57 protein-coding genes (2 of these 57 only partly in view) are annotated in these 56620 nt (G+C 60.5%); 24 read left to right on the top strand and 33 right to left on the bottom strand.

From position 1 onward, the window contains the following. Positions 1–1335, top strand: partial view of an isoleucine--tRNA ligase gene (ileS, locus tag ACN0Q0_RS02185; protein WP_417241710.1) — the 3' portion only. It extends 1623 nt beyond the left edge of the window; the window shows 1335 of its 2958 coding nt (coding positions 1624–2958); its start codon lies beyond the left edge, outside the window; its stop codon occupies positions 1333–1335. A gap of 100 nt (positions 1336–1435) precedes the next feature. Here the strand turns inward: ileS and ACN0Q0_RS02180 are convergent, their stop codons facing one another. The 7 genes from ACN0Q0_RS02180 to fsa form a co-directional block, all read right to left on the bottom strand. Further along, positions 1436–1720, bottom strand: a complete 285-nt coding sequence (locus ACN0Q0_RS02180; protein WP_417241709.1) for a hypothetical protein — start codon at positions 1718–1720, stop codon at positions 1436–1438. A gap of 253 nt (positions 1721–1973) precedes the next feature. Then, the gene (locus ACN0Q0_RS02175; RefSeq protein WP_417241708.1) at positions 1974–2360 is read right to left on the bottom strand and encodes a hypothetical protein; all 387 of its coding nucleotides are present in this window, start codon (positions 2358–2360) and stop codon (positions 1974–1976) included. 141 nt (positions 2361–2501) lie between these two features. After that, a complete protein-coding gene (locus ACN0Q0_RS02170) occupies positions 2502–3197 on the bottom strand; it encodes a CDP-alcohol phosphatidyltransferase family protein (RefSeq protein ID WP_417241707.1) in 696 nt (231 codons plus the stop codon). A 53-nt stretch (positions 3198–3250) separates the two neighbouring features. After that, complete coding sequence (locus ACN0Q0_RS02165) at positions 3251–3412, bottom strand: hypothetical protein (protein ID WP_417241706.1); 162 nt, start codon at positions 3410–3412, stop codon at positions 3251–3253. 75 nt (positions 3413–3487) lie between these two features. Then, positions 3488–4420 (bottom strand): tyrosine recombinase XerC, encoded by a 933-nt coding sequence (locus ACN0Q0_RS02160; protein ID WP_417241705.1) that lies wholly within the window; start codon positions 4418–4420, stop codon positions 3488–3490. Then, positions 4417–5142, bottom strand: a complete 726-nt coding sequence (locus tag ACN0Q0_RS02155) for a DUF484 family protein (RefSeq protein WP_417241704.1) — start codon at positions 5140–5142, stop codon at positions 4417–4419. The genes ACN0Q0_RS02160 and ACN0Q0_RS02155 overlap by 4 nt, the downstream gene beginning before the upstream one ends. 197 nt (positions 5143–5339) lie before the next feature. Beyond that, a complete protein-coding gene (gene fsa, locus ACN0Q0_RS02150) occupies positions 5340–5993 on the bottom strand; it encodes a fructose-6-phosphate aldolase (protein WP_417241703.1) in 654 nt (217 codons plus the stop codon). A 107-nt stretch (positions 5994–6100) separates the two neighbouring features. Between fsa and ACN0Q0_RS02145 the strand changes: the two genes are divergently transcribed. Then, complete coding sequence (locus ACN0Q0_RS02145; RefSeq protein ID WP_417241702.1) at positions 6101–8296, top strand: primosomal protein N'; 2196 nt, start codon at positions 6101–6103, stop codon at positions 8294–8296. 341 nt (positions 8297–8637) lie between these two features. On the opposite strand, the gene ACN0Q0_RS02140 is transcribed toward ACN0Q0_RS02145, so the two are convergent. The 3 genes from ACN0Q0_RS02140 to ACN0Q0_RS02130 form a co-directional block, all read right to left on the bottom strand. Next, positions 8638–8928, bottom strand: coding sequence for a DUF6958 family protein (locus tag ACN0Q0_RS02140; protein WP_417241701.1), 291 nt, complete (start codon positions 8926–8928; stop codon positions 8638–8640). A gap of 34 nt (positions 8929–8962) precedes the next feature. Further along, positions 8963–10024, bottom strand: a complete 1062-nt coding sequence (locus tag ACN0Q0_RS02135) for a YeeE/YedE family protein (RefSeq protein WP_417241700.1) — start codon at positions 10022–10024, stop codon at positions 8963–8965. Positions 10025–10188: 164 nt separating this feature from the next. Further along, complete coding sequence (locus ACN0Q0_RS02130; RefSeq protein ID WP_417241699.1) at positions 10189–11988, bottom strand: calcium-binding protein; 1800 nt, start codon at positions 11986–11988, stop codon at positions 10189–10191. A gap of 230 nt (positions 11989–12218) precedes the next feature. Between ACN0Q0_RS02130 and ACN0Q0_RS02125 the strand changes: the two genes are divergently transcribed. The 20 genes from ACN0Q0_RS02125 to folD all read left to right on the top strand — a co-directional run bounded on the left by ACN0Q0_RS02125 (position 12219) and on the right by folD (position 30098). Further along, positions 12219–13457 carry an MFS transporter gene (locus tag ACN0Q0_RS02125; protein WP_417241698.1) on the top strand — a complete coding sequence of 413 codons (1239 nt, stop codon included), beginning with the start codon at positions 12219–12221 and terminating at the stop codon, positions 13455–13457. A gap of 131 nt (positions 13458–13588) precedes the next feature. Next, the gene (msrA, locus tag ACN0Q0_RS02120; RefSeq protein WP_417241697.1) at positions 13589–14248 is read left to right on the top strand and encodes a peptide-methionine (S)-S-oxide reductase MsrA; all 660 of its coding nucleotides are present in this window, start codon (positions 13589–13591) and stop codon (positions 14246–14248) included. A 125-nt stretch (positions 14249–14373) separates the two neighbouring features. Then, complete coding sequence (locus ACN0Q0_RS02115) at positions 14374–15258, top strand: 50S ribosomal protein L11 methyltransferase (RefSeq protein ID WP_417241696.1); 885 nt, start codon at positions 14374–14376, stop codon at positions 15256–15258. 92 nt (positions 15259–15350) lie between these two features. Next, a complete protein-coding gene (locus ACN0Q0_RS02110; RefSeq protein ID WP_417241695.1) occupies positions 15351–15704 on the top strand; it encodes a hypothetical protein in 354 nt (117 codons plus the stop codon). A 195-nt stretch (positions 15705–15899) separates the two neighbouring features. Then, positions 15900–16409, top strand: a complete 510-nt coding sequence (gene ruvC / locus ACN0Q0_RS02105) for a crossover junction endodeoxyribonuclease RuvC (RefSeq protein WP_417241694.1) — start codon at positions 15900–15902, stop codon at positions 16407–16409. Positions 16410–16419: 10 nt separating this feature from the next. Further along, positions 16420–17112 (top strand): Holliday junction branch migration protein RuvA, encoded by a 693-nt coding sequence (ruvA, locus tag ACN0Q0_RS02100; RefSeq protein WP_417241693.1) that lies wholly within the window; start codon positions 16420–16422, stop codon positions 17110–17112. A gap of 9 nt (positions 17113–17121) precedes the next feature. Further along, the gene (gene ruvB / locus ACN0Q0_RS02095) at positions 17122–18159 is read left to right on the top strand and encodes a Holliday junction branch migration DNA helicase RuvB (protein ID WP_417241692.1); all 1038 of its coding nucleotides are present in this window, start codon (positions 17122–17124) and stop codon (positions 18157–18159) included. Between the two features lie 39 nt (positions 18160–18198). Next, positions 18199–18840, top strand: coding sequence for a hypothetical protein (locus tag ACN0Q0_RS02090; RefSeq protein WP_417241691.1), 642 nt, complete (start codon positions 18199–18201; stop codon positions 18838–18840). 77 nt (positions 18841–18917) lie between these two features. Then, a complete protein-coding gene (gene ybgC, locus ACN0Q0_RS02085; protein WP_417241690.1) occupies positions 18918–19307 on the top strand; it encodes a tol-pal system-associated acyl-CoA thioesterase in 390 nt (129 codons plus the stop codon). Positions 19308–19449: 142 nt separating this feature from the next. Continuing rightward, entirely contained in the window at positions 19450–20145 is a 696-nt protein-coding gene (tolQ, locus tag ACN0Q0_RS02080) for a protein TolQ (protein WP_417241689.1), read from the top strand. 3 nt (positions 20146–20148) lie between these two features. Next, on the top strand, positions 20149–20625 hold the full coding sequence (tolR, locus tag ACN0Q0_RS02075) for a protein TolR (protein ID WP_417241688.1): 477 nt from the start codon (positions 20149–20151) through the stop codon (positions 20623–20625). A gap of 8 nt (positions 20626–20633) precedes the next feature. Next, positions 20634–21800, top strand: a complete 1167-nt coding sequence (locus ACN0Q0_RS02070) for an energy transducer TonB (RefSeq protein ID WP_417241687.1) — start codon at positions 20634–20636, stop codon at positions 21798–21800. 5 nt (positions 21801–21805) lie between these two features. Next, positions 21806–23146: a Tol-Pal system beta propeller repeat protein TolB gene (gene tolB, locus ACN0Q0_RS02065; RefSeq protein ID WP_417241969.1), complete on the top strand. Its 1341-nt coding sequence runs from the start codon at positions 21806–21808 to the stop codon at positions 23144–23146. Positions 23147–23237: 91 nt separating this feature from the next. Beyond that, positions 23238–23783 (top strand): peptidoglycan-associated lipoprotein Pal, encoded by a 546-nt coding sequence (gene pal / locus ACN0Q0_RS02060; RefSeq protein WP_417241686.1) that lies wholly within the window; start codon positions 23238–23240, stop codon positions 23781–23783. A 37-nt stretch (positions 23784–23820) separates the two neighbouring features. Next, positions 23821–24657: a tol-pal system protein YbgF gene (gene ybgF / locus ACN0Q0_RS02055; RefSeq protein ID WP_417241685.1), complete on the top strand. Its 837-nt coding sequence runs from the start codon at positions 23821–23823 to the stop codon at positions 24655–24657. A 55-nt stretch (positions 24658–24712) separates the two neighbouring features. Then, complete coding sequence (tilS, locus tag ACN0Q0_RS02050) at positions 24713–25966, top strand: tRNA lysidine(34) synthetase TilS (protein ID WP_417241684.1); 1254 nt, start codon at positions 24713–24715, stop codon at positions 25964–25966. A 78-nt stretch (positions 25967–26044) separates the two neighbouring features. Next, complete coding sequence (ftsH, locus tag ACN0Q0_RS02045; protein ID WP_417241683.1) at positions 26045–27964, top strand: ATP-dependent zinc metalloprotease FtsH; 1920 nt, start codon at positions 26045–26047, stop codon at positions 27962–27964. 76 nt (positions 27965–28040) lie between these two features. Then, positions 28041–28823: a methyltransferase domain-containing protein gene (locus ACN0Q0_RS02040; protein WP_417241682.1), complete on the top strand. Its 783-nt coding sequence runs from the start codon at positions 28041–28043 to the stop codon at positions 28821–28823. Between the two features lie 49 nt (positions 28824–28872). After that, entirely contained in the window at positions 28873–29199 is a 327-nt protein-coding gene (locus ACN0Q0_RS02035; protein ID WP_417241681.1) for a chorismate mutase, read from the top strand. Beyond that, a complete protein-coding gene (folD, locus tag ACN0Q0_RS02030) occupies positions 29196–30098 on the top strand; it encodes a bifunctional methylenetetrahydrofolate dehydrogenase/methenyltetrahydrofolate cyclohydrolase FolD (RefSeq protein WP_417241680.1) in 903 nt (300 codons plus the stop codon). The genes ACN0Q0_RS02035 and folD overlap by 4 nt, the downstream gene beginning before the upstream one ends. Positions 30099–30102: 4 nt before the next feature. Here folD and ACN0Q0_RS02025 read toward each other — a convergent pair whose 3' ends face one another. From ACN0Q0_RS02025 to ACN0Q0_RS02015, 3 genes are all read right to left on the bottom strand, one after another. Then, complete coding sequence (locus tag ACN0Q0_RS02025) at positions 30103–30627, bottom strand: GNAT family N-acetyltransferase (protein WP_417241679.1); 525 nt, start codon at positions 30625–30627, stop codon at positions 30103–30105. A gap of 5 nt (positions 30628–30632) precedes the next feature. Further along, positions 30633–31433 carry an NAD(P)-dependent oxidoreductase gene (locus ACN0Q0_RS02020; RefSeq protein WP_417241678.1) on the bottom strand — a complete coding sequence of 267 codons (801 nt, stop codon included), beginning with the start codon at positions 31431–31433 and terminating at the stop codon, positions 30633–30635. 121 nt (positions 31434–31554) lie between these two features. Continuing rightward, positions 31555–32868 carry an ATPase gene (locus ACN0Q0_RS02015; protein ID WP_417241677.1) on the bottom strand — a complete coding sequence of 438 codons (1314 nt, stop codon included), beginning with the start codon at positions 32866–32868 and terminating at the stop codon, positions 31555–31557. A 192-nt stretch (positions 32869–33060) separates the two neighbouring features. Here ACN0Q0_RS02015 and ACN0Q0_RS02010 point away from each other — a divergent pair, with 192 nt between their 5' ends. Next, a complete protein-coding gene (locus ACN0Q0_RS02010) occupies positions 33061–34698 on the top strand; it encodes a hypothetical protein (RefSeq protein ID WP_417241676.1) in 1638 nt (545 codons plus the stop codon). A 64-nt stretch (positions 34699–34762) separates the two neighbouring features. On the opposite strand, the gene ACN0Q0_RS02005 is transcribed toward ACN0Q0_RS02010, so the two are convergent. From ACN0Q0_RS02005 to ACN0Q0_RS01955, 11 genes are all read right to left on the bottom strand, one after another. Further along, positions 34763–35257, bottom strand: a complete 495-nt coding sequence (locus ACN0Q0_RS02005) for an A24 family peptidase (protein ID WP_417241675.1) — start codon at positions 35255–35257, stop codon at positions 34763–34765. Next, the gene (locus tag ACN0Q0_RS02000; protein WP_417241674.1) at positions 35257–36111 is read right to left on the bottom strand and encodes a tetratricopeptide repeat protein; all 855 of its coding nucleotides are present in this window, start codon (positions 36109–36111) and stop codon (positions 35257–35259) included. Before ACN0Q0_RS02000 ends, ACN0Q0_RS02005 begins: the two co-directional genes overlap by 1 nt. Before the next feature lie 123 nt (positions 36112–36234). Then, a complete protein-coding gene (locus tag ACN0Q0_RS01995) occupies positions 36235–36813 on the bottom strand; it encodes a tetratricopeptide repeat protein (protein WP_417241673.1) in 579 nt (192 codons plus the stop codon). A gap of 45 nt (positions 36814–36858) precedes the next feature. Beyond that, positions 36859–37833, bottom strand: a complete 975-nt coding sequence (locus tag ACN0Q0_RS01990) for a type II secretion system F family protein (protein ID WP_417241672.1) — start codon at positions 37831–37833, stop codon at positions 36859–36861. 24 nt (positions 37834–37857) lie between these two features. Beyond that, complete coding sequence (locus ACN0Q0_RS01985; RefSeq protein ID WP_417241671.1) at positions 37858–38826, bottom strand: type II secretion system F family protein; 969 nt, start codon at positions 38824–38826, stop codon at positions 37858–37860. A 17-nt stretch (positions 38827–38843) separates the two neighbouring features. Continuing rightward, complete coding sequence (locus ACN0Q0_RS01980; RefSeq protein WP_417241670.1) at positions 38844–40289, bottom strand: CpaF family protein; 1446 nt, start codon at positions 40287–40289, stop codon at positions 38844–38846. Positions 40290–40320: 31 nt separating this feature from the next. After that, complete coding sequence (locus ACN0Q0_RS01975) at positions 40321–41577, bottom strand: AAA family ATPase (protein ID WP_417241669.1); 1257 nt, start codon at positions 41575–41577, stop codon at positions 40321–40323. A gap of 201 nt (positions 41578–41778) precedes the next feature. Then, on the bottom strand, positions 41779–42435 hold the full coding sequence (locus ACN0Q0_RS01970) for an OmpA family protein (protein WP_417241668.1): 657 nt from the start codon (positions 42433–42435) through the stop codon (positions 41779–41781). A gap of 4 nt (positions 42436–42439) precedes the next feature. Next, entirely contained in the window at positions 42440–43882 is a 1443-nt protein-coding gene (locus ACN0Q0_RS01965; RefSeq protein WP_417241667.1) for a type II and III secretion system protein family protein, read from the bottom strand. 244 nt (positions 43883–44126) lie between these two features. After that, entirely contained in the window at positions 44127–44969 is an 843-nt protein-coding gene (cpaB, locus tag ACN0Q0_RS01960; RefSeq protein ID WP_417241666.1) for a Flp pilus assembly protein CpaB, read from the bottom strand. A 299-nt stretch (positions 44970–45268) separates the two neighbouring features. After that, positions 45269–45466 (bottom strand): Flp family type IVb pilin, encoded by a 198-nt coding sequence (locus ACN0Q0_RS01955; protein WP_417241665.1) that lies wholly within the window; start codon positions 45464–45466, stop codon positions 45269–45271. 380 nt (positions 45467–45846) lie between these two features. Here ACN0Q0_RS01955 and ACN0Q0_RS01950 point away from each other — a divergent pair, with 380 nt between their 5' ends. Beyond that, entirely contained in the window at positions 45847–46758 is a 912-nt protein-coding gene (locus ACN0Q0_RS01950) for a lytic transglycosylase domain-containing protein (protein ID WP_417241664.1), read from the top strand. Positions 46759–46825: 67 nt separating this feature from the next. Here ACN0Q0_RS01950 and ACN0Q0_RS01945 read toward each other — a convergent pair whose 3' ends face one another. The 9 genes from ACN0Q0_RS01945 to dprA all read right to left on the bottom strand — a co-directional run. Next, the gene (locus tag ACN0Q0_RS01945) at positions 46826–47563 is read right to left on the bottom strand and encodes an SDR family oxidoreductase (protein WP_417241663.1); all 738 of its coding nucleotides are present in this window, start codon (positions 47561–47563) and stop codon (positions 46826–46828) included. After that, a complete protein-coding gene (locus tag ACN0Q0_RS01940) occupies positions 47563–48885 on the bottom strand; it encodes an FAD-binding protein (protein WP_417241662.1) in 1323 nt (440 codons plus the stop codon). The genes ACN0Q0_RS01945 and ACN0Q0_RS01940 overlap by 1 nt, the downstream gene beginning before the upstream one ends. Continuing rightward, positions 48866–49843 (bottom strand): lysylphosphatidylglycerol synthase transmembrane domain-containing protein, encoded by a 978-nt coding sequence (locus ACN0Q0_RS01935; RefSeq protein WP_417241661.1) that lies wholly within the window; start codon positions 49841–49843, stop codon positions 48866–48868. The genes ACN0Q0_RS01940 and ACN0Q0_RS01935 overlap by 20 nt, the downstream gene beginning before the upstream one ends. Before the next feature lie 191 nt (positions 49844–50034). Beyond that, positions 50035–50664 carry a 3-oxoacid CoA-transferase subunit B gene (locus ACN0Q0_RS01930; protein ID WP_417241660.1) on the bottom strand — a complete coding sequence of 210 codons (630 nt, stop codon included), beginning with the start codon at positions 50662–50664 and terminating at the stop codon, positions 50035–50037. 31 nt (positions 50665–50695) lie between these two features. Then, a complete protein-coding gene (locus tag ACN0Q0_RS01925; protein WP_417241659.1) occupies positions 50696–51472 on the bottom strand; it encodes a hypothetical protein in 777 nt (258 codons plus the stop codon). Continuing rightward, complete coding sequence (locus ACN0Q0_RS01920; protein WP_417241658.1) at positions 51469–52542, bottom strand: GSCFA domain-containing protein; 1074 nt, start codon at positions 52540–52542, stop codon at positions 51469–51471. The genes ACN0Q0_RS01925 and ACN0Q0_RS01920 overlap by 4 nt, the downstream gene beginning before the upstream one ends. A 14-nt stretch (positions 52543–52556) precedes the next feature. Beyond that, positions 52557–53273 (bottom strand): CoA transferase subunit A, encoded by a 717-nt coding sequence (locus ACN0Q0_RS01915; protein WP_417241657.1) that lies wholly within the window; start codon positions 53271–53273, stop codon positions 52557–52559. Positions 53274–53433: 160 nt separating this feature from the next. Continuing rightward, positions 53434–56079 (bottom strand): type I DNA topoisomerase, encoded by a 2646-nt coding sequence (gene topA / locus ACN0Q0_RS01910; protein ID WP_417241656.1) that lies wholly within the window; start codon positions 56077–56079, stop codon positions 53434–53436. A 139-nt stretch (positions 56080–56218) separates the two neighbouring features. Beyond that, positions 56219–56620 carry the 3' end of a DNA-processing protein DprA gene (dprA, locus tag ACN0Q0_RS01905; RefSeq protein WP_417241968.1) on the bottom strand. 798 nt of this gene lie beyond the right edge of the window, so only the last 402 of its 1200 coding nucleotides appear in the window; its start codon lies off the right edge, out of view; it ends in the stop codon at positions 56219–56221.

Genomic DNA, 56620 nt, shown 5'->3' with positions numbered 1-56620 from the left:
CCCGATTTCCTGTTGCGCAATGCCGATCTCAACGCCCGTATCACCGCCGCTTTCGAGGAAAACGGTGCGGATGTCTGGTATGAGGACGGGTTCAAGGAAAAGATGCTCGACGGTATCGCCGATCCGGCCGCCTATGATCAGGTGTTCGACGTGCTCGACGTGTGGTTCGACAGCGGGTCAACCCACGCCTTTGTGCTGCGCGACCGCGAGGATGGCACGCCTGATGGCATCGCCGATGTCTATCTCGAGGGGACCGACCAACACCGCGGGTGGTTCCACTCGTCGCTGTTGCAGGCCTGTGGCACCAAGGGGCGTGCGCCCTATAAAAACGTTGTGACGCACGGGTTTACCCTTGATGAAAAGGGCATGAAAATGTCCAAGTCGCTTGGCAACACCATTGTTCCCGAAAAGATCGTACAGCAGTACGGCGCGGATATTGCCCGCCTTTGGGTGGCGCAGGTCGATTACACCGCCGATCAGCGGATCGGGCCGGAGATCCTCAAAGGCGTTGCCGATAGCTACCGCCGTTTGCGCAACACCATGCGTTATATGCTCGGGTCGCTGTCTGATTTCTCGGAAGCCGACCGTGTGGATGCGGCGCAGATGCCCGAGTTGGAGCGGTGGGTGTTGCACCGTTTGGCCGAGTTGGACGAACAGGTGCGCGAGGGGTACAAGACCTTTGATTTCGCGGGCGTCTGGACGGCTGTGTTCAACTTTGCCACCGTGGATCTCTCGGCGTTCTATTTCGATATCCGCAAGGATGCGCTCTATTGCGATGGCGACACTGCGCGGCGTCGTGCGGCGCGCACCGTGCTCGATATCCTCTACCACCGCCTGACCCGTTGGTTGGCACCGATCCTGACCTTTACGATGGAAGAGGTCTGGCTTGAACGCTTTGACGGGGCAGAGGCCTCCATCCATTTGGAGGACTTTGTCGAAACACCCGCCGCGTGGAAAAACGCGGAACTGGCGGCCAAATGGGCGGCGATCCGCAAGACCCGCCGCGTCGTCACGGCGGCGCTTGAAATCCAACGTCAGGACAAGGTGATCGGCGCGTCATTGGAAGCCGCCCCCGTGGTCCATATCGAGGACGCGGGCGTGCGTGCGGTGTTGGCAACGGTGGATTTCGACGACCTGTGCATCACATCGGCCATCAACGTCACGGGCGATCCCGCCCCCGCCGAAGCCTTCCGTTTGCCCGAAAGCGAAGGCATCGCGGTGGTGTTTGAAAAGGCCGATGGCGACAAATGTCAGCGCTGTTGGAAAATCCTGCCGGATGTCGGCAGCCATAGCCATGAGGGTGTCTGCGGACGCTGTGATGAGGCGCTGGGCTGACGCGCGCGTCTCCCGCTTAGAACAAGCAAAGGGCGCCGTGTTGGCGCCCTTTTTTATGAGTTCGCGCTTATGGGTGCGCGTGTATTGGCGCGCGTGCGTTTTACGCGCGGGCGCGGCTCTGGAGCGAGCCGAGCAGCGCGGAAAAGGCGACATGGGCCTGATGCGCCAGTTCAAGCGTCTCGGGCGAGGCCATCTCGCTTTCTGACAACACCCTGAGCATACGCTCGACGTGGCCCTGAACCATGTAGGTCAGATCTTTGGAGTGCGGGGGGGGCGTGGTGGCAGCGCGCCCACGGGAGGCGCGGTTGCGATGGGGGAAGATTTGGAGATTTGCAGTCGTCCCCATGACGGATGCGCCAACGGGGGATGTTTCAAGAGTTTGCATTATAGGTTCCTTTCTGGAGCAGGTGCATCCTGCCTGCCCAGAAAGCGCCACGGACGTTAAAATCGGTTTAGGAATTTCTGTTGCATTTGATCTTAACGCCCTGAAACTAGATTGGATTTTCGCCAATTGGTTCGGAGTGTGGGGTTGAAACGAAAACGGGGCGGCCACTGGTTCTGTGCCAATGGCCGCCCCGTTGGTTTGTGTGTGCCGTTTTGGGGGCACATGGTGGCGCCGCGCCTTGGGTCGCGCTCGCTTAGACCGCGTTCGACATGATCAGATTTTGCATCTCACTGTAGAGTGCATTGGCCGCACTGGCCGCACTGGCCGCCGATGAGGTGGTGCTGTCCTCTTCGGTGCCCTCGGCCACCAGAGCCTCGAACAGGGACAGGGAATCGGATCCTGTTTGGCCGGATTGGCTCGGGGGGGGACCGTTTGGCGGCGGGCCGCTCGGGGCGCCCTCACCGGGCGGAGGGCCGCCGGAGGGCGGTGCGCCCTGTGCCGCGCGTTCGGTTGCCGCGCGTTCGGTTGTCTCGGGCGACGGGGTGTTGGGGGGTGACGATGACGAGGTCACAGTGGCCGGTGATCGGGCCTGTGTGATGTAGGGGTTCGCTCCGTAGGCTGATCCCATCGCGATGTTCATGACCTTTTCCTTTCCCGGTGCAGGGATATCCCGCGCGGCGAGTGTCGGAAAAAGGGTTTAACAGAGGCTTGAGGGAGAGGGGCGCGCACGGCGAAATCTGTGTCAAATTGGTGCGAAACGGGGGTGTTTTCGCGGCTATGGTTAATCGCCGCGCTCGAAAATCTGTTGTGCGATGCCCGCGCCCAACAGGTAGACCGTGCTCAGGCTGAGTGCGATGGTCAGGCCGCTCGTATGGATGCCAGCCATTATGATGGCTGCCGTTGCGGTCCAGATCACGGCAACGGGGAGGGTGATCCACCGCCACCGTGCCGTGCGCACGGGGTGGACGAACCGCAGCGGCAGGAACATCGCAGGGGTCAGCAGTGCAATCGTGGCCACCATCACCCAGGGCGCGGGTTCCAACGCGAGAAACACCAAAACCACCATCGACCATGCGCCGGGAAAGCCCTCGAACGAGCCGTCGGAGGTTTTCATCCGTGTGTCGGCGAAATAGAGCGCGGAGGCGGGGGTGACGATCAGGGCGACAAGCCACCCCGTCCACCCCGCCAAAAGGCCCGATTGAAACAGGGCAAAGACCGGAATGAACACCCATGTGAGAAAGTCGATCACCAGATCAAGGATCACACCGTCAATGCGTGAGGCGTGGGTTTTGACGTCAAAGCGGCGGGCGAGTGGCCCGTCGATCCCGTCGACGATCATCGACGCCAGAAGCCACAGGAACATTGCTTTCCATTGCTCCTGGGCGGCGGAAAACAGGGCCAGCATCGCCAATGTGGCGCCTGTCGCGGTGAGGGCGTGAACGCCGTAGGCTTTGATCGTGTTCGCGGAATGGGTCATGCGCACTGTGATGGGCGATGTGCGGCTGTGTTGCAAGCCTTGAGATCACGCGGTCAGCTTGCTTTTTGCAAATCATCCTCGATGCGCTGCCAGTCGTCTTCGGTCAGCCATCCGTCACCATCTAGGTCATAGGCCGCAATCAGCGCGGCGAGTTGTGCCAGAAAATCGACCTGTGTGACGCGGGTGATCGTCGCCTCTTCGCGCGGTTGCCCCATTGGGTATCTCCTTATGTCCTGATGGCACAAGCGTAGGGCGCAATGGGTTACCGAATAGTGACGTCGCGGGCGGTTTTACACAGATTTTGCCCGGGGATGGGCGTTTTCATAGACCTCCAACAGGCGCGTGGCATCCACGGCGGTGTAGGCCTGTGTGGTCGAGAGCGAGGCATGGCCAAGCAGCTCCTGAATCGCCCGCAGATCACCGCCGGCGTTGAGCAGGTGGGTGGCAAACGAGTGGCGCATCGCGTGGGGCGTGACGGTGGAGGGCAGGCCCAGTTGCATCCGCGCGGCCTCGGTCACCTTGGAGATCTGGCGCGGGTTGAGCGCCCCGCCGCGTTTGCCGCGAAACAGCGGTGCATCGGGGGCAAGGTCATAGGGACACAGGCGCACATATGCGGCCACGGCGGCGCGGGCGGCGGGCAGCACCGGCACGACGCGTTCCTTGTTGCCCTTGCCGACAATGCGGATCACATCGGCCAGAGGCACGTCGGCGCCCGTGAGCGAGAGCGCCTCGGATATGCGCAACCCGCAGCCGTAGAGCACGGTGATCACGGCGCTGTCACGGGCGGCAATCCACGGTTCGTCGTGTTGCATCGCAACCGTGCCGATCATATCGCGGGCGGCGTCCGCCGATAGCGGGCGGGGCAGTTTGCGTTGGTATTTGGGCGCACGGGTGGACAGGATTGCGGTGGCGTCAAAGCCTTCGCGTTCGGCGAGCCAACGGGTGAACCCTTTGACGGCGGAAAGCGCGCGGGCGAGCGAGCGCGGCCCGCTGCCGCGTCCGCGTTCGTGGGCCATCCATGCGCGCATGTCGGAAATGGTCAGCGTGGTGATTTTGGCCACGCCAAACCCCTCGCCGTGGTGCGCCATCAAAAACGACAGCCATCCCGAGACATCGGTGCGATAGGCGGTGATGGTGTTGTCCGCCACGCCCTTGAGCGCGCGTTCATGGTCGAGCCAGTCACCCAAAGCGGCGCGAAGCCCGCCTGTGGGCGCAAGGCTCATCCCTCAAGCCAACGGCACATCAGCCGTTCGAATGTCCCCGAAAAGAACGAGAGCAAATCGGTGCCTTGTGCGGGGCGGAACAGGTGGGGATCCTCGGAGCCGAACACCAAAAGCGCGGGCAGGCGGCCCTCGCCGAGGTCGAGCATCATGCAGGCTTCGGAACGGATATCGGAGGCGTGGTCGCCATAGATCAGGTCGGTATCGGGGGACACCTGGCGCAGGGTCACGGCCCGCGCAGGCACGTTGCGCCCATAGGTGACATAGGCCTGAACAAATCCCGGTTCGGCGGTGACGATCACATCGCCAAGGCTGCGCAGGGCGGGGACGTCCTCGTCGATTTCGGTCTCAAGCAAAAGCTTGACCGCATCGACGCGCAGGATGTCGGAGACGTCGCGGCCGACGCGGGTCAGGAAATCCTTGAAATCGGTGGCCTCAAGCAGGCACAGGACGGCGCGGTGGATTTGGTTGGTACCCGCGAGGTTTTCATAGGCGGCGGCAATCACGCCCCGATGGGTGTCCTCAAGGCGGTCAAGGCGGTTCTCCAACCGGTCCATCGCGATGCCGCGCAAATCGACCACATTGCCGCTTGCGGTGTTTTCATTGGCGGAAACAAGGGCACGCATGACGTCGAGGTCATCAAGGATCAGATCGGGGTCGGAAATGATCTTTTCGCGCAGGTCTTCGGCCAAGGGCGCAATGGCTTTGGGGAATTGGTTGGTCATACTGCTCTACTCGTTTGGGTGCCGATTTTTCGGTCTGTTGGGGCAATATGCCCTCAGTGCGCGGTTCAGATCAATGATTTAAAGGTTAACGCACCGGCGCGGCGCGGGCCTGTGGCGCGTTTGCATAGGCCGGACATGAAACCGCCCCCCCTGCGGTGACACAGGAGGGGCGGTTCACATCAGCGGCGGGATCGCGATCAGAGGATCTTGATGCCGGCTTCTTTGATGTCGGCCACGAACTGCGCCAGACCTTTGTCGGTCAGGACGTGGTTGGCCATGGATTTGATCACGCCGGGAGGGGCGGTGATGACGTCGGCGCCGATTTTTGCGCAATCGGAGATGTGATTCACGGTGCGGATCGACGCGGCGAGGATTTCGGTGTCGTAGCCGTAGTTGTCATAGATGGTGCGGATATCTTCGATCAGGTCGAGGCCATCGATGTTGATGTCGTCGAGGCGGCCAACGAAGGGCGAGATGTAAGTCGCGCCGGATTTCGCCGCAAGCAAGGCCTGGTTCGCGGAGAAACACAGGGTCACGTTGATTTTGTGGCCCTCATTCGACAGGGTTTTACAGGCTTTGAGACCGTCGAGGGTCAGCGGCAGTTTGATCACAACGTTGTCGGCGATGGTGGCGAGTTTGCGCCCTTCGGCGACCATACCGTCATAGTCGATCGCGGTGACTTCGGCGGACACGGGGCCGTCGACCAGATCACAAATCTCCTTGGTGACTTCAAGAATGTCACGGCCCGATTTTTTGATCAAGGACGGGTTGGTGGTCACGCCGTCAACAAAACCGAGATCGTTCAGTTCGCGGATCGCATCGACGTCAGCGGTATCAACAAAGAATTTCATGTGGGTAGCTCCTTTATGTCGCCAGATTTCGCCACAGACATAGTGCAAAGACGCGAGGGGAGAAAGGGGTTCTGGCACCCCTCGCGCAAAACGCCTATTTAAGGGCCATGAGCCAAACACATTTTTTTCCCGAAGGCACTTTGGTTGCCGTGCTCACCTGTGAGCCGATTGACCGGTCGCTTGACTACAAGGCACCCGCGGGTGGCTGCGAGGTCGGGGCCTTTGTCGAGGTGCCGCTTGGCCCGCGCAAGGTGTTGGGCTGTGTCTGGGGGGCGGGCAAGGGCGGGTTTGACCTGTCCAAGGCGCGGTCGGTGTCGAATGTGCTTGATGTGGCGCCGATGCGTGACGAGATGCGGCTGTTTTTGGAAAAGGTGGCCGATTATACGCTTACGCCGCGTGCGGCGATGCTGCGGCTTGCCACCCGTGCGCCCGGATTGATGAACCCGCCGTCGATGCAAAAAGTGTACCGGCGCGGTGCGGGGCGGCCAACGCGTGAAACAGAGGCCCGCACGCGGGTGCTTGGCGTGTTGGAGGAATACGGCGGGCTGTCTTTTACGCTCAAGGAGTTGGCGGATGCGGCGGGGGTGACGCCGTCGGTGATCAAGGGGCTTGTGCCACAGGGCGTGATCTTTGAGGAAGATACACCGCGCGATTTACCCTACGGGCGGCTTGATCCGGCGCAGGCGGGCAAAGAGTTGAGCGGGGCGCAGGACGCAGCGGCGAGGGCGCTGCGCGGTGCGGTGGCGGCACAGGCCTATTCGACCACCCTGCTCAAGGGCGTCACGGGGTCGGGCAAGACCGAGGTCTATCTGGAGGCGGTGGCGGAATGTCTGGCACAGGGGCGTCAGGCACTTGTGCTGTTGCCCGAGATCGCGCTGACGGCGGAATTCCTGACCCGCGTCGAGGAGCGGTTCGGCGCAAAACCCGCCGAGTGGCATTCGGGCGTGACCATGACCGAGCGGCGGCGGGTGTGGAAAATGGTGGGGGCGGGCGGCGCACAGATGGTGATCGGCGCACGGTCGGCGCTGTACCTGCCGTTTCAGAACCTCGGGTTGATCGTGGTCGATGAAGAACACGACCAGTCCTATAAACAAGAGGACGGCGTGCTGTATTCGGCCCGCGATATGGCGGTGCTGCGGGCCACGTTCTGTTCGGCCACGGTGGTGCTGGCCTCGGCCACACCGAGCCTTGAGTCATGGGCCAATGTCGAGGCGGGAAAGTACACGCGTCTCGACCTTGAAAGCCGCTTTGGCCCTGCGGTGATGCCCGATATGCACGCGCTTGACCTGCGTTCGGAAAAACTGCCCGCGACACGGTTCGTGTCGGATGCCTTGGCGCGGGCGGTGACCAAACGTATCGGGTTGGGGGAGCAGAGCCTGTTGTTCCTCAACCGTCGCGGCTATGCGCCCGTCACCATCTGCCGCGCCTGTGGCCATCAGATTGCCTGTGACCATTGCGATGCGCGGATGGTTGAACACCGCTTTCTCAAACGGCTCGTGTGCCATCAGTGTGGCGAGACAAAGCCGATGCCGGAGGCCTGTCCGAGCTGTCAGGTCGAGGGGCGGTTGGCCCCTGTCGGGCCGGGGGTCGAGCGTCTGGCCGAGGAGGTCACCGAGCGCTTTCCCGATGCCAAGGTTTCGGTGCTGTCGTCGGACCTGTTCGGATCGGCCCGTGCGCTCAAGGCCGCCATTCGCGACATTGCCGAGGGCGACACGGATATCGTCATCGGCACGCAACTGGTGGCCAAGGGGCATAACTTTCCCAACCTCACCTTGGTGGGGGTGATCGACGCGGATCTGGGGTTGCAAGGGTCGGATTTGCGGGCCGCCGAGCGCACGTTCCAACTGATGCGTCAGGTCGCGGGACGGGCCGGGCGGTCGGAGAAAAAGGGTGTGGCCCTGTTGCAGACCTATCAGCCCGAACACCCCGTGATCCGTGCGATCATCGCGGGGGACGAGGAGGGGTTTTGGCGGGCGGAGGCGGCCGAGCGCAAAATGGCGGGGGTGCCGCCCTATGGCCGGATGGCGGGGATCATCCTGTCTGGGCCGGATCTGGCACAGGTGATGGACATCGGTAACGCGCTTGCGCGGCGGGCGGGGCCGCTGCATCAGGTCGGTGCACAGTTGTTCGGCCCTGCGCCCGCGCCGATTGCACGGGTGCGCGGGCGTCACCGTATCCGCCTGTTGATCAAGGCCGAGAAAACCGCACCGATACAGCGGGCGGTGAGTGCATGGGTGGGACAGGTCAAACTGCCCGGTTCCGTGCGCCTGCAAATCGACATAGACCCGCAGAGCTTTTGGTAATCGAGCCGTCTCGAAAACGCCGTGGGGCGGCGATTAAGGCGAGATTGGTCGGAGACCCAGAGCCGTCTCGAAAACGCCGTGGGGCGGCGATTAAGGCGCGAGCGGGCGGAGCCCTAAAAAGCCGTCTCGAAAACGCCGTGGGGCGGCGTTCGGCGTGCACACATCGCCCCACGATGTCTGCTTGTGACGCCTCACTAGGCGAGATTGGTCGGAAACCCAGAGCCGATCCGTAATCGCCGTGGGGCGTTGGTCAGGAAAACCTGCCTCGCAGCTTTTCGTTTCTTCCCGACATTAAGGCGGGATTGGTCGGAGAGCCGAAGCCGCCCTCATTCCCGACATCCCTACACCAACGAAAACGTCAGCGGTTTGGTGGTGTGGCGGGTCATCACGCCTTTGGCTTCCAGATCAAGCTGCACGCATTTGAGCCACCATCCGGCTGTGGCCCCTGCGGGAAACAGGGCGTCGGGCAGCAGCGGCAGAACGTCCGCTTTGATCCGTGCCGCCGTGTGGCCCGCGGGGCCGGATGGCACAACGGCGAGTATGGCGGTTTTCATAGCGGTGTATTTGGCGGCGTCCACCCGTGTGGTTTTTGCGGGTGTGTTCGGGTTTTCTACGTCGATTTTATCGGCCATGTGCGGTCCTCCCTTTGGGGGAGGGTAGCACGGATCAGGCGGCTTGGGGGCCAACAATCCGGTCAAGCACGTAGGTGGTGGTCATGCCGCCGATCCACATGCAAAACAGTGCGAGCCATGCGGTGGCTGCAAACACCGACCCGCCCGTGACGCCCGCACCGATGGCGCAGCCCCCCGCAAGCATCGCGCCAAAGCCCATCAGAACCGCCCCGATCATCGAGCGGCGCATCACCGGTACGCTGTCAAAGCTCTGCCATTTGAATTCGCCCGACCACATCGACGCCAGAAATGCGCCGATCACCACGCCCGGGATCAGGCCAACGTCGAATTCCAACACTGCATTGCGGTCGAGAAAGAACATCAACGTGTTGGCGGAGGGGCCGGAGAATGTGGCCGAGGACACGGGAACGGGCTCGAACGCCACTTGGGCCAGGGACCAGGTCAGCACCCATCCGACGGCCACGGCAAATCCGACACCGGAGGCAAAGACCCAGATGCGTGGTCCGATCTGGTTCTTGATCGCCAGATAGAGCGCGAGGGCCGAGATGGCCAGGCCGAGGATAAGCCCCGTTTGTTGCGGCAAATGCAGGGCGGTCAACAGGTGGACGTTCTCGCCGTTCGGCGTCACCCAAAGGGCGGCGATCTGGTCGCGGTAGGGGGACAGGATGCCCTTGAGGCTCATTTGCGCGGTCACGGCAAAGATGAGGCCGGAGACGACCGAGCGCAGGTTGCCGGAGGCGGCCATGACCAACAGGCGCCCCGAACAGCCGCGTGCCAAAATCATGCCGACGCCGAACATCAGCCCGCCGACGATGGCGCCCGACCATGATCCGGGAACGGCCATAATCCGCGCGTCTGCGGACCGGAACAGCCCCATCATCTGGGCGGCCTGTACCCAGACCACAGCGGTGGAAAAGGTCAAGAACCACACCGCGACCTTTTTGCCAAAGCGCCCGTGGGCGAATTCGATGGTCGCGGCGCGCAGGCAGAAATGTGACCGTTGGGCCGAGATGCCGAAAATCAGGCCGGTGATCATACCGAACAGGGCGGCAGAGGGGCCTTCGCCAATGCGTTCAACGAGTGCGAGAATGTCCATGGATGTGATCCTCCGCGCGAGAAATTTGATCGCTTATGGCGGCCGGTGGGTCAGGTGTCCTTGATCTATATCACACATGTTCATTTATGCGAATATGAAAAAGCCCGCGCAGTCGGAGCTGCGCGGGCGAATGTTCGGGGTGATGTTACGGGGTGGGTGGCGGGTCAGCCCACGGCGATGATGTCGAACAGACCGACGTCGTAGGCGTCCTGATAGGTGAGGCCCTCGAATATAATCTCGCCGCCTGTGAGGTAGGACAGGACAAGCCCCTGTCCGGTTTCGGTCCACCCGTCGAAGTCGCTCCCGTAGGGGCCATCATACCCGCCATCGAACACGTCATCGAATATGCCGTCGAATGGGCCGTCATACCCGCCGTCGAACCCGCCGATGTAGCCAAAGGGTTGGGTGTTGCCGCTGTAACTGACGCTGTCCTCGGTGACGTCGAAATCAGTGACAATCACCGTGGCGCGTGTGCCGCCCGATCCGGAGGTGAACACGAACGTATCCGCGCCGTCGCCACCGTTGAGGCGGTGGGTGCCGTTTTTGGACAGGTTGACCTCCAAAGTGTCGTCGCCTGTTCCGCCATAAAGGTCCGAACCGTGTTTGCCGGCATTGAGCAGGTCGTCGCCCGCTTCGCCGTAGATCATGTTGTGGCCGTTGGAGCCGTAGAGCGCGTCATTGCCATCGCCGCCGTAAATCTCGTCGTCGCCGTCTCCGCCACGGATGAGGTCGTCGCCGCCCAAGCCGAAGATAAGGTCATCGCCACCCGACACCGTGTCCCCCCCAAAATCGGTGTAGCCGTTGACCATGATGTCGTTGAACGCGCTGCCCTCGACACTGCCGTTTGCCACATCGGCGGGGGTGCCGTTGCCAAGTCCCTCAAGCACGATCACATCGTCGTCGTTGAAGTAGATAAAGCGGTCGTCGGCTCCGGTGACGACCGAATAGCGTGCGCCGTCTTGGGTGATGTCGATGGTGATGCCCCCAAGGACGAGACTGTCCTCGGCGATGTCGAAATCGGTGATGGTCACGGTGGACTGTCGGCCATTCGAGGGCCTGGAAATTTCAAAGGTATCGGCCCCCGTGCCGCCTGTCGCGGTGTGATCCGCGCCTTTGTCAAGCTGCAGGATCAGGTGGTCGTCGCCGTCCCCGCCATCCAGAACAGATGTGTGGCGGCCCGAATAGATCACATCGTCGCCTGCCTCGCCAAACAGGGTGTTGTTGTTGCTGACGCCTTTGATCATGTCGTTGCCGTCGCCGCCGTGGACCTCGTTATCGCCGATACCCCCGACAAAGCGGTCGTCGCCCCCGCCGAGGTTGACCAGATGGGTGTCGCCGGTAAAGGCGTCGCCTTGGCGATCGGCATAGGAGCGGTTGACCAGATCGTCGCCGGATGTGCCGTCAATGACGCCAAACCCCGCGAGCAGGACCGTGGCGGTTTGGCTCTCTTGGCTGTACTGGTTGATCCATGAGGTTGTAAGTTCGAGCCCGCCGAGGGTTTGTGTGACGCCAAAGCCCGCGATGCCTGTTTGCACCTCCCCCGCGGCGAACATCATCACATCTATGGTGTCGGTTTTGAATGTGATTTGGTCCGTGGCCGCATCGAAATCGGTGATCGTCACGGTGCTGTCATTGGCGTGGGTTTTGGTGAGAATGTTGAAACTATCGGCTCCGGTGCCCCCTGTGAGGAGCGCATTTTCCATGCTGTAGAGAGTGAAGCTGTCATCGCCTGCGCCGCCGTCCGCGATCAACGAGCCACGGTAGGTCGTTATGCGGTCGTTGCCCGCGCCCGCGTCCACGGTGAGGGTTTGCGAGGCGGTTTGTGTGTACGTCACCTGATCGTTGCCGTCACCCAAAGACACATCATTGTCGCCACTTGTGAAGGCATCGCCGTCGAGGTCGATAAAGGTGGCCGACACTGTGTCGTTGCCTGATGTGCCGTCGATTATACCAATAGTACCCATTACAGAATCTCCCGGAAAAATTGCTTAACGTATGGTTAATTGTCGGTGATGTGCGGGCCGGGGGTCAAGCCCGAATCCGGTGGTGTGCGGCGGCTGGCGGGACGGCGCAGGGCGGGGGTGTCCCCCCGGGATACCGCCCCGTGACCGGCAACCGTGCAATAGGGCCTGTGCGTCGTTGAGTGTTTCTGAGCGCTATCCAAACGGGAAAATTGGCCCTAAAGGTTCACTCTATGAAACACGCACTCTTTCCCATTTCCCGCGCCCGCGATTTGCCGCTGTGGCGACGTCCCGAAAGCCTTTTGTTCCTGATGGCTTTTGCGATGCCGGTTGCCTTTAATACGTGGTCGGCCCTGCTCAATAATTTTGTGATCGAGGCGGCGGGGTTCACCGGCGTTGAAATCGGATGGCTGCATACCGTGCGCGAAATCCCCGGATTTCTGGCGGTGGGCGTGATTGCGCTATTGATGTTCATGCGTGAACAGGTGTTGGGGCTTGTGGCCTTGTTGCTGTTGGGGGCGGCCACCGCCGTGACGGCGTTCTTTCCCTCGCTCGGGGGCATTCTGGTTGTCACGATGCTCTCGTCGATCGGGTTCCACTATTACGAGACGGTCAACCAGTCGCTGCAGCTACAGTGGTTGTCCAAAGAGCGTGCTCCGATTGTGATCGGGCGGTTGATGGCGGCGGGCAGTGCCGCGTCGCTTTTGGCCTATGGTGCCCTGATGCTGACGTGGAAGACCTTCGAGCTGTCCTATGCCTTGGTCTATATGGTGGGGGGCGGGTTTACCGCTCTGGTGGCGCTGTTTGCGATGTTTGCCTATCCGCAGTTCGAGGAGCCAAGCCCGCAAAAACGGTCCATCGTGCTCAAACGCCGCTACGGTCTTTATTACGCGCTGCAATTCATGGCCGGTGCGCGACGCCAGATTTTCGTGGTCTTTGCCGCCTTTATGATGGTCGAGAAATTCGGCTTCGAGGTGCATCAGGTCACGGGGCTGTTCCTGATCAATTTCATGGTGAATATGGTGGTGGCCCCCATGATGGGCAAACTGGTGGCGGTGCGCGGCGAGCGGTTTGTTCTTGTGCTTGAATACATCGGGTTGATCCTCGTGTTCCTGCTCTATGGCGGAATCTATTGGCTCGGGTGGGGCGTGGTGCTTGCCGCGACGTTGTATGTGATTGATCACATGCTGTTCGGTCTGGCCTTTGCGCTCAAAACCTATTTCCAGAAAATCGCGGACCCCGAGGATATCGCGCCCACGGCGGCGGTGGCCTTTACCATCAACCATATTGCGGCGGTGTTTTTGCCTGCGGCACTGGGATATCTCTGGATTGTGTCCCCGGGCGGGGTGTTTGTTCTGGCGGCGTCCATGGCCTTTATCTCTTTGTTGTTGGCGCTGTTGATCCCGCGCCATCCGGTTAAGGGCAATGAGTGGCGGCTGTTCCGGCTTGTGGCGCTTGAACCCGCCGCGTGACATGACGGGCAAAGACGATACGATCACGCGGCTGTGCGTATATTGGCCTTGGCGCGGCGCTCAACTGCGCTACACTCATGCGACAATGCGCATGTAAAAGGCCGCATAAAACGCACACGAAGGAGGAAGCCATGATTGGTTTGCTAACGAAAAAGTTGACATTGCCGACGCCGGACGAGGCCTTGGACGGGCGGTCCGAACCGATTGCCACGGCGGCCGAGCACTATGTGTTCAAATGCCCCCTGACGGCCCCCGTTGTCGCGCCACTCGAAGAGGCGGTGTTTGGCATGGGATGTTTTTGGGGTGTAGAGCGGTTGTTTTGGGAGCTGCCCGGTGTTGTGAATACGGCGGCGGGCTATGCCGGTGGCTACACGCCCAACCCGACCTACGCCGAAGTCTGTACCGGAAAAACCGGCCACACCGAGGTGGTGCGCGTCGTCTATGATCCGGCAAAGATCAGCTATACCGACCTGTTGCGGGTGTTTTGGGAGAACCATGATCCGACACAGGGGATGCGTCAGGGCAATGATACAGGCACACAGTATCGTTCGGCGGTTTTCTACGACAATGGCCGCAAACAGTTGGAGGCCGAACAGTCGAACCAACAGTTCAATGACCGCCTGCAAGAGAAGGGGTTCGGTGCCACCACCACCGAGTTGTTGCCCGCCGGCGCGTTTTACTATGCCGAGGAAGAGCACCAACAATACCTTGCCAAGAACCCGAACGGCTATTGCGGTCTCAAGGGAACGGGCGTGAGCTGTCCCATCAATATCGGTGTGGGGGTCGCCTGATCCGGCGCAGATGAGCCCGTCCCGCTGTGTGTTTTGCGCAGGGTGGCGATGCGAAATACCGACCCGCGCTTGAGTAAAGCGCGGGTTCACTTTATGGCGGGGCAACCTTTCTCGGGAGATGCCTCATGCCGACCTTTACCGCTTTTACCAAAACCAACGGAAAACCGCCCGCCGAAGCGCTCGGCGAGGCGCTTGAAACGCTGATCCCCGAGCCAACGGGCGTGGGTGTGTTCGAGATCGAGGACGGATCGGGCCTGTGGGAAGTGGGGGCGTATTTTACCGAAGCCCCCGACGAGATCGCACTGGCGCTTCTGGCCAAGGTCAACGGCGCGAAGGACTTTGTGATCTCCGAACTGCCGGAAACCGATTGGGTCGCCAAAGTGCGCCGTGATCTGGCGCCCGTCGAGGCAGGGCGCTTTTTCGTGTACGGGGCGCATGACGCCGACAAATTGCCCGCCGACAAAATCGGCCTGTTGATCGAGGCCGCGATGGCCTTTGGTACGGGGCATCACGGCACCACGCTCGGATGTTTGCGGGCCTTTGATCGCCTGCTCGCCGAGGGCCGGACCTTTGGCGCCGTGGCCGATATCGGATGTGGTACGGCGGTGCTTGGCATGGCGGCGGCGAAAGTGTCGGAGCATCCCGTTTATGTTTCCGATATTGATGAGGTCGCCGTGGATGTGGCGCAGTGCAACGTGAATGCCAATGGTTTGACGGAGCAGGTCGTCTGTCTGGAGGCCGCCGGTTTCGCCCACGAGACCCTCGCGGCCAATGCGCCCTATGATCTGGTCTTTGCCAATATCCTCAAAGGCCCGTTGATCGGGTTGGCCCCCGATATGGCGGCGCAGATCAAAGAGGGCGGGGTGGCGATTCTGTCGGGCATTTTGCACGCGCAGGCCGATGAGGTGATCGACGTTTATGCACGCTCCGGCTTCAATCTTGTTCACCGTGACGAGATTGTTGACTGGACATCGTTAACGCTCGTGCGGACCTCCACAAACGAGGCCTGAATCCGGCCATTTTGATCTGTTTGCCTCAATTTGGCCACATTTCGCCGCAATATTGTCATTGTCGGTGGGGGCCGATATGTAAGAGGTACGTCATGGCTTATGTCGGCACTCGTTCTTTTGAGAAACGCCTGACCAAGGTCGAAGTTCAACGTCGTAAACTGGATCGTGGTGCGGTGTATTCCGTTAACCAGGATGGTCTGATTCTCGCACGTCCGCGCCGCCATGCGTCGCGTAGCCCTCTTCGTCTTGTGTTTTTCACGTTGCTCGGTGTGCTGCTGTTCAAGGCGCTCGTTCTGGCGTCCCTCGGGACTGTGTCCTACAATGCGCGCGTTGCCACGCTTCAGGATGGCACAGTGGTCGAACGCATCGGCGCATGGATTATGACGGCGGACCCGTCAACGGTCTGGGTCGCCAAACAAGGTAAATTGCTTTTCTCCGGTCTGTAAAAAGACTTCATACATCAGGCAGCGTGGCGTGTTTCCCTCATAGCCCCGTCTGATGCCACGTTAAGGACCGCACCCCGCTTGGGTGCGGTCTTTTGCATTTCGGGGGAGAGGGGTGTTTTTTATAAAAGCACTTGGTGAATGTTCTCGTTTCGTGCTAATGCCTGTGCAACGATAAAAACAGAGCAGGGCAAAGACATGCGTGTGTTGGGCATCGATCCGGGATTGCGCAATATGGGGTGGGGCATCATTGATGTCGCCGGTTCGCGTATCTCCCATGTGGCCAATGGCGTGTGCCATTCACTGGCCTCTGACGATCTGGCAACGCGCCTGTTGTCACTCTTTGACCAGTTGACGCAGGTGGTGCGGGACTATGCGCCCGATTGCGCCGCGGTTGAACAGACCTTTGTGAACAAAGATGCCGTTGCCACGCTCAAATTGGGTCAGGCCCGCGCTGTGGCGCTTCTGGTGCCGGCGCAGGCGGGGTTGCCCATCGGGGAATACGCGCCGAACGCGGTGAAGAAAACCGTGGTGGGGGTGGGGCACGCGGCCAAGCAACAGGTCGAACATATGATCAAACTCCAACTTCCCGGAGCAACGCTTGCAGGGCCGGACGCGGTGGACGCGCTCGCCATTGCCATCACACATTCGTTTCACGCGCAGTCGTCCTCACGGTTGGCCGCCGCCCTCAAAAAGGCCACGGCCTGATGGATTTGACATGATTGGAAAACTCACCGGCGTCATCGACTATATCGGCACCGATCACGCGATGATCGACGTGCGCGGCGTGGGCTATATTGTCTTTGTCTCCGAACGCACGCGCATGGCGTTGCCGCGTCGGGGGGAGCCGGTTTCGCTCTATACCGATCTGTTGGTGCGCGAGGATGTGATGCAGTTGTTCGGCTTTGCCTCGCTGTTGGAAAAGGAGTGGTATCGCCTGTTGATCTCGGTGCAGGGCATCGGGGCAAAGGCGGCGATGGCCATCCTCGGCACGCTTGGCGCGGAGGCCACAGGGCGCGCGATTGCCTTGGGCGACTGGGCCGCGATCAAGGCCGCTCCGGGTGTTGGTCCCAAAACCGCACAGCGCGTGACGATGGAGCTGAAAGACAAGGCCCCCGCCGCGATGGCGCTTGGTGGGTCACTGGCCGAGGCCGTTTTGGATACGAGTGCGGCAAGCGATCTGGATGCGGTGATCGAGACGGATGTGGCACCCGTCCGCACGCCCGCGCCGAAACCTGCGCCCAAAGCCAACGCCAGTGCCGAGGCCGAGGCGCTGTCGGCGCTGCAAAACCTTGGTTATTCGCCGTCCGATGCGGTGGGTGCGGTGGCGCAATCGGCGCAGGACGCGCCGGAGGCCGACACGGCGCAGCTCATTCGCGCCGCGCTGAAACTGCTCGCACCGAAAGGGTAAGGGGCCGCCATGAGTGATGACCACCACCCCGACCCGACCCTGCGCCCCGAGCCGCGTGCCGAGGATGCCGACCGTGCCTTGCGCCCGCAGGTGCTTGGCGAGTTTATCGGTCAGGAGGAGGCGCGGGCGAACCTGCGCATTTTCATCGAAAGCGCCAAGACCCGCGAAGAGGCGATGGATCACGTGTTGTTCCACGGCCCGCCGGGGCTTGGCAAAACCACATTGGCACAGATCATGGCCCGCGAATTGGGCGTGAATTTCAAGATGACTTCGGGGCCTGTGTTGGCCAAGGCGGGGGATCTGGCGGCGATCCTGACCAATCTGGAAGCCCGCGATGTGTTGTTCATCGACGAGATCCACCGGATGAATCCCGTGGTCGAGGAGGTGCTATACCCCGCGATGGAGGATTTCGAGTTGGACCTCGTGATCGGGGAGGGACCGGCGGCGCGGACCGTGCGGATCGAATTGCAGCCCTTTACGCTTGTCGGCGCGACCACGCGGTTGGGGTTGCTCACGACACCGCTGCGCGACCGCTTTGGCATCCCGACGCGGCTACAGTTTTACACCACGGCGGAACTGCACGAGATCGTCACCCGCGGGGCGCGGCTCTTGGGCATTCCGACCGAGACCGAAGGCGCGCTCGAGATTGCCAAACGGGCGCGTGGCACGCCACGGATTGCGGGACGGCTCTTGCGCCGCGTGGTGGATTTCGCGGTGGTCGAGGGCAACGGAAAAATATCAAAGGCGCTCGCGGACAACGCGCTGACGCGGCTTGGGGTCGACCTGTTGGGTCTGGACGGGGCCGACCGCCGCTATCTGTCGATGATCGCGGAGAACTTCAACGGCGGGCCTGTCGGCGTGGAAACCATGGCGGCGGCCTTGTCGGAAAGTCGCGATGCGATCGAGGATGTGATCGAGCCGTATCTGTTACAGCAGGGCCTTATTCAGCGCACCCCGCGTGGGCGGATGATCACGCAAAAAACATGGGCGCACCTCGGGTTGGACGCGCCCAAAGCGCCCGAGCAATCGGTGCTGTTCGACAAGTGAGTATTTGCGCGCCGCCCACGGACGCGCTAAACGCTGCCCATGACCCAAGATCAGCCACAGACAAGCCCCGACGCCGTATCCTCGTTCTTTACCCGCGCCAGCGGCGACTATGTGTTTGCCCGTTGGGGGCGGCCGATTGCGCCCGTATGTTTCGGGGTCGAGGATGCGACGCTTGAAATCGTCAAGGGCGCGATCGAGGCCTGTGTCGCCATCGCGGGCCACGAGATGGCCGAGACCGATGCCGAGCTTGGCTCCAACCTCATGGTGTTCTTTTTCGCGCAGTGGGACGAGTTGCTCGATGTGCCGCGTTTGGAGGACATGATCCCCGACCTGCCGGACAAGGTGGCAACCCTGAAAGAGCGCAATGCGCATCAGTATCGCGCCTTCCGGTTTGACGACGACGGCGCTATCAAGGCGTGCTTTACCTTTGTGCGCATGAGTGACGCGATGCAGGAGGTGCCGGCGGATGTGATCGCCCTGTCGCAAGCCGTGCAAGCCATGCTGTTGTGGTCCGATACGGCGTTTACCCAAGACAGCCCGCTTGCCGTGGCCGCCGAAGGCACGGTGGTGCGTCCCGACGTGGCCAATGTGCTGCGGGCGGCCTATGATCCGGTCTTGCCTGCTGCGGCGCGCGATGCGTCACATGCGCTGCGCCTTTATGCGCGTCTGATCGCGACCTGAACGCGATGCGGGACACCCCTTGTCTGTGCCTTGGGTGCCTCGTAAGTTCGGCGCATATCTTATAGAGGCCGCGACTTATGACCCACACATTTTCCGTCCATGTCTACTATGAGGACACCGACCTTGCGGGCATTGTTTACTACGCCAATTACCTCAAGTTCATTGAGCGGGCGCGGACCGAATGGGTGCGCGAGATGGGTGTGGATCAGGCCGCGCTCAAGCAGGACGAGGGGCTCGTGTTCGCGGTGCGCCGGGTTGAGGCCGACTATCTGATTCCTGCGAAATTCGACGATGATCTGACCGTTGAGACCCGTGTCGATGCGATTACAGGCGTGCGGATTATGCTGACCCAAGAGGTCAAGCGCGGGGCGCAGGTGCTGTTTGTCGCGCAAGTGACGATTGTGGCGATCACCGAGAGTGGCCACCCTGCGCGGCTTCCGGCAATTATCCGCCGAAATTTGCACTAATTCCCCCGTTTTAACGCCCGTTCCGGTGCTTTTGTAACGCGCTTCACAGGTAAGTGTTGGCGCGGGGGCTGCCGGTATAGTAAACGATGGGTTAACGATAGAGCCGTCAAAAGGCGGCCACAGGCGGAAAAAAGAGCAGTTTATGGAACATACCACCCTTGCTATGGCATCGGAGATCGATTTCTCCTTGCTTGCGTTGTTTATGCGCGCAACCTTCATTGTGAAAATCGTGATGCTGATGCTGATCGTGGCCTCGTTCTGGTCGTGGTCGATCATCATTCAAAAACATATTGCCTACCGCACCGCGCGGGGCGCGTCCGATAGTTTCGATCGTGCGTTCTGGTCGGGTGAGCCATTGGACGAGCTTTATGACCAGTTGCGCGGCAATCCCACGACCGCCTCCGAGCGCGTGTTCTTTGCGGGCATGACAGAATGGCGCCGTTCGCACCGTGAGGATGGCCGCCTGATCGCGGGCGCCCATGCGCGGATCGACCGGTCGATGGATGTGGCGATTGCCAAGGAATCCGAAGCGATGAACAGCAACCTGTCGTTCCTCGCCACGGTTGGCTCCACCGCCCCGTTCGTGGGCCTGTTCGGCACCGTTTGGGGGATCAAGACCGCATTCGAAGACATCGCCATGGCGCAGTCCACCAACCTCGCGGTTGTCGCCCCCGGGATTGCCGAGGCGCTTTTGGCCACGGCACTGGGCCTGTTGGCCGCTATTCCCGCCGTTGTGTTTTACAACAAACTGTCGGCGGACAGTGACCGCATTCTGGGCGGGTACGAGGCCTTTGCCGACGAATTTTCCACCATCCTGTCGCGCGAACTGGACGCCTGAGCCATGGGCGCAGGTGTGGTGAAAAAGTCGGGGGCAGGTGGCGGGCGTAGATCGCGCCGCCGTGGTCAGGCCGCCGCGATGAGCGAGATCAACGTGACGCCCTTTGTCGACGTGATGTTGGTGCTGTTGATTATCTTTATGGTGGCCGCCCCGATGATGACCGTGGGCGTGCCTGTCGAGTTGCCCGAAACGGCGGCCACGGCCCTGTCGCAAGAGGACGAGGATCCGCTGTCGATCACTCTGACGGCGGACGGGCGCGTGCTTTTGATGTCCAACGAGGAGCCCGTCGAGGAGCTTGTCACCAAACTCCGGGCCATTGCCGCCGAGCGCACCGATGACAAGGTGTTCTTGCGTGCGGACGGGTCTATCCCCTACGCCGATGTTGTTCAGGTCATGGGCGCATTGAACGCGGGTGGATTTCGCAACATCGGTCTGGTGACCGAAACGGGCGGACCCACGCTCGACGGTTCAAGCAACTAGAGGCGCGGGTGAACACGGGCCAGTATATCTCTGCAGCGGGCCACCTTGGCCTGATTGCCTATGCGCTCCTTGGCGGTCTTTTCCTGACGCCCGAGGACAGCCAACCCGTGGCCACGCAAGAGGTCGCGCTGATTTCCGAGGCCGATTTTGCCGCGCTGAGTGCCAATTCTGCTCCTGCCGTGGTCGAGGAGGCCCCTGAGCAGGCCGCCCCTCAGGCCGAGGTGACCCCCGATGCGGCCCCGAGCACGGATGCCGTGCCGCAAGCCCGCCCGCAGGCCGAACCCGTTCCCGCAACGCCCGAGCCCGCGCCGCAAACGCCGCCGCCCCTGACGCCGCAGGCGCAGGTCAGCGAACAGCCCCCGCAACAGGCCGAGCCCGAGGTGTCGATGGAAGATCCCGGTGCGGGTCTGCCGGATGTCCCGAACCGGGAACCGACCCCGCGCCCCGTGCCGCGCATAGCACCCGAGGCCGTGACCACGCCCGAACCACAACCCGAAATTGCCGATGCGCCGACGCCAAAGGTGTCGCCCGATGCCGAGGACACGCAGGTGGTCGAAGAGGACAAACCCGATGCGGCCCCCGAGGAGGCCACGACCGAGATCGTGACCGAGGCCGAAACGCCATCGGGCATGTCCACCTCGCCGCGCCCCAAATCGCGCCCCGCCAACCTTGCGTCTCGCGCGGCCGAGGCGCGTGAGGTCGAGACAACAGAGCCCGCGGCACCCGCCGCCCCTGAGCAGACCGATACGGACGCCGCCGATGCGGTGGCCGATGCCGCCGCGGATGCCGCCTCCGCGCTGATTGCGCAGGCCGCCAATGAGACGCCACAAGCGCCCGCGCGTCCCGTTGGCCCGCCGCTCACAGGTGGCGAACGTGAGGGGCTTCGCGTGGCGGTGTCGCAATGTTGGAACGTTGGCGCCTTGTCGTCGGATGCGATGCGCACCACCATCACGGTGGGTGTGTCGATGAACCAAGACGGCACGCCAAATAGCGGGTCGATTAAGCTGATCGGCTTTTCGGGCGGACCGCAATCCGCCGCCGATGCCGCTTTCGAGGTGGCCCGCCGTGCCATTTTGCGCTGTGGCGCCCGTGGATTTGATTTGCCGGTGGAAAAATACGACCATTGGCGAAATATTGAAATGACGTTCGATCCCGAACAGATGAGGTTTAAATGAAACGCTTGATCTCCTTTGCCTGTACGCTGCCCTGCGCGTTCGTCGCCGCAGTGTCGATTGGCATGGCGGCACCCGCCGCGGCGCAAGACCCCGGCCCGTTGAAAATCGACATTACCCAAGGTGTGATCGAACCTGTTCCATTGGCCATTCCCGATTTCATCGCCGAGAGCGCCGATGCGGCCGAGTTTGCCCGCCAGATCAGTGATGTGATCGCCGCCGACCTCGTGGGGACGGGGCTGTTCCGCGAAATTCCGCCCTCCGCCCATATCAGTCAGGTGACCTCGTTCAGCGCGCCGGTGCAATACGCCGACTGGAAAGCGATCAACGCCCAAGGTCTGGTGACGGGGGCTGTGGCCACCGATGCAGAGGGCAATCTGAGCGTCAAGTTCCGCGTGTTCGACGTTTATGCCGATGTGCCACTTGGGGACGGTCTGCAATTGGGCGGGACCACCCGTTCGTGGCGTCGCATCGCGCACAAAGTGGCCGATGTCGTCTATTCGCGGATCACGGGCGAGGGGCCGTATTTCGACAGTCGCGTGGTGTTCGTGAGCCAGACGGGACCAAAGAACGATCGCAAGAAACGTCTTGCGGTGATGGATTACGATGGCGAGAACCTGCAATTCCTCACCGATGACAGTTCCATTGTGCTTGCGCCGCGCTTTTCGCCCACGGGCGACCGCGTGCTTTATACGTCATACGACAGCGGCTTTCCGCAGATCACCATGCTTGACGTTGGCACGGTCACGCGCCGCACCTTGCCTGTTCAGGCCGAAAGCATGTCGTTTGCGCCGCGCTTTTCGCCCGATGGCGGGTCGGTTGTCTATTCGGTGGCAACAGGGGCGAACACCGACCTCTACCGTATGGATATTGCCAGTGGACAGGCCGAGCGCCTGACCTCGACCCCCGCAATTGAAACCGCGCCAAGCTATTCGCCCGATGGATCACAGATCGTGTTCGAAAGCGACCGCTCCGGCGCGCAACAGCTTTACGTCATGCCCGCCAGTGGCGGAGAGGCACAGCGCATTTCCTTCGGGCAGGGCCGCTACGGCACGCCCGTTTGGTCGCCACGCGGAGATTTGATCGCCTTTACCAAACAGGCCAACGGGCGCTTCCACATCGGCGTGATGCGCACGGACGGGTCCGAGGAGCGGTTGCTAACGGCCTCTTTCCTTGATGAGGGGCCAAGTTGGGCGCCCAACGGCCGTGTGATCATGTTCACCCGCGAGGGTCAGGGGGCGGGCGGCGAGTCCGCACTTTACACGGTGGATATTTCGGGGCGAAATCTCAAACGCCTGCCCACCAACGCAGGGGCCTCTGATCCGGCATGGTCGCCGCTGTTGAAATAGAGCATAAACGGCACCCTCCCCAAGTCGGGTAGGGGGTGCTATAGTCGAGACAAGTAACGAGCAGATACAATTTCCGCAAAGGATGACGGATATGACAAACTTTCTGAAAACACCCGCCTCACGCGCGGTTCTTCTGGTCGCCGTACTGGGCCTGTCCGCCTGTACCAACCCCGGCCGTTTTGGCGGCAAGGGTGCGGGCATGGATGGCATGGGCGCAAATGGCGGCGCAAACAACGGCATCGTCACAGGCTCGTTGAACGACCCGACCTCGGTGGCCTATTTCAACCAGACCATCGGTGATCGTGTGCTGTTTCTCGTGGACCAGTCCACCCTGACCGATGAGGGGCGTGCAACGTTGCGCGGACAGGCGCAATGGCTGTTGGATAACGCCGATTACACCACCATCATCGAGGGCCACGCCGACGAGCAGGGCACCCGCGAATACAACCTCGCGCTCGGTTCGCGCCGCGCGGCCGCCGTGCAGGCGTTCCTGATCTCGCAAGGGGTGAACCCGGCGCGTCTCAAGACCGTCACCTACGGCAAGGAGCGTCCGTTGGCCGTGTGTTCCGAGGAAAGCTGCTACGCGCAAAACCGTCGTGCTGTGACCGTTCTGGCCGCAGGCGCGGGCATCAGCTAATCAACGTTTACGATCATAACACAGTGAGGCGCACGCGATGAAACGGGTGATGTTCGGGGCGGTTTCAGCCCTTTGTATTCTGGCGGCACAGGGCGGTTTCGCCCAAGACACGCAAACTCTGGCCGACATCCGGCAAGAGGCGGCGGTCCTGTCGGTCGAGATCACCAAGCTGACGCGCGAGTTGAGCACAACGGGTGCGCCGAACACCGCCTTTGCGGGCGAAAGCACATTGGAACGTGTGGACCTGATGGAGGCGGCCCTGTCGCGTCTGACGGCCAAGGTCGAAGAGTTGGAATTCCGCATTGGCCAAGTGGTCAAGGATGGCACCAACCAACTCGACGATCTCAATTTCCGCCTGTGTGAATTAGAGGCGGGATGTGACATCGGCAACCTGCCGCCGCTTGCCCCGCTTGGCGGTGTGGCCGAAACGGCGCCCGCTGTGGCATCGGGGCCGGGAACGGATGCCCCGATGGATGGTGTCGGGTCGATGGCGATGACGGAGCAATCCGACTTTGATCTCGCGATGGGTCTGTATGACGAGGCGCAATACGAGGAAGCCGCCGAGGCTTTCGCGACCTTTTCGATGACCTACACAGGTGGCCCGTTGACGGGCGAAAGCCAGTTCATGCGCGGCGAGGCCCTGACCCAGTTGGGACAGACCTCCGAGGCGGCGCGGGCCTATCTTGATAGTTTTTCCACCGCCCCCGAGGGGGACAGGGCGCCCTCCGCGTTGTTGCGGTTGGGCATGTCTTTGGCGGCTTTGGGGCAAACGGATCGTGGCTGTGTGATGCTTACCGAAGTGGGGAACCGCTTTCCGGGGGCGCCCGAAGATGCAGAAGCGCAAAGTGCGCGCCAGACCATTGGCTGCCCGTAACACGGATTGCGTGTGGTACGGCGTGTGAGGCGGCGACATGACGGGTGAGGCGGGTATGAGCGAGACAGGATTGACCATGTTACGCCATCAGATCGCGTCGGCCTTTGCCTATGATAAACCCAAGACCCTTGGCGTTGCTGTCTCCGGCGGCGGCGATAGTATTGCGCTGTTGCGGCTTTTGGCCGATTGGGCGGCGGCGGAGCGTGTGATGCTTCAGGCCGTGACCGTCGATCACGGGTTGCGCCCCGAAGCTGCCGCAGAGGCGGCGTTTGTGGCCGAGACCTGTGCGGGGCTCAAGGTCAAGCACACCACGCTGACATGGACGGGGTGGAACGGTCAGGGCAATGTGCAGGACGCCGCGCGGCGCGCGCGCTATGCGCTGATGACCGACTGGGCAAAGGCCCGTGATATTGACACCATCGCCTTGGCCCATACCGCCGATGATCAGGCGGAGACATTTTTCATGCGCCTTGCGCGGGCCTCGGGCATCGATGGCCTCACAGGGATGCAGCGGCGGCGCACGGTGGACGGGGTGACATGGGTGCGCCCGCTGTTGATGCAGGAACGCGACGAGTTGCGGGACTATTTGCGCGGGCTCAAACAGGTGTGGATCGACGACCCGTCCAATGAGGACGAGGCCTATGATCGGATCAAAGCCCGCAAAGCGATGGCTGCCCTTGCGCCGCTCGGTCTTGACATGCATGTGGTGGGCCGTGTGATGGACCATCTGGGGCAGGTGCGTTCGGCGCTTGATTTCGCCACGCATGATCACGCGATTGACTGTATTTCGGTCGAGGGCGGTGATTTGGTCGTCAACCGCCGCGCCTTTCTGGAGGCGACACCAGAGGTCAACCGCCGTTTGGTGGCGCATGCCCTGCGGTGGATTGCCTCGGCTGACTACGGTCCGCGCGGGGTAAAGTTACAAGAGTTCCTATCGGCGATCTCCCGCGGACGGGATGCGACCGTGCATGGTGTGCGGCTCTTGGGCGGTGATACGACATTGCGTCTGACCCGCGAACACAGCGCGGTTGCCCTCGAGGTGGGGACGGTCGGACAGGTGTGGGATGGGCGGTGGCGCATCCAGGGCGTTGAAAATGATAACTTAATTGTGCGCGCACTCGGGGATGACGGATTGGCGCAACTGGGCGCGCGGGCGGAGGCCTCCCCGCCGCGTGAAAGCCTGAAATCCTCGCCTGCGGTGTTTGATGGCGATATCTTGGTGTCGGCACCTGCCGCGAACCACGGCACAGGCCGCGCAGAATTGATTTTTCCGACCGGACACTTCTACACTTCGCTTTTATCGCATTGAACTTACGCTCCCGATGCCTATTTTAAACAAAAGCCCCGCGCCCCATCGCGCGGGCGACGTATTTTGAGGAGACCTCCCTTGGGTAATGCACGCAATCTCGCCTTCTGGCTTGTGCTTTTGATGCTCGTTGTGGCCTTGTTTAACGTCATCGGCGGCAATCAGGCGTCCATGGCATCGAACGAGATCGCTTATTCCGACCTAATGAAGCGCGTTGACGCCGGGGAGATTTCCTCGGTCGAGATCGACGGCGAACGGCTGTTGTTCACTGGGGAGGACAATCGCCGCAGTTACGCGATCAACCCCGGTGACAATTCCATCGCACGTGATCTTGTCGCCAAAGGCGTGTCCGTCAAAGGCACCCCCCAGGAAGAGAGCGGCTTTGTCACGGTGCTCATGACCTTCCTTCCCTTCGTGTTGATCATCGGTGTCTGGATCTATTTCATGAACCGGATGCAGGGCGGCGGCAAAGGCGGTGCGATGGGCTTTGGCAAATCCAAGGCGAAATTGCTGACCGAGAAACACGGGCGTGTGACCTTTGATGATGTCGCGGGCATCGACGAGGCCAAAGAGGAGCTCGAAGAGATTGTCGAGTTCCTGCGCAACCCGCAGAAATTCTCCGCACTCGGTGGTAAAATCCCCAAAGGTGCATTGCTTGTTGGTCCTCCCGGTACGGGTAAAACCCTGCTTGCACGCGCGATTGCGGGCGAGGCAGGCGTGCCGTTTTTCACCATTTCCGGCTCCGACTTTGTCGAGATGTTCGTCGGTGTGGGTGCCTCCCGTGTGCGCGACATGTTCGAACAGGGCAAAAAGAACGCACCGTGTATCATCTTTATCGACGAGATCGACGCCGTTGGCCGCTCGCGTGGCGCGGGCTACGGCGGTGGCAATGACGAGCGCGAACAAACGCTCAACCAGTTGCTTGTCGAGATGGACGGCTTTGACGCCAATGAGGGCATTATCATCGTTGCGGCCACCAACCGCCCCGACGTACTTGACCCCGCGCTCTTGCGCCCCGGTCGTTTCGACCGTCAGGTGCAGGTGCCAAATCCGGACATCAAAGGTCGCGAGAAAATCCTTGGCGTCCATGCGCGCAAGGTGCCGCTCGGCCCCAATGTCGACCTGCGCATCATTGCCCGCGGGACCCCCGGGTTCTCGGGCGCCGATCTGGCCAACCTCGTCAACGAGGCCGCTCTGACCGCGGCCCGTATCGGGCGCCGTTTCGTGACGATGGAAGATTTCGAAAACGCCAAGGACAAGGTGATGATGGGCGCGGAACGCCGCTCTATGGTCATGACCGAGGACGAGAAAAAACTGACCGCCTATCACGAAGCGGGTCACGCCGTTGTCGGTCTCAACGTGCCGCAGCACGATCCGATCCACAAGGCGACGATCATTCCGCGTGGCCGTGCGCTTGGCCTTGTGTTGTCACTGCCCGAGCGTGATCAGCTTTCGGTCAGCTTTACCAAATACACCTCGAAAATCGCGATGGCGATGGGCGGGCGCGTGGCCGAGGAGTTGATCTTTGGCAAGGAAAATATCACCTCCGGCGCGTCTTCTGACATCCAACAGGCGACCCGTATCGCCCGTGCGATGGTCACGCAATTCGGCTTTTCCGACGAGCTTGGTTATGTCGATTACGCCAATGAACAAGAGAGCCATTTGGGCAGCTACGGCGGCGGCACAAACCACTCTGCCGATACCCAGAAGATCATTGACGATAAGGTCAAAGCGATCATTGACGAGGGCTATGAAACGGCACGCCGTATCCTGACCGAACAGGCACAGGACCTCGAAAACCTCGCGCAGGGCCTGTTGGAATACGAAACGCTGACCGGCGCGGAAATCCAGAAGGTGATCGCGGGCGAGGCGCTCAATCGCGGCGATGATGATGACAATTCGTCCTCGTCCGATAGCGGAACGCCCTCGGTGACGGCGGTGCCTAAAACACGGGTCAAGCCGAAATCGGATGGCGGCATGGAGCCTGAGCCCTCAGCGTGAGCGCTTTTAAACCGGCGATAAATGACTAGACTGGAACCGCGCCCTGTGAGGCGCGGTTTTTCATTGGAGCGAGCCTATGTCGGACTGGAACCCCACCAAATACGCGCAGTTTTCCGATTTGCGATTGCGTCCCGCGATGGACCTTTTGGCGGCTGTCGGTGCGCTGCCGGCCCAAGGCGACATTGTGGACCTCGGGTGCGGAGCAGGGGGGATTGGTCCGCTTTTGGCCGACCGCGCCGGGGGGCGTGCGTTGATCGGGGTCGAGACCTCGCAGGCCATGCGCGCCAAAGCGGAGGAGGCGGGCGTCTATACCGAGCTGCATGATGGCGATATTTCCACCTATGAGGTGGGGCGGGGGGCGGCGCTGATCTATTCCAACGCCGCACTCAATTGGGTGCCGGACCATGCGGTGCTATTGCCGCGTCTCGCGGAGGCCTTGACCCGAAGCGGGTGGCTTGCGTTTCAGGTGCCGTACCAACATGACGCGCCCTCCCATGCGTTGGCCCGTACCGTTGCGCACCGCCTTGCGCCCGATGCGTTTGCGACGGCGAATGCCGATCCGCATGTGCTGACCCCGCGCAGCTATGACGATTTGCTGACCCCGTATGGCCATGTGCGTGTGTGGATGACCGATTACATGCAACACCTGCCCGCCGTTGCCCACGGCCACCCCGTGCGCCATTTTACCCAGTCGACCTACCTGCGGCCCTATGTCGATTATTTCGAGGAGCGCGGCGGTGGCGCGGATGACTACCTTGCCGCCTATGATACGGCGCTTGGGGCGGCCTACCCTTTGGACGGGCGGGGCCGCGCATGGTTCCCGTTCAAGCGACTTTTCGTGACCTTGTGCAAAGCGTGATCTTCAAACCCGTAAGAACCCGTGCTACAGCGGGCGCGGAGGCCGCGACATGACATATAAATCGCCGCAAGACTTTGACACCATGGCTGATCTGCGGGTGCAGATTGACGAGATCGACCGCGCGTTGATCCGTCTTCTGGCGCTGCGCCAAAAGCACATCGACCGCGCCGCACAGATCAAACCGGCTGCGGGTTTGCCCGCCCGTATCGAGGCCCGCGTCGAGGACGTCGTGGCAAAGGTGCGTGCCGCGGCCGAGGCCGAAGGGTTCGAACCCGCAACCGCCGCCGCGATGTGGCGCCTCATGATCGACAATATGATCGCCCGCGAAGAGCGCGCGATGATCGCCCCACAGACCCATCAAGGACCGAAGACATGACAGCTCAACTCATCGACGGAAAAGCCTTTGCCGCGACCGTACGGGCCAAGGTGGCCGACCATGTTGCCCGCATTAAAGAAGCGCAAAACCTGACCCCCGGATTGGCTGTGGTCCTTGTCGGGGATGATCCCGCGTCCGAGGTCTATGTGCGCTCCAAAGGCAAATTGACCGTCGAAGTGGGGATGAACTCCTACGAGCATAAGTTGCCCGCCGAGACTGCCGAGGCCGACCTTCTGGCGCTGATCCAGCGACTTAATGCGGATAGTGATGTGCATGGGATCCTCGTGCAATTGCCTCTGCCGAAACATCTCGACGAGAGCCTTGTGATCAATGCCATCGCGCCCGAAAAGGACGTGGACGGGTTTCACATTTCCAACGTCGGTCGTTTGGCTACCGGCCAAAAGGCAATGGTACCCTGTACGCCGCTCGGGTGTTTGATGATGCTGCGCGAACAGCATGGATCGCTGTCGGGTCTCGACGCGGTTGTGATCGGGCGTTCCAACATCGTGGGCAAACCGATGGCGCAGCTTTTGCTCGGGGATAGCTGTACGGTGACGGTGGCGCATTCGCGCACCAAAGACCTCGCCGATGTGGTCCGCCGCGCCGATATCGTTGTGGCCGCGGTGGGGCGTGCCGAATTCGTTCCCGGCGACTGGATCAAAGCGGGGGCGACCGTGATCGATGTGGGCATCAACCGCATTCCCGCCCCCGAAAAAGGCGAAGGAAAGTCGCGCCTTGTCGGCGATGTCAATTTTGCCGAAGCCTCGCAAATCGCGGGTGCCATTACCCCCGTTCCCGGCGGGGTTGGTCCCATGACCATCGCGTGTCTTTTGGCCAATACGCTCACGGCGTGTTGCCGCGCGCATGGTTTGGCCGAACCCAAGGGCCTGACGGCCTGAGCGGCTATAATTTCAGATACATATAGGTGGTGGCGTGCAGCGTTGCGCCATCAGGGTTCAGCGCGAAGTCAGGGATTTCGCCCGCCACCTCAAACCCCACCGAGGCATAAAGCGGCTGTGCGATATCGCCGCTGCGCGTGTCCAGTGTAACGGTGCGCTTGCCAAGTGCGCGGGCGTGCTCCAGTGCCGCCGCCATCAGCGCCCGCCCGATCCCGCGCCGCCGCGCCGAGGGCGCCACCATCATTTTGGCAATCTCGCAGCGGTGGGGTTGGTTCGGCGGCATGGCGGTGATCAGTTGCACAGTGCCGCAAATGCCCTCGTCGTCGCGGGCGATGAACAGGGTGCGGGCGCCACGGTCGACTTCGGGGGCCACATTGCTTTGCCAGAATGCGCGTGCGGCTGTGGCGTCGAACGGTTGGACCATCCCGATCGCCGCCCCCTGTGCCACGCAGTCCCGCATGAGGACCGCAAGCCCGTCCAGAACCTGCGGGTCTACGGGGGCGGTGATGGTATGAATGGTTGCGCCCATGCTGTCTACTCGACGGGTTTCAGGCCGCGCATTGCATCGATCAACATCTCGGGGATCGCGGTGGATGCGCCCTCGGGAACGGCATCGACCATACATCCGAGATCTTTGACAAGGATCGCGATGGTGTTGTCCGGCTCGTAGCCATGCTTGGCGAATTCGATGTCGTTGTATCGGGACGTGAACCAGTTTTGCGAGGTTGCGCCCTCGAACAGATCAAGCAGTTTGTCCTCGTCCAGACCCGCCTCGCGCGCCCACTCCAGTGCCAGACGCCCGACGATGACGTGCGAGGCGCACAGCATGTTGTTGAGCACCTTGGCCTGTGCGCCCATGGAAAACCCGCCCATGTGTTTGAACAGTTTTCCCATGGCTTCAAACAGCACCATGTTGTCGGCCACTTGGGCCTCTGTGCCGCCGATCATAAAGGCAAGCGTGCCTTCGCGTGCGCCGACCTCGGCCCCTGACATGGGCGCGTCGATGACGTTGAGGTCCGCGGGGAGTTTTTCGCGCAGAGCCAACAGATAGCGCGGGGACAGCGTGGAGGAGATGATGAGCGTGTGCAGATCGGGCGCCGCCGCGATCATGTTTTGTGTCTCGAGCAACAGGGCATCGGTCTGCACTCCATCGCGCACAACGGTGATGAGCGTGGTCAGTCCATCGGCAAATGCGGCCACGTCATTGGTGACGGGCAGGGTGAATTCGGACGGATCCCGAATGTCGAACCCGACCGCATCAATCCCGTTTTTGCGCAAGTTGGCGAGCATCCCGCCGCCCATCCGGCCAACGCCGGCCACACCGATTTTTGTCATAAGTCAGTCTCCCTTTTTGGGGAGCATGACGCGGCGCGAACGGTTTGAAAAGCGAGAACATCCCGCGCCGGTCCGGCGCAGGGCGCACCCGCGCGAAGGAGAGGCCCCCACGCGGTGCGTGTCAGTGATCGAAGTGGCTTTCTTTCACGAACATATTCGCCCATGCACGGTCGATCAGCTCAGGTGTCATTTGATAGGGCAGGCCATCAAAGTCACAAATCGCCATGATCTGGTCGATCAAAAACACGGGCTGATAGTTGGCATAGACGTTGTCGATGGTCGCGTATTTCTTTTTGAGGAGATAAACGAGGGCGGCCTCATTGAGCGGCACGCCTTTTTTCTTGGCCACCATCGCAAAGATTTTGAGAAAGCCCGCCTGATCGGGGCCGTCGATTTTGATTTTGTAGAAAATACGGCGCAAGGCTGCTTTGTCGAAAATCTCGTTGGGGTGGAAGTTGGTGGAGAAAATCACGAGCGTATCGAACGGCACCTCGAACTTTTCACCCGACTGAAGCGCCAGAATATCCTTGTTCTCTTCGAGCGGCACAATCCAGCGGTTGACGAGTTTTTGCGGTGGATCCTCCTGACGACCAAGGTCGTCGACGATGAAAATGCCGCCGGTTGATTTAAGTTGCAGCGGCGCCTGATAGGTCCGTGCGGTCGGATTGTAAACGAGGTCGAGCATATCGAGGGACAACTCGCCCCCCGTGACCACCGTCGGGCGTTCACAGCGCACATAGCGGCGGTCAAACCGGTTGGCGGTGCGGCGCAAGGCGGTCGTGCTGTCCTCGTCGTCTTCGCGGCGGACATGCATCAGCGGGTCATAAACCGTGATGACCATGCCGTTATATTCAATCGCGCGCGGCACATAGATCAGATCGCCCAAGGCATCGCGAATGCCGTTTGAAATAGATGACTTGCCGTTGCCGGGAGGGCCGTACATCAGGATCGAGCGCCCCGCACCCACCGCAGGCCCGAGTTGGTCCAACAGGTCGGGCGGCAAAATGAGATGGCCCATCGCCGCGACGAGGGCTTGACGGGTGATCATCATGTTGCGCACGGATTGTTTTTTGACCTGCTCGGCGTAGCGTTCGAGCGGGATTGGCATCGGGCCGAAATATTCGGACTGTGACAACGCGTCGAGGGCGCGGGCCTTGCCCGTATCGGACAGGCGAAACCCCATTTCGGACCCAGAGCCCGCGTGCAACGTGCCGGTGGCCTCAACGAGGCCTTGCTCGCGCACATTGTCCACGAGGTCCTGGGTCAGGCTCGCGGACAGGCACATGGCGTTCGACAGTTGGGTCACATGCTCCTGATTGGTGCGAAACATGGTTTTGAGCAAGATATCCCGCATCATCACCATGTTGAGGCCTGTCTCGGCCAACGTTTTAGGCTGGGTCGGGGCCAGGACGTTTGGTTGCACTTGCATATTCATCGCACAGTCTCTCGTATTGCTCACGCCGCGCAACAGCGCAGCCGATTGGGTGGTTCGCTCCTTGGGTAGAGGGGAAATTCGGCACCAATAAGGCCGATTTCAGGTCTTTGTCCCTTTTGTGATGCCGCGTTTGCCCTTAGTTTGGCCGCATGATCCAATGATCCGGTAAATCCCACCAAAGGCACGCCACATATGACCCGAATTTCTCCCACGCGCTACGCACTGGTTCTCATGGCTTTGATCGCTGTTCTGGGCGGGTTCGGATTGGCCAAAGGCGGGCTTTATGTCGATCGTTATGAGGGCGACACCGCCTATATGGTCGATATGGTTGCGCGGATGTGGGCGGGGGCTGTGCCGCATATTGATTTCGAAACCCCGATCGGGTTGGTCGCCCTTTTGCCCGCGGCCCTGATGGCCAAGGCGGGGTTCGGCATTGGTCAGGCCTTTATCGCGGGGCAGATTTTGGTGGCTGTACTCCTCGCGCCGATGATCTGGCGCATTGGGACCTCGCGGCTGACGGGGCTTGCGTCGTGGGTCTTTGGCGTTGTGAGTGTTGCGATGGTTCTGGCGCTCGTGCATGGCGAGGATACGCTGTCGATTTCGGTGTCGATGTATTACAACCGGTGGGCGTGGGTGATGGCCTTTGTCGCGCTTTTGCTCGCGATCATGGCCCCGCATGACGACCGTCTCCATCCCTGGCTTGACGGGGTGTTCATTGCTCTGACGCTCACGGGGATGGCGATGAGCAAGCCCACCTATTTCATCGCGTTTTTCGTACCGGTTGTTTTGGCGCTGTTGATGCGCCGCGCCTTTTCCACGCTTGTCGCGGGGCTTGTTACCGGAGCGGTTTGTGCGGCACTGATTGCGGTGGTGTTCGGGGTCGGCATTTTCGAGGCCTATATCGGCGATTTGTTGGTTGTTGCGGGATCCGAAACACGATCCGCGCCGGGTGCGCCCTTGACCGAGGTGATCAACGGGCCACGGTTCCTTGTGGCGACGCTTGTGGCGATCCTGTCGGTCATCGTGCTGCGCCAGAGCGGTCAGGACCGCGCGGGGTTGTTGCTGATGCTGTTGGTGCCGGGGTTCATCTACGTGACCTACCAGAACTTTGGCAATGACCCCAAGTGGCTGGTCTTTCTGACCGTTTACCTGCTCGCGCATCGTCCCGAGCGGGGCGTGCGGGTGGTGTTCAATACCGAGGGCAAAACCGCGCTCGGGGCGCTTGCCCTTGTGGCCTTTGCGTTGATTATGCCGTCGTTGCAAAACATCGTGACGAGCCCCTTTCGCCACTTTGCGGAGAACACAGAGAAATACAATGTCCAGATTGCAGGCCACCCCAAAACGGGGGATGTGTTTGTATTTGACGAACGCTCGTCGGTCATCTTTGCGCGGCGTGTTCTTGCGGATGAAATCCCCGCGCTTGCGGCCTATGAGGTCGAGAGCAAAGCCCGCGATGTGACCACATTTATGGGTGAGGATTTGCCGCGTTGCACTCTGGTGTCGGGGGATGCGGCGATGGACCGCTATATCGCGGCGCAGTTGAAAAAACCGCCGTTGAACTACCCGCCCGAGACACAGTTTTACGTGGCGGATGTGTCGTCGATGGTGTGGATGATCGGCGGGTTTACCCCGCTCGAAGGTGGCGCACCGTGGTACTATGACGGCACACCGGGCCTTGAGAATGCCGATGCAATCCTCGTCCCGCTGTGTCCCGCGTCGGCGGCCTATCGCACCACATCGCTCAAGGCGTTGGAGGCAGCAGGGCTACGGTTGAAACCCGCGATCCACGATGATGCGTTTTTGGTTTATCCGATTATTAAGGACGAGTAGCAGGTGCGCTCACCGGTAAACGCGGCCAAGGCGGCGTTAGCCGGTAAATGCGGCCAAGGCGGCGTTAGCCGGTAAATGCGGCGAGTGCGAAATAGGTCAAAAGCGTCCCCGCAAGGGCGAGGCCCATCGGGAATTTGTTGTGGCCCCATGACACCCAATCGGGGGTGGCGCGGCGCACGGCGGGGATGGACCGCAACAGGCGGTGCGCGGCAAAGGCGCCGAGCAGATAGGCGCAGAAAACCATCAGTACGGGCATCACATCCGCAACAGGAATGAACATCGACATGGCGGCGGCGAATTTACCGTCGCCGGCGCCGACCCCCGCGAACATGAACAGGAACATGCCCACGCCGTACATGATAACCCCGTGGGCAAAGCCCCATAGGTACTGATCGAACGACAGGAAAAACGGCGCTGTGATCACATAGATCGCGGCCAGAGCCATCACCAACCCGTTGGGCAGCTTCATGCGTTTGAGGTCGTTGAAGGCGGAGAGAAAGGCAACGGGCGCAGTGGCAATCAAAAACCACAGCGCCGCACCTGTTGTCAGCGTCAACATCAGTTCGTCACATTGTCCTCAAGGGCGCGCAAGCTACGCACGGCGGCCTCGAAGTGCTGTGGATGTGTCTCGATGGCTTCCTTGATCAGACCTTTGCCCATGATCGTGTCACCCGACTTCACCGCCGACAGGCCGAGAGTGTAGAGCAGTTGTGCGCGCTCGATCTGGGTCATCTCGACGACGGGCAAGTCGTATTTGCCCTGTGCGCCGCGGGCCAGAACCATGTTGTTCTTGGCGGTGAAAAGCGATGGATCGTAGGTGATCGCGCGGCCGAACAGAACTTCGGCCTCTTTGAACTGACCGCGTGTCAATTTCGAATAGCCCCAGTTGTTGAGAACCGACGAGGGTTTGGTTGTGAGGCCTGCCGCGGTTTCATAAAAACTGTCGGCCTTTTTCCATTCCTGATTGCTGTCGGCAATCATCGCCTCAAGGCGGTAGCGTTTGTAGGTCTCGTGGGTGGGCGGAACGGCGTTGAGTTGTTTCTCTGCACCTTTCCAGTCGCCCACGCGGATGAGGGCGTCGGCGTAATCCACACGGTCATCGCTTGTCGCGTCGTCGTGTTTCATCACGGCTTCCCATGCCTGAACGGCGGCATCGGCGTTGCCCGCACGGATCAGGGATTTGGCGAGTCCGCGTTTGAGATCCACACGCGATGGGTCCTGAGCCACGGAGCGCGAGAAATAGGAGACCGCCTCGTTGGGGTCCGCCGCGCCGAGCATCAATTCGTTGAGGTTACTTTCGTCAATCACGTTGACGCCTGTTTTCGCCCGCTTCACTTCGGACATTGCGCCGTCGCATCCCGAAAGAGCCATCGCGCCCGTAAGAGCCAGCGAAATCATTACAATTTTGCGCATGGTGCCTGCCACCCTTTATGTCTGCTCGTTTCGCTTGTCTGCTCAAGGGGCCGTTTTATGACCATGACGCGGCCCGTTTTCGGGTCCTTTTGTCATGGCGCGGGGTTTGTCCCCATGGTCCACCTAGCGTGCCAGTAGGAGATAATCCCCCGTGCCACGACGCACCAAAGCGAAATCACTTTCGTTTTCGTCACTATATGCAGGGTTTTCGATCTTGGCGAGCGCCAAGCGTAAATTGTCGCGAATATCGGCAGATTGGCCACTATCGAGGGCAAAAGCGATGCGAAACACCCGTTCGGCCTCGCCGTAATTGCCCCGTTCCATGAGGACAACGCCCAGATTATTCCAGGCCGGAACAAAGGTTTCGTCCATGTCGGTGGCGCGGCGTAGAATGCTTTCGGCTTGCCCCAAGCGCCCCAGTTTGAGGTTGGCGGACCCGATGGCGGACAAGGTGTCGACGGTCACGCCCTGATCGCCCGCAGCGCGGTAATAGGATTTGAGAGCCAGTTCGTATTCGCCCGCTTCCATCAAACGGTGTCCGACCAAAAGCCCGTCGACCGAGGCGGCGGTACCGCCGATGCTGCGCGGCGCGTAGGGGCTGCCCTTGACCGGATGAAGGCCGCCCGTTCCACAGGCGGCCAAAGTCAGGGTCGCCACAGCAAGGGCTGCGGCGAGAGGGCGATGGATCGGGCGGCGCGGCATGTAGAGGCGTCCTTGCTCGGTTTGCCGCGCCACCGCGTGTGTTCGCTAGAACGTTGTGGTGTTGAGCAGCTTGTAGATGTCATAGACCGACGGGCCAATCAGGATGATCAACAGCGGCGGCACGGTGAGCATCATTGTGGCAAGGGTCATCTTTGTAGGCAACTTGTTTGCGGCCTCTTCGGCACGCATCACACGTTTATCACGCATTTCTGCCGCGTAAATCCGCAAGGCGTCGGCAATGGACGTCCCGAAGGCTTGCGACTGGATCAAAACGGTCACAAAGGAGGCGACATCGGCCACGCCCGCACGTTCGGACATGTCCTTGAGCACGTTGACCTTATCCTTACCGGCCTTGATTTCGTAGCTGACGATTTCAAACTCATCGGCGAGGGCGGGAAAGCCGGAGCGGATTTCTTTGGCCACGCGGATGATGGACTGGTCGAGTGATTGGCCGGCCTCGACGCATACAAGCATAAGGTCGAGCGCATCGGGGAACCCGTTGGTGATCTCTTCCTTGCGGGTTTCAACGCGGCGCGTCACCCAGTATTTCGGGAAATAGTACCCCGCCGCACCGGGGATGACGATGTGCATGATCATCGCTTGGGTGGACAGTTCCTGTGTCGAGCTTTTGATCAATGCGAGCGTGAGACCAAAGGCCAACAGGCCCAAACCCATTGCGAGTTGGGAAAAGTGGAACATGCGAACCGCATTTTTACCACGGTAGCCCGCCTGGATCATCGTCAGTTGGGAGGCGGAGTATTCCTCTTCGTTCTGAGGCTCCAGAAAGGCGGCGTATTTTTCAAGCTTGTCGACCTTTTTGTCGTCGCGCAGCTTTGCGCCCTTGGCGTTGAGGGCTTTGCTATGGGTCGAGTCCTTGAGGCGGTCAAACGGGTCGCGCCGTTTGTTCATCAGCATCATCAACGCGCCGAGCACCATGACCGCGCCCAATACGCCGATCACGATCAGCGGTCCAAAGGGGCCAAGCTCTTCGCCGAGGAGTTGTGTGAAAAGATCCGTCATGGGTTCTGTCCTTTTGGGGTCGGCTTAAACTTTGATATTCACGAGGACCTTCATCACGAAGATGTTGGCGACGAGGAAACCGGCAACGATCAGCGCGGCGGGGATAAAGGCCGCGGTGTCTTTGACCGTGTCGTAATAGTCGGGTTTGCCGACCGAAATCAGGATCAACGCGCCAAGCGGGAAACCCGACAGGAACTTTCCCGACCACTGTGCCTCGGCTGTAATGGCTTTGACGCGGCGGAACAGTTTAAAGCGCGAGCGGATCACCTTTGCCAAACCGTCGAGCACCTCGGCGAGGTTGCCCCCTGATTGCTGTTGGATGGACACGGCGACGGCGAGAAAACGCAAATCCTGCATATCAAGGCGTTCGGCCATATCCTTGAGGGCTTCGCCGACGTCACGCCCATAGGCGCTTTCGTCCGCGATCACGCCCATTTCTGTGCCAAGGGGATCGGGAACCTCTTTGGCGACAATGTTGAGCGCGTTGGCAAACGGGTGGCCGACGCGCAAGGAACGCACCATCAATTCGACCGCATCGGGCAATTGCTCTTCGATCATGGCGAGACGCTTTTTGGCCTTGCCGTTGATCCAGACGAACACGGCGCCGACACCAATCACCACGGACACCATCGCACGCACAGGCACAGAGGTGGCGGTGCCGATGGTCAGACCGACAAAGGCAAATGACCCCAAAAACCCCATCACCATCAACAGCTGTGCCGGTGTAAAGGCGATGTTGGCCTTTTGCGCTTTCTCGGCGAGAATGGAATAGAGAGGGATCTGGCGCGAACGCAGGTGTTGGCCCATCTCCTTGCGGAGCTGGTTGAGGACCTGTTCGCGGTCCCCGTTCTTTTCAAGCAATTCGTAGCGGCGGTTTACCTTTGAATTCAGCGAGATACTCTTGCCGAAAATGGTGAGATAGATGCCCTCGACAAGCAGGAGTACCGCGACGAAGACGATCCCGTAGATGATCGGTTCAATAGTGAGGACCATGGGGTTTCCTTACTGGCTTATGAGGGTTTCGTAGGTTCGAAAAGCGAGGGCGGCAAATCGTAGCCCCACATGCGGAACCGCTCGGAGAAGTGGGAGCGCACGCCGGTGGCGGTGAAGTGGCCGATGATTTTATTGTCGGGGGTGAGGCCCGTGCGCTGATAGCGGAAGACCTCTTGCATGGAGATCACGTCACCTTCCATACCGGTGATTTCGGTGATCGAGGTCATGCGGCGCGAGCCGTCTTGCAGACGCGAGGCCTGAACGATGAGGTTCACAGCCGACGAAATTTGCGAGCGCACGGCCTTGAGCGGCATTTCGATTCCGGCCATGGCGATCATGTTTTCCAGACGCGACACACCATCGCGTGCCGAGTTGGCGTGGATTGTGGTCATTGACCCGTCGTGGCCCGTGTTCATGGCCTGAAGCATGTCGATCACTTCCTCGCCACGGGTTTCCCCGACGATGATGCGGTCGGGACGCATCCGCAGAGCGTTTTTCAAACAATCGCGCTGTGACACGGCACCTTTGCCCTCGACGTTCGCCGGACGGCTTTCCATCCGGCCCACGTGGGTTTGTTGCAGTTGCAGTTCGGCGGTGTCTTCGATCGTCAGGATGCGTTCATCGTCGTCGATAAACGAGGACAGCGCGTTGAGGGTGGTGGTTTTCCCCGAACCCGTCCCGCCCGACACGATGACGTTGAGACGGGTAGACACGGCGGCTTGCAAATAGACGGCCATTTCCTCGGTAAAGGCGCCAAAGCGCACGAGGTCGTCGATGGCCAGTTTTTCTTTTTTGAATTTACGGATGGAGACGAGCGAGCCGTCCACGGCCACGGGCGGGACCATGGCGTTGAAACGCGACCCATCGGCCAGACGGGCGTCAACGTAGGGGTTGCTTTCATCGACGCGGCGCCCCACGGCGGAGACGATCTTGTCGATAATGCGCAGCAGGTGCTTTTCGTTTTTGAACGTAATATCAGTAAGTTGCAATTTTCCGTCGCGCTCGACGAAAATCTGTTGCGGGCCGTTGACGAGAATATCGTTGACCGTGTCGTCTTTCAAAAGCGTTTCAAGCGGGCCAAGACCGCGCACTTCGTCATAGAGGTTCTGGTTCAATGTCGCGCGCTCATCCCGGTTGAGCACCATCCCGAGATCGGTGAGGGCCTCCGCCGTGATGGCCGAAATCTCGGCGCGCAATTCTTTCTCGGGGGCCTGTTCGAGGGCCGCGAGGTTGAGATCTTCGAGCAGGCGCTTGTGCATCTCGACCTTGATGTCGGAAATGCGCTCCTTGCGTTTCAATTCCTTGTCCGCGGGAACGACTTGTGCGGGGCGCGAATTGTCACGGCGGGTCACGGCCACCTTTTGTGGTGCGGCACCCGGAACAACAGGGGCGGCCACGGGGGCGGCTTTTTCGGCCACGGGTTGCGCCTTTGCGGCGTCATCTTTTTTATATCTCGAAAACATGCTCGGTATTCCTCGGGGGAGTTGGGCGGCCTTATTCGGCGGCTTCCAGATGTTCGGCCTGGTGTGCGTGCAGCGATGCTGCCAGTTTCATAATTTCCTTGCGTAACGGTGACTTGGCGGCCTCAAGGGCAAGTGGCAAACCTTGGTCACAGGCTTCGCGAACGATTTTCCCTCCGTCGGGAAGCTGCACGTCGATGGCAATTTCAAGGTTCTCCGACAGGCGTTTGATCCGTGATTTCGCGGTCAGGTCCATGCCTTTCGGCGCACGGTTCAACAAGAACCGCAATTTGTCCCATGGCAGGTCTTCGGCCTGAAGAGCCGTGCGCAGACGCATGATGTTTTGCGCCGACCGCAGGTCCAATTCGAACGGGACGAAATAGAACTCGGAGGCGGTCAAGACGGCTTCGGTCCAGTTGACCAGAGTTGTCGGCATATCAACGATGACGTAGTCGAATTGTGATTTCGCCATGGCGAGAAGGCGTTCGATGTCTTCGCTGTTGATAAAGTCGAGCGGTAGCAAATCGGGGGGCGCGGTCATCACGGACAGCGTGTCGTTGAACTCGACCAGAGCCTGACGGAAGCTGTCGTCATCCATTAATTCGGTGGAGGTCAAAAGTTCGTAGACCGCATCGCGGCGCGGCAGATCGAGGTAGGTCGAGACCGATCCGTATTGCAGATTCAGGTCGATCAACAAAACGCGCGGCTGTGGCGCTTTCTTTTCGACATTGGCCAATTCCCACGCGAGGTTCACGGCTAATGTGGTGGCTCCTGCGCCACCGCAGACGGCCTGTACGGGAAGGACGGCACCGTTGCGGTTGCTTTTGGATTTGCCGTACAGCTGTCCCGCAGAGGTGTCGATGAATTCAACGGCGGGGGCTTTCTCGGGGCGGTCAAGGCGCTCGATGGCCTCGCCCAGTGCGCCCTCGGGGAGCGGGTAGGGGATGAAATCCTCGGCGCCCAATTGCAACAACTGGTGCAGCGCCATCGGCGACACCTCGTCCGCAATCAAAATGACTTTAACGCCTTGCGTGCGGGCCGATTTGATCAGGTCGGCGATCATGGCCAACGCGCCTTCGTCCTCCTGATCGATGGCCACAGCCACAAATTTGAGGCTGCCGCTGTCGGGTTGACGGAAAAATTGGCGTGCGTCCTCGAACGAAAGATCACCCCAGGCTTCGCCCAGTGCGTCCTCCATGTCCTCGATCAAAAGATCGAAGTTTTGCACATCGCGGCTGATGGTGCATGCCACCAGGGGTGCGTTGGTCTGCAATGCAGTTTCACTCGTCATTGCCTGCGTCCTTCTCTTTGTCGGAGCGCCTAAGGTCGAGTGATTGGTTTTAAACGAAAACCGCCACCTTTTCCCTTGGCGCGCAGTCCGACTCGGGGGTCGGACATACTGCTCCCAATAAGAAGAAGGTGACGGGGAAAGTGGGCAACAATGGGGCCAAAATCGCGTAATAATTCGCTATTTCAGAACATTGTTGAAAATTTACTCAGTTTGTTCCTCACCGAAATTAATCAATTCGGACTGCGATGTGGCGCTCTCGATGTATTCGCGATGCACAATATCGGCGTAGCGGCTGTCCATCACGATCGGATCACTTTGCACAAAACCGGACACTTCGGTGACGGTGCGGCGATTGCGGCGTTCGGCCGCCTCTGTGGCGATGACGGGTTGGGTTTCGCCGTAGGACACCATGGCTTCGAGGCGCGATTTGGAGATCCCGAGGCGGGCCAGTTCGGTCACAACAGCCTGTGCGCGGCGCAACCCGAGACGCTTGTTCGCGCCTTCGGAGCCGACCAGATCGGTGTGGCCGTAGACACGGAAACGGACTTCGGGGAATTGCGAGATAAAGTGTGCCTGACGGCGGATCACGGACCGTGATGCCGCATCGAGAACGGCGGAGTTGAACTCGAAGTTCACCGTTGTCGGCACCGCAGAGGCAAAGCGCTCGTTGAGGTTCACGGCGTATTTCAATTCGCCGTTTTGAACCAGGGTGTTGTTCATCGTTGCATTGCCAAACTGACCCGCATCGAGGTAGCCGCCGGCTTCTTCGTAAAAGCCGGAGAAAACTTTGGAGTCGCTACAGGCAGAAAGCGCCAAAAGGGCCGAGGCCGCGAGAGCGGATTTTGTTGTTACACGCATCTGATTACTCCATCACGTAGCCATAGGACCCTTGGAAGTCCTGTTTCGCCACTTCGCCCGCACCACCCGCTTGGGCTTTGGACGTGCCGCCGAATGTTTTGCCAAACAGGAACATCTCGGATTCCGTCGGGATGCGAACGCGATCCGTGGGCAGGGCCAATGCAGCTCCGGAGGTCGGTGATACGAGGTGCGGGGTCACGATGATCACAAGTTCCGATTGGGCGCGTTGGTAATCCATCGAGCGGAACAAGGCCCCCAAAACGGGGATGTCGCCGAGCCATGGCACCTGACCGTTGAGGTCCTGAAAGTCATCTTGCAACAGGCCTGCAATGGCAAAGCTCTGTCCGTCGCGCATTTCGACCGTGGTCGAAGCTTCGCGGCGTTTGAACGAGTTGAGCGAGAAGCCGTCGATGGCGTAGCTGACGGTGCTGTCGATGCCGGATACGGCGGCTTTCAGTTCGAGATTGATCTGGTCGCCATTGACCACGCGCGGAATGAATTCAAGTTCAACACCGAAGGGTTTGTATTCGATCACGATACCATCGGGCGTTTGCACCGGAATGGGGTATTCGCCACCGGCAAGGAATTTGGCCTGTTGACCCGACAGGGCCGTGAGGTTCGGTTCGGCCAAGGTGCGTACAACGCCCTTTTGTTCCATGGCCTCGAGGACGACGGCCAATTCGACACCGCCCAGAGAGCCGCCGAACTTGATCGCGCCGAGTGCATCATCTTTCGCGGTGAGCGCACCGGTGATCCCGTTGCCGGATCCGATCAGGGTGCCGGTCGAGCCACCGGACCAGTTGGTCGCAATGTCGATCGCACCGGTGGTGGGATCGATGACGTTAATATCGTTGAGGAATCCCACCGAAGAGGAGAGGTTTTTGGAAACCGAGCGGGCCATTTCGGCAAAGCGTACTTTGAGCATGACCTGCTGTGTGCCGCCGATGCTCATCAGGTTGGAAACACGGCCGGGGGCATAGCGTTCGGCCAGTTCAACCGCGCGCTCCATCCGAGTCACCGATGAAATGATGCCGGACAGGACGATGCCGTCATTGGCTGTGCGCACTTCGATGCCTTCGCCGGGCATGATCTGGCGCAGGCGCTCTTTGAATTCTGTAATGTCGGGTGTCACCTGAATTTGGACGTTGGTGATCAACGAACCGTCAGGGGCCAACAGTGTCATGGTTGTACGCCCCGGGGCGCGGCCCAGAACATAGATCGAGCGATCCGACAGGGTCGAGATATCCGCGATTTCCGCATTGGCCACCGAGATCTCGGCGAAGGGTTCATCGCTTTCGACCACAACCGCGCGGTTCATGGGAACATTGAGCGTACCGGAGGGCGCGCCTGTCATAACACGAAGTTTGTCTGCAAAGGCTCCGTGAGGAGTTGCACCGATAACGGCACACCCAAGTAGAGCGGCCTTTAAGATATTCATCATTTTCATGTGATCCTGCCTCTGTGACCACGCCTCAAAAAATAGGGTCTAGCGCCCCGATTACGGACAACATGCGCCAAACGGCAATTTTTTGCAAGAATCAATCTGTTGGCGGCTTTTCGTGATGTGAATGAGGCACAGTCGAGGGGGCCGGTGTGGCGGGCGGGCCTCTGTTTTCGCGTATTAACCTGTTGAAAAGGCGGCGCACCTGATGAGATGCGCCGCCCGATACCGTGGGGTGGGGCGAGCCCCTTTAGTTAGAGCACGGGATCGGCATATCGATGATTTCGGCGCCTTTTCGGGTGCGCACGGTACAGACACGGGCGCGTTCCGCTTCGACCATCACTTGTTCCTCGATGCCCAAAAGCGAGTTCTGGTCCACTTGGACCGCGCCGATGGTGGTCTGGTCGTCGCGTCCGACAAGGGCGAGAGACAAGCGACCGGAGGACTGGGCCTGTGCCAGAGCGGCCACTTGGGACTGGGTCACCTCGACCGTAACCGTACGGGCAATGGTGGGAGATTTGCGTTCGCCGTCAGATGTCTGGTCAACGGCAACAAGCGGGATAGAGGACTGAATGAGCTTGGTCACTTCGCTTTGCGAGCCCGGTAGGCGGCCACTCCAATAGACGTCAACGCGGTCACCGGGGCGCAGGAAGCCGGACACCCCTGTGGAGACATCCACAGAGATCGCAAAGGCCCGCATCCCTTGGCCAAGACGCGAGGCCACGCCGGCGTCCTCACCCGGCGCGGTGACTTTGACGGCCAGAACCGGTTCCATCGCTTCGGCGGCGCGGAGGGCAATCCGTGGTTCGTCCGGACCTTGGGGGAAAAGCTCCTCTTCGGTGCGGAATACACCCTCGGGCATGCTTTCCACGGGCCAACGTACGGTTTTGACCAGATCCATTGTGACGGCATCGCCATAGGAGATGCTTTTGGTCAGGACATAGATATCCTCGGTCTGGACGATTTGAGACCGGTTTGCCTTTTCTGCGGCAAGTTCCGCTTGATAGGTCGACATGTACCCGCGGGTCATGTGAACAGCAAACCCGGCGAGGGCCATGCCGATAACAAGAACAAGTCCAAAAATAAGACGCATGTGTATTTCCTCTTGCTTAGGGCTTCGTTCGAAAGCCGCGAGCGTTTCCCCGTCAATATGCCCCTCAAATGTGGCATGTCGGTGGTCATTGCGCGGCGTTGAAAAGGATTTTTGCACAATAACGCCCGAAGGCGGCGATTGGTGCGGGCCTTGTTGTCAGCACCATCGGGGGGGCTGCGGTGGTCACACGGGCAGGGCGCAATGATGCCCAGGGTGAATGGTTAAAGCCGCGCCCCTCGGGGCGCGGCTTTGTGGTCTTGCGTCCGGGCCTTGCGGCTCCAGTCGATCAGGCGAATGCCTTACTCGGTGTAGGACTGAACAGTGCGCGAAGCGAGGTCACCGGAGATGGTGGAGCCGAGCGATTTCGTACCGTTTGCAACAGTTGTGAGAACTGCAACACCGAGGCCAACAACGGCGGAGGTCAGAACGACCCAGTCCACGGTCACGGCGCCATCTTCGTCACGGTTAAAGCGGTTTGCGAGTTTGAAAAATTTCATAGTGATCCCTCCTAGGGTCGTTTGATTTCATGTCCACGTCTTGGCGCTTCGGCGTTGGCGTTTCCCTTGCCAATGTGTCGCTGTCTGCGTTTCGATGAGGCTATATGGCCCCCGAACTGGGGCGAGAGTTGGGCAGCATTGGTACGTTTTTGGAACACTGAAAATTTTAATGAGTTTAGTAGTTAAGCTGTTGAAATTTAACAATTTTAAATTTTAACCAATTTCAGAAAATTTGCTTGGAGGGTAAAAAGAAGATTAATATTCAAATGCAATTGATCGCAAAATGTCTCTAATCACTGGTCGAGAGGGGCATTTTTTGCCATTCTGCAACAAACAGGTCCGATCCAACGCGGCCGTAACGAGCAGTCAGGTCCAGATTCTTGGTAGTTTTTCGCCCCTCGCCGCGCATCGCGCTTTTTACCTGTCTGTTGGGCAGTGTGATTCTGGCCGCGCCCGCCATCGCCCAGGACACGAGCGGACCGATTGTTCCCAAAAGGCTCGGCGGGACGCCGGTGGCCACCGCACCCGCTTGGGGTAAAGTCACGCCAAAACGTATCGGGGTGCCTGTGGGGGGGGCGTCCAAACGCATCACCGTGCAAATCCGCCCCGCCGATATCGCCCGTCAACAGGGGCTCGGGACCGCAGTTGCAGCCAATCCGGTGCCCGTCAGCACCGATCCCGAGGTCCCCGCCGATTTGCAGGACTGGTTCTGGAATGCGGTGCCGCATGATGTGACGGGGGCCGCTCCCGAACGGTTCGCCCTTGCGCTCAAGGCGCTCGAGGCCCCGCAAGCGGTCGGCCTGTCCAGGCCCTCGTTCCAACAGGTGACCGACATTGCCAATGCTTACGGCTCCGATTTGCTCGTCCATTCGATCGGGACAAATGTCAGCCCCGCCTTGGCTTTGGCTGTTATGGCGGTCGAAAGCGCGGGCAAGGCCGATGCACAAAGCGGGGCAGGGGCACAAGGGTTGATGCAATTGATCCCCGCCACCGCTGCGCGGTTTGGCGTGACCGATCCGCTTGACCCGTCGCAAAATATCAAAGGCGGCATTGCCTACCTCGATTGGTTGCTCACGCATTTCAACGGGGATCTGGCGCTTGCGCTGTCGGGGTATAATGCGGGGGAGAATGCCGTGAGCAAGCACCAAGGCCCGCCGCCCTACGCCGAAACCCGTGCCTATGTGCCAAAGGTGCTTGCGGCGTGGCAGGTGGCGCGGGGGCTATGTGTGACGCCGCCGGATCTGTATTCCGACGGCTGCGTGTTCGCCACCAACGCACTGCGCAGTGAATAGCAAAAGGGCGCCACAGCGGGCGCCCCTTGGGTCGTCATTATTATAAGTGTGGGCCAGATCTTCGGCGTTAGATGCTCATCTTTTTGAATATGGCTTCGGGGATGTGGCGAATGATCAACATGATGTAGCGCCAGAAGAACGGCGTGTAGATCACGTTGCGCTTCTTTGCGACGGCTTTGAGAATGTCGTCCGCGACCTTTTCGGGGGCGGCGACGAGGAACATGCCCTCGACATCCCATGTCATCGCGGTATCCACGAACCCGGGTTTGACGGTGACAACATGGCCGCCCGCGCGGGTCAGGCGATTGCGCAGGCCCGATAGGTAGGTGGCAAAGCCCGCTTTGGCAGACCCGTAGACATAGTTGCCGATGCGGCCACGGTCCCCCGCAACGGACCCGACGCCCACAACGGTGCCTTGGCCGCGGGCCTCCATTTCGGGGGCGAGCATTTGCAAAAAGGCGGCGGGGCCGGTGTGGCTGTCCTGAATGACGCCCTCAATCAGCGACGGGTCGGCGTCAATCGCGTCTTGGGATGGCATCGAGCCGACGAAGACGGCGCAGTTGATCTCTCCCTCTTGCGATGTCGCCCGCGCGATAATGGGTGCAAAAGTGTCGATCTTGCGCGCGTCAAAGGGCAAGGCCTCGGCCCCCGCGGCCCCACGGGCCACGCAATCGGCGGCACTGGCTGCAAGGTCGTCCATGTCGCGGCCACATAGCAAAACGGTGTCGCCCCGGGCGGCCAGTTTGCGGCTCAGGGCGCGGGCCATTGATGACGTCGCCCCCAAGATGATCCAGGTGGTTTTCATTACACTGTCTCCTGTGGATCGCGCAGGCTCAGGCGGCGCACGATATCTGTCTCAAGGTGGCGATCAGGGTCGGCTTTGTTCACGGTCTTGGCCCATTTGGCATGATCGGGGTACATGCCCGCGATTTGCGCCGCCGAGGCCACGCCATCTTTGGCGAAATAAATCCGCCCGCCGGCGTCACGGGCCAGATCTGTCAATTCCTGAATAAGGAACTCGGCCCCCTGACGGTTCGGGAAATCAACGGCGAGCGTATAGCCCTCCATCGGGAACGACATGTAACCGCCCCGTCCGGCGCCCATCTTTTTGAGGACGGCGAGTGGAGAGGCGAGGCCGGAATTGGCGATGCGTTCCAACATAATGCGCAGACAGGCGGTTTGGTCCAGTGGTACCACGCATTGAAATTGGTTGAAGCCCTTTTTGCCGTACAGGCGGTTCCAGTTATGGATCGCGTCGAGGGGAAAGAACGGCTCGGAAATCGGTTTCACGCTTGTGCGTCCGCTCGCGGGAACGCGGCGGAAATACAACTCGTTGAACAGGCGCACGATGGGGGCAGAGAGCGCCCAACTTGGCGCGTTGAACGGCACTTCGCGGGTTTTATCCTTTTTGGCGTGCACACCCGATGTGATCTCGCCCTCTTCCAAGATGCCGCGCCCGAGCGCGTTGCCCTTGGCGGTCGCGTCGATCCATCCCACGGTGTAGTCGGTTTTGCTGTCGTCAAAGGCGACGAGGAACTCGTCAAACCCGTCGATACGGCGTTCGGTCAGCACCATCATGTCGCCCTTGCAGGGCATGAGTTGCAGTTTTGCCGAGGCGATAACCCCCGTTTGACCAAGGCCGCCGATGGTTGCTTGCCATAGATCAGGTGCGGATTTTGCGGTGATTTTGCGCGTTTTGTCGCCCTGAATCAGCGTGATCTCGGTGACATGTTCGCCAAAGGTGCCTGCGGTGTGGTGGTTTTTGCCGTGGACATCGTTGGCGATACAGCCGCCGATGGTGGCAAATCCGGTGCCGGGCATGACGGGGGGGATCCATCCTTTGCCCGCAAAGGTCCGCCCGAGATCGCCGATGGGCATCCCTGCCTCGACCTCGACTACGCCCGTGGCGGCATCAAAGGCAATGACACGGTCAAGGCGCGTCATATCATAGGCACGACCCTCGTCGTTGAGCGCGGCATCGCCGTAGGACCGGCGCATGCCGAATGCGGGCGCGGTCACGCCCGCCACCATACGTGCCAGAGCGGATTGACGTTCAGGGCGGGCGACCTCGCCCGTGGCGGTGCGCGCACGGCCCCATCCGGTGTAGTTAAGCGTTTTCCAAGTCATCGGAGACCTTCAAAGATTTGCGTTCTGCGAGGGGGAAGACCAACACACCGATCGCAATTGCGAACCAGAGGGTGGTCAAGCGAATGATAGCTGTGGCGGGGACCGACATGGTGAGCGGTACGCCCTCAAGGGCGAGAAGGGCGATCATGGCCGCTTCTGCGCCGCCCACACCGCCCGGTGCGCCCGTCAGGCCGCCGGCGAGTGTGGAGAACAGGAAAATGGCGATGGCTGTGGCAACGGAGACATCCGCGCCCATCCAGTCGAGCAGGAGATAAAAGGCGATGCCTTCGGCGAGCCAACCAAACAGGGCAAAGACCGATCCCGCAAACAAAACCCCGCCGCGTGAAAACGGATCGAGCGATCGTGCGGCGCGGCGCACGCGGGCAAAAACGCGTGGCGTCTTGCCTGTGGCGCGGTGGCCCCATGTCGCCGTCGCGGCCAAAAGGCGCGGACGGGTGACGACAAAGGCGGCGACAAGGGCCAGAGCCGTGACAAACGGCCCGCCCGTGATGGTGGTGCCGGAGGACAGCAATGCCGCCCCCATCAAAATCGCCATCGCTGCCAGATCGGAAGCGCGGTCGACAAGGACGAGCGGGGCGGTGCGATCCATCGCCCAACCCGTTTCGCGTTTGATCCACCGCATCCGGACCAACTCGCCCACCCGTCCCGGAGTGACGGTCATGGCAAACCCGCCAAGGAAATGGCGCAAATTGTCGAAAAAGGACAAGTCCAGCCCCAAATGTCGGGCAAAAAGGTGCCACCTGACGCCACGCAGGACGTAATTGGCCAAGGACAGGCCCAACAGCGCAGAGACTTGCCACACCGACAGTTTGCGGATTTGGGCCAATGTTTCGTCCCATCCCGTGGCCGCCGCCGCCCCTATGAGGCCGACCACAACCAAGGCCAAAAGGCCAAGCATGATGGCGCGGTCGCGCCACGCGGTCGCGGGTTTTGGCATTGGGGTCGGGGGCATTGGGGCGGGCATGTGGCGATGTCGTTTCACAAAAGGGTCGATTGATTGCCTGTGTATCTAGCGACAAAATGGGGCAAGAATATGGTGCTGTTTCTAAATGATGAACAATCACCCGCAATGCAAAACGGCCCCCGCAGGGTGCGGAGGCCGTCCTTGTCAGAACCGGTGCTTTGGGATCAGTCGATGATTGTGGCTTCGGTTGCGGCACGTAGCTCGGCCTCGGTAACGCCATCGGCGCATTCGACGATCTTCAATCCGCCGTCGACCACGTCCAGAACGCCCAGATTGGTGATGACGCGATCCACAACGCCCTGACCCGTGAGCGGCAGGGTACAGGTCTTGAGCAATTTGCTGTCACCGTGTTTGTTGGTGTGATCCATGACCACGACCACGCGACCCACGCCGGCAACGAGGTCCATAGCGCCCCCCATGCCCTTGACCAGTTTGCCCGGGATCATCCAGTTGGCCAGATCGCCCTTTTCGTCCACTTCCATCGCGCCCAAAATCGCCATGGCAATCTTGCCGCCACGGATCATGCCGAATGAGGTGGCGCTGTCGAAATAGGAGGTCTGCGGCAGCTCGGTGATGGTCTGTTTGCCTGCGTTGATCAGGTCGGCGTCTTCGTCGCCCTCAACGGGGAACGGTCCCATCCCGAGCATCCCGTTTTCGGATTGCAACGTCACCGTTACGCCCTCGGGGATGAAATTTGGCACAAGCGTCGGAATGCCGATGCCGAGGTTCACATAGGTGCCGTCTTGCAGTTCGAGTGCGGCGCGTGCCGCCATTTGATTGCGATCCCAAGGCATGGTTGTCTCTCCTTTTCGCGTGTCCGCGTCTTTATGTGTTGTGCGCCGCTCGAGGGCGCATATTCAGGATGTTATTCGCATAGGCCGCAAATGCGATCCGTGCGTAATCGGTGTTCAGGTGGCGGTTGTCGACGCGGTTGCCCGCCGCGCCCTGGCCGCTCTTGGGCCACGCAAAGGCATTGCGCGAGCGAAAGGCGTCATGTCGTGTCGGTTCGGGTTGTGGCATAAATCCGTGGTCGACGTCGGCAAGATGCGCCGCAATGCTTGCCTCGAACCGTGTCATCCAACGGGGGGTGGTGGCGCGATTGCTCAACAGCGTGATGAACCGTTCGTGGCCTGCGCCCTGTTTCCAACTGCGGGCAAGCGGATAGGGGGCGGGCAGATGTGTGATGCGGGGGTCGCGGCCAAACCGCGCCACGATCCCGTCCACCTGTCCGGCGACAGCCCCGTCGATCAGGGCCTCGAGGGCGGCCGTGCTGATAAGCGGGAGATCATCGCGCAGTGGCTCTTCCAACACATTGTGCAGCGCCAACATGCGCGTTACCGATTGAAACGAGAACCGCTCGCCCACCATCAAGATGCGATCGAACGCGGCGGTGTCGATTTCGGTCACACCGTTCCACTCCATCGCCACATCATGCGCATCGTCCAACGCCCGCAATACCGAGCCGTCAAGGCGCGCGGCGGCGAATTTCCCCCCCGGCAGGCCAAAGGTGGTCAGCTCCAACCCGGGGAAATCCGTGCGCAATGCGCCAATTGCGTCGCGAAAGCACACGGTGTGGGAACTGCCGAGAATAAGAACCCTCATGTCGCACGGGCGCGAACGAGCGCCTCCTCGCAAATCACATCATCATCGCCATCATCGCCATCATCGCGGTCATTGTCGTCGTGCGGCGCGGGGGCGTCGGTGTCGCCATCCGGGTCGAATGCGGGGCCATGGGCGGCAAAGAACATCCGCATGGCCGCGGCCACGCCCGCATCCTCAACCGAGCGCAGGTTGGGTTTGAAAAACGCCGACCGTGCGGCGGGGTTGGTGATGACCTCGAATGAGGGGAAATAGTCGACATCCTCATGCGCGGCGCTGAACTCGCCCGCCGCCGCGCGCAACACCGCTTTGGAATAGCTCGATGCGGCAAGCACATGCCCGCCTGTGGCCGTGGCGGTGAGCGGGACGGGGGACACGGTGAGCAGCATCTTTATCTGCGGGTTTACCGCCTGCAACACCGTGCGCACCGATGCGAGATCGGCCAATATTTCGGCGGTCGTAAAGCTGTGAAACCTATAGGTCGCGGCGTCAAATGTGCCTGCGATGGTGCCGGGGGCCGTGGGGTAGATCGTTCCGCTGTCACGATGCATCCATGCTTCGGTCAGGCCGAGGGTAAAGACGAACACATCCGCTTTGGACAGTGCGGCGCAAATGGCCGAGAGGTGGCTGGCGCGGGCCTCTTGCACGAGGTCGGCGCGTTCTAATCCATCGGGTTCGATATTGGGGCGCTGGGCATCGAAAAACCGTCCGTCACGGGTCCAGACGGGATCGGCGGGGGTGACGTCGCCATAGGATTCGCGCAGCAATTGCAGCAGTTGGCGCACGGTATAGATATTGCCATACCGCGCCGAATACATCGCGTAGCCAAACCGGTTGAGCACCTCGCGGGGAAATAAACCGCTTGGCGTTTCGGTGTCGATCACGGACCAACCGCGCTCTTTGAGGGTGCGGTGGACGTGTTGGGCAAAGCACGAGCCCGCCGTCATAATCGCCGTCTCTTTGGTGATTGCGAACTTTGGGTGGTAAAGATCTGCCACATGATGCGGATCGCACGCCACCACCCCCGTGCGCCAGAACGCACGATCCTCAAGGGTATCGTAGGGGGAGGTCACGCGCGGGTCCGCCGTTACGCTGCGGGGCGTGTGGTGCGTTGTTCGATCCGCTTTTCGTGGTCGCCCTGGATCAGGCGATGCACGTAGATGCCCGGCAGGTGGATCTTGTCGGGGTCAAGCGAACCTGTCGGCACAATTTCTTCGACTTCCATGATGCAGATTTTCCCGCACATGGCCGCAGGCGGATTGAAATTACGCGCCGTTTTACGGAACACCGCGTTGCCTGTTTCGTCGGCTTTCCATGCCTTGACGATGGAAATATCGGCGAAAATACCCGCTTCCAGAATGTAGGTCTCGGGTTGGCCACCGGGACCGGTCGGGAACTCCTTGTGTTCCTTGCCCTCTGCGATGACCGTGCCAACGCCCGTTTTGGTGTAAAACCCCGGGATGCCATGACCGCCGGACCGCATGCGTTCGGCCAATGTGCCTTGTGGGTTGAACTCCAGTTCCAATTCACCCGACAGGTATTGGCGCATGAATTCGGCGTTCTCGCCCACATAGGACGACATCATTTTGCGGATCTGACGGGTGTCGAGCAATTTGCCCAAGCCAAAGCTGTCCACGCCCGCGTTGTTGGAGGCGACTGTGAGGTCCTTGACGCCGCTGTCGACGATGGCGTCGATGAGCAACTCGGGGATGCCGCATAGGCCGAACCCTCCCGCCGCGATCAACATGCCATCGGTCAACAGGCCGTCGAGCGCCTCGGTGGCGGAGCCATATACTTTGTTCATCTGGGTGTCCCTCTCAAATGGTGTTGCGCAACACTGGCGAAGCCGATGGGCTGTGTCAATATTCTGCACCTGCGAAAGGGCCGCAATGTGCGGTTGCGGCATGGAAAAAGGGCGCCGCAACGGGCGCCCCTTGATTGGTCATGCTGCGCGACGGCTGTGCTCAGGCGTCTTTTTCCGCTGCAGGTTTCTTTGCCGCGGGCTTTTTCGCGGGCGCTTTTTTCTTGGCTGCGGGTTTCTTTGCCGCGGCCTTTTTCTTTGGCGCCGCTTTCTTCTTGGCGGGTTTCTTTGTTGCAATCAATTCAAGCGCTTGTTCGACGGTGATGTCCTCGGGCTTGATCTCTTTTGGCAAGGTCACGTTGACCTTTTCCCACTTCACATAGGGGCCGAATTTGCCGTCCATGACGTTGATCGCGCCCCCATCAGGGTGATCGCCCAACTCCTTGAGCGCCTTGGCGGTGCGGCGGCCACGGCCAGGGTTCTCGCGTTTGTGCGTGATCATTTCCATCGCGAGGTTCATGCCGATCTCGAACACCTCGTCAGGGGTGGCGAGGTTGGCGTAGACGGGTTTCGCCTCGTCGGGCAACTGGTGCATCACATAGGGGCCAAAGCGGCCAAGGTTGGCGGAAATAACGCCGCCCTCCGGATGTGTGCCGATTTCGCGCGGCAGATTGAGCAGCGTGAGCGCCTTTTCCAGATCGATACTCTCGGGCGCCCACCCTTTGGGCAGCGAGGAGCGTTTGGGTTTTTTGTTTTCTTCGGTGACCTCGCCGCGCTGCACATAGGGGCCAAAGCGCCCCGAGCGCAGCGAAATGTCGTCGCCGTTGTCTTGCCCCAGAACCTTTTCATAGCTCTCGGCCCCCTCGCCACTGATGGGACGGGTAAAGCGGCATTCGGGATAGTTCGAGCAGCCGACAAAGCCGCCGGTGCGCGAGGTTTTCAGGTGCAGACTGCCCTCGCCGCATTTGGGACAGACGCGCGGGTCTGTGCCATCGTCGCGCGGCGGGTAGAGTTGCGGGGCGAGGGCATCGTCGAGTTTGTCGAGCACCTCGGAGATGCGCAATTCGGAGGTTTCGCCGATCGCAGCGGAAAAATCGCGCCAGAACCGGCCCAGAACTTCCTTGTAATCGCGCTCGCCTGCGGAGACCTCATCGAGTTCCGCCTCAAGGTCGGCGGTGAACTCATAGCCCACGTATTTCTTGAAAAAGTTCATCAGAAAGATCGTTACGATCCGGCCTTTGTCCTCTGGAATCAGGCGGTTCTGTTCTTTCTTGACGTATTCGCGGTCCACGATGGTGGACAGGACGGAGGCATAGGTGGACGGGCGGCCGATGCCCAACTCTTCCATCCGCTTGACCAATGTGGCCTCGGTGTAGCGCGGCGGCGGGTTGGTGAAGTGCTGTAGGCCCATCACCGCATCCTTGTCGCCCATGACGACGGTTTTGTCGGTGGCTTGCGCGGTCAACCCGCCCGCGATGCGTTTGAGTGCATCTGCTTGGGTGATCTGGGGCAGGCGGCCCTCGTCGTCCTCGTCCACGTCATCGCGGCCCTCGGTGTAGACGGCCATGAAGCCGTCAAACACCACGACCTGACCTGTGGCGCGTAGCACCACTTCGCGGTCGTCGGATGTGATGTCGACGGTGGTGCGCTCCATTTTCGCGCTTTCCATCTGGGCCGCAATGGTGCGTTTCCAGATCAGGTCGTACAGGCGCGCTTGGTCATTGTCGGACAATTTCACCGTGTCGGGTGCGGCGAACATGTCCGTGGGGCGGATACATTCGTGGGCCTCTTGGGCGTTTTTCGCTTTGTTTTTGTAGATGCGCGGACTTTTGGGGACGTATTTGTCGCCATAGCGGCTTTTGATCGCATCGCGGGCTTGGGCCACGGCCTCGGGGGCCATGTCGATGCCATCGGTTCGCATGTAGGTGATGAGACCCGCCTCGTAGAGACGTTGCGCGGAGTTCATGGTCTGGCGGGCGCCAAAGCCGAATTTGCGGCTCGCCTCCTGTTGCAGGGTCGAGGTCATAAAGGGCGCGGAGGGATTGCGCGAGGCGGGTTTGGCCTCGACCGTATCGACGTGAAGCGCGCGCGACGAGACCGCCGCCACGGCCATTTCCGCGCCGATTTTGTCGTGCAGGTCGAATTTGTCGAGTTTCTTGCCCGACAGCTGTGTCAGGCGTGCCTCGAATTGTTGACCGCGGGGCGTTTCAAGCAGGGCTTTGACGGACCAGTATTCTTGCGGGTTAAAGGCCTCGATCTCGGTTTCGCGCTCGACGATGAGACGCAAGCACACCGATTGAACGCGGCCCGCGGAGCGCGCACCGGGCAATTTGCGCCACAACACGGGCGACAGGTTAAAGCCCACAAGATAGTCGAGCGCACGCCGCGCCAGATAGGCCTCGACCAATGGCGCGTCGACCTGACGCGGGTTCTGCATCGCCTCGGTGACGGCTTTTTCGGTGATGGCGTTAAAGGTGACGCGGGACACGGCGGTCGATTTCTTGATCGCCTTGCGTTTGGTCAGCGCCTCTTGCAGGTGCCATGAAATCGCTTCGCCTTCGCGATCGGGGTCGGTTGCGAGGATGAGCGTGTCGTCGGTTTTGAGCGCGTCTGCGATGGCTTTGACGTGTTTGCGGCTGTCTGCGCCGACCTCCCACGTCATCTCGAAATCGGCGTCCGTGTCGACCGATCCGTTCTTGGCGGGCAGGTCGCGGACGTGGCCGTAGGATGCAAGCACGGTGAAGTTCTTGCCGAGATATTTATTGATCGTTTTGGCTTTCGCCGGGGATTCAACAACAACAACGGGCATGCTCTGTCCTCTTACATAACTTTTCGCGCCTTATGGAGGCGCAAAATGTGTTGCGCAACTGGCGATTGTCAATCGGGTGAAAACGCAATTATCGCCCCTGCCCTAAAGGGCAGAATAAATCCGCGTTATTTGGGACGGGTCAAGAGAGGGCCAACAAGCCCCCGGATTTGCGGGCAATGCGACCGCTCAGTTCGAGGGTCAAGAGCTCCGCACTCACCAGATCCTTGGGGGCGTCGAGCGCACGGATGAGAGCATCCTCGGGCAGGGCGGTGGTGCTCAGGCGTGACAGGATTTCGGTGTGCAATGCGGCATGATCCGACAGGCTGCGGGTTTGCGGGGTGGACGGCGGAAGGGTCACAGGTGCTGTCACGGGGGGGATCGGTCCGGTGCCATCGGGGGGCGTGGCCGTGCGGTCGGGTTGTGGTTCGGGGGGCGACAGCGGCATGTGCATCTGGCGTGTGGCGCGATGGGCGGGGCGTGACGCGGATACGGGCGGTGTCGCGGCCAGAGCCTCGAGCACATCACGCGCTCCACGGATCAA

The organism is Celeribacter sp., from assembly GCF_048259695.1.
Classification (GTDB): domain Bacteria; phylum Pseudomonadota; class Alphaproteobacteria; order Rhodobacterales; family Rhodobacteraceae; genus Celeribacter.
The sequence above is the reverse complement of the archived record's forward strand: the minus strand, read 5'-3'. Positions and strand labels throughout refer to the sequence as shown.

Bases quoted from the DNA above. Each gene is read 5' to 3' on its own strand.
- ACN0Q0_RS02180 (WP_417241709.1), bottom strand. From the start codon at position 1,720: ATGCAAACTCTTGAAACATCCCCCGTTGGCGCATCCGTCATGGGGACG.
- ACN0Q0_RS02175 (WP_417241708.1), bottom strand. From the start codon at position 2,360: ATGAACATCGCGATGGGATCAGCCTACGGAGCGAACCCCTACATCACA.
- ACN0Q0_RS02170 (WP_417241707.1), bottom strand. From the start codon at position 3,197: ATGACCCATTCCGCGAACACGATCAAAGCCTACGGCGTTCACGCCCTC.
- ACN0Q0_RS02165 (WP_417241706.1), bottom strand. From the start codon at position 3,412: ATGGGGCAACCGCGCGAAGAGGCGACGATCACCCGCGTCACACAGGTC.
- ACN0Q0_RS02160 (WP_417241705.1), bottom strand. From the start codon at position 4,420: ATGAGCCTTGCGCCCACAGGCGGGCTTCGCGCCGCTTTGGGTGACTGG.
- ACN0Q0_RS02155 (WP_417241704.1), bottom strand. From the start codon at position 5,142: ATGACCAACCAATTCCCCAAAGCCATTGCGCCCTTGGCCGAAGACCTG.
- fsa (WP_417241703.1), bottom strand. From the start codon at position 5,993: ATGAAATTCTTTGTTGATACCGCTGACGTCGATGCGATCCGCGAACTG.
- ACN0Q0_RS02145 (WP_417241702.1), top strand. From the start codon at position 6,101: ATGAGCCAAACACATTTTTTTCCCGAAGGCACTTTGGTTGCCGTGCTC.
- ACN0Q0_RS02140 (WP_417241701.1), bottom strand. From the start codon at position 8,928: ATGGCCGATAAAATCGACGTAGAAAACCCGAACACACCCGCAAAAACC.
- ACN0Q0_RS02135 (WP_417241700.1), bottom strand. From the start codon at position 10,024: ATGGACATTCTCGCACTCGTTGAACGCATTGGCGAAGGCCCCTCTGCC.
- ACN0Q0_RS02130 (WP_417241699.1), bottom strand. From the start codon at position 11,988: ATGGGTACTATTGGTATAATCGACGGCACATCAGGCAACGACACAGTG.
- ACN0Q0_RS02125 (WP_417241698.1), top strand. From the start codon at position 12,219: ATGAAACACGCACTCTTTCCCATTTCCCGCGCCCGCGATTTGCCGCTG.
- msrA (WP_417241697.1), top strand. From the start codon at position 13,589: ATGATTGGTTTGCTAACGAAAAAGTTGACATTGCCGACGCCGGACGAG.
- ACN0Q0_RS02115 (WP_417241696.1), top strand. From the start codon at position 14,374: ATGCCGACCTTTACCGCTTTTACCAAAACCAACGGAAAACCGCCCGCC.
- ACN0Q0_RS02110 (WP_417241695.1), top strand. From the start codon at position 15,351: ATGGCTTATGTCGGCACTCGTTCTTTTGAGAAACGCCTGACCAAGGTC.
- ruvC (WP_417241694.1), top strand. From the start codon at position 15,900: ATGCGTGTGTTGGGCATCGATCCGGGATTGCGCAATATGGGGTGGGGC.
- ruvA (WP_417241693.1), top strand. From the start codon at position 16,420: ATGATTGGAAAACTCACCGGCGTCATCGACTATATCGGCACCGATCAC.
- ruvB (WP_417241692.1), top strand. From the start codon at position 17,122: ATGAGTGATGACCACCACCCCGACCCGACCCTGCGCCCCGAGCCGCGT.
- ACN0Q0_RS02090 (WP_417241691.1), top strand. From the start codon at position 18,199: ATGACCCAAGATCAGCCACAGACAAGCCCCGACGCCGTATCCTCGTTC.
- ybgC (WP_417241690.1), top strand. From the start codon at position 18,918: ATGACCCACACATTTTCCGTCCATGTCTACTATGAGGACACCGACCTT.
- tolQ (WP_417241689.1), top strand. From the start codon at position 19,450: ATGGAACATACCACCCTTGCTATGGCATCGGAGATCGATTTCTCCTTG.
- tolR (WP_417241688.1), top strand. From the start codon at position 20,149: ATGGGCGCAGGTGTGGTGAAAAAGTCGGGGGCAGGTGGCGGGCGTAGA.
- pal (WP_417241686.1), top strand. From the start codon at position 23,238: ATGACAAACTTTCTGAAAACACCCGCCTCACGCGCGGTTCTTCTGGTC.
- ybgF (WP_417241685.1), top strand. From the start codon at position 23,821: ATGAAACGGGTGATGTTCGGGGCGGTTTCAGCCCTTTGTATTCTGGCG.
- tilS (WP_417241684.1), top strand. From the start codon at position 24,713: ATGAGCGAGACAGGATTGACCATGTTACGCCATCAGATCGCGTCGGCC.
- ACN0Q0_RS02040 (WP_417241682.1), top strand. From the start codon at position 28,041: ATGTCGGACTGGAACCCCACCAAATACGCGCAGTTTTCCGATTTGCGA.
- ACN0Q0_RS02035 (WP_417241681.1), top strand. From the start codon at position 28,873: ATGACATATAAATCGCCGCAAGACTTTGACACCATGGCTGATCTGCGG.
- folD (WP_417241680.1), top strand. From the start codon at position 29,196: ATGACAGCTCAACTCATCGACGGAAAAGCCTTTGCCGCGACCGTACGG.
- ACN0Q0_RS02025 (WP_417241679.1), bottom strand. From the start codon at position 30,627: ATGGGCGCAACCATTCATACCATCACCGCCCCCGTAGACCCGCAGGTT.
- ACN0Q0_RS02020 (WP_417241678.1), bottom strand. From the start codon at position 31,433: ATGACAAAAATCGGTGTGGCCGGCGTTGGCCGGATGGGCGGCGGGATG.
- ACN0Q0_RS02015 (WP_417241677.1), bottom strand. From the start codon at position 32,868: ATGAATATGCAAGTGCAACCAAACGTCCTGGCCCCGACCCAGCCTAAA.
- ACN0Q0_RS02010 (WP_417241676.1), top strand. From the start codon at position 33,061: ATGACCCGAATTTCTCCCACGCGCTACGCACTGGTTCTCATGGCTTTG.
- ACN0Q0_RS02005 (WP_417241675.1), bottom strand. From the start codon at position 35,257: ATGTTGACGCTGACAACAGGTGCGGCGCTGTGGTTTTTGATTGCCACT.
- ACN0Q0_RS02000 (WP_417241674.1), bottom strand. From the start codon at position 36,111: ATGCGCAAAATTGTAATGATTTCGCTGGCTCTTACGGGCGCGATGGCT.
- ACN0Q0_RS01995 (WP_417241673.1), bottom strand. From the start codon at position 36,813: ATGCCGCGCCGCCCGATCCATCGCCCTCTCGCCGCAGCCCTTGCTGTG.
- ACN0Q0_RS01990 (WP_417241672.1), bottom strand. From the start codon at position 37,833: ATGACGGATCTTTTCACACAACTCCTCGGCGAAGAGCTTGGCCCCTTT.
- ACN0Q0_RS01985 (WP_417241671.1), bottom strand. From the start codon at position 38,826: ATGGTCCTCACTATTGAACCGATCATCTACGGGATCGTCTTCGTCGCG.
- ACN0Q0_RS01980 (WP_417241670.1), bottom strand. From the start codon at position 40,289: ATGTTTTCGAGATATAAAAAAGATGACGCCGCAAAGGCGCAACCCGTG.
- ACN0Q0_RS01975 (WP_417241669.1), bottom strand. From the start codon at position 41,577: ATGACGAGTGAAACTGCATTGCAGACCAACGCACCCCTGGTGGCATGC.
- ACN0Q0_RS01970 (WP_417241668.1), bottom strand. From the start codon at position 42,435: ATGCGTGTAACAACAAAATCCGCTCTCGCGGCCTCGGCCCTTTTGGCG.
- ACN0Q0_RS01965 (WP_417241667.1), bottom strand. From the start codon at position 43,882: ATGAAAATGATGAATATCTTAAAGGCCGCTCTACTTGGGTGTGCCGTT.
- cpaB (WP_417241666.1), bottom strand. From the start codon at position 44,969: ATGCGTCTTATTTTTGGACTTGTTCTTGTTATCGGCATGGCCCTCGCC.
- ACN0Q0_RS01955 (WP_417241665.1), bottom strand. From the start codon at position 45,466: ATGAAATTTTTCAAACTCGCAAACCGCTTTAACCGTGACGAAGATGGC.
- ACN0Q0_RS01945 (WP_417241663.1), bottom strand. From the start codon at position 47,563: ATGAAAACCACCTGGATCATCTTGGGGGCGACGTCATCAATGGCCCGC.
- ACN0Q0_RS01940 (WP_417241662.1), bottom strand. From the start codon at position 48,885: ATGACTTGGAAAACGCTTAACTACACCGGATGGGGCCGTGCGCGCACC.
- ACN0Q0_RS01935 (WP_417241661.1), bottom strand. From the start codon at position 49,843: ATGCCAAAACCCGCGACCGCGTGGCGCGACCGCGCCATCATGCTTGGC.
- ACN0Q0_RS01930 (WP_417241660.1), bottom strand. From the start codon at position 50,664: ATGCCTTGGGATCGCAATCAAATGGCGGCACGCGCCGCACTCGAACTG.
- ACN0Q0_RS01925 (WP_417241659.1), bottom strand. From the start codon at position 51,472: ATGAGGGTTCTTATTCTCGGCAGTTCCCACACCGTGTGCTTTCGCGAC.
- ACN0Q0_RS01915 (WP_417241657.1), bottom strand. From the start codon at position 53,273: ATGAACAAAGTATATGGCTCCGCCACCGAGGCGCTCGACGGCCTGTTG.
- topA (WP_417241656.1), bottom strand. From the start codon at position 56,079: ATGCCCGTTGTTGTTGTTGAATCCCCGGCGAAAGCCAAAACGATCAAT.